Annotated in this window: 34 protein-coding genes (1 of these 34 running past the window's edge); 6 read left to right on the top strand and 28 right to left on the bottom strand. The window is 65.7% G+C overall.

The features are described 5' to 3' along the window. The 3 genes from HZB86_01185 to HZB86_01175 all read right to left on the bottom strand — a co-directional run. On the bottom strand, positions 1–940 hold the 5' portion of the coding sequence (locus tag HZB86_01185) for an NBPF family protein (GenBank protein ID MBI5904162.1). Its footprint begins 812 nt before the window's first position; the window shows 940 of its 1,752 coding nt (coding positions 1–940); it begins with the start codon at positions 938–940; the stop codon falls past the left edge of the window. 193 nt (positions 941–1,133) lie between these two features. Continuing rightward, entirely contained in the window at positions 1,134–4,682 is a 3,549-nt protein-coding gene (locus HZB86_01180; GenBank protein MBI5904161.1) for a M6 family metalloprotease domain-containing protein, read from the bottom strand. 123 nt (positions 4,683–4,805) lie between these two features. Then, positions 4,806–5,936 carry a hypothetical protein gene (locus HZB86_01175; GenBank protein ID MBI5904160.1) on the bottom strand — a complete coding sequence of 377 codons (1,131 nt, stop codon included), beginning with the start codon at positions 5,934–5,936 and terminating at the stop codon, positions 4,806–4,808. 77 nt (positions 5,937–6,013) lie between these two features. On the opposite strand from HZB86_01175, the gene HZB86_01170 reads away from it, so the two are divergent. Genes HZB86_01170 through HZB86_01160 form a run of 3 tightly spaced genes read left to right on the top strand, consistent with a single transcriptional unit; the run spans position 6,014 to position 8,964 of the window. Continuing rightward, positions 6,014–6,892, top strand: coding sequence for a glycosyltransferase family 2 protein (locus HZB86_01170; GenBank protein MBI5904159.1), 879 nt, complete (start codon positions 6,014–6,016; stop codon positions 6,890–6,892). A 1-nt stretch (position 6,893) separates the two neighbouring features. Beyond that, on the top strand, positions 6,894–7,622 hold the full coding sequence (locus HZB86_01165) for a methyltransferase domain-containing protein (GenBank protein ID MBI5904158.1): 729 nt from the start codon (positions 6,894–6,896) through the stop codon (positions 7,620–7,622). Beyond that, entirely contained in the window at positions 7,606–8,964 is a 1,359-nt protein-coding gene (locus HZB86_01160) for a nitroreductase family protein (GenBank protein MBI5904157.1), read from the top strand. The genes HZB86_01165 and HZB86_01160 overlap by 17 nt, the downstream gene beginning before the upstream one ends. A 15-nt stretch (positions 8,965–8,979) precedes the next feature. Here the strand turns inward: HZB86_01160 and HZB86_01155 are convergent, their stop codons facing one another. Together HZB86_01155 and HZB86_01150 are read right to left on the bottom strand one after the other, a co-directional pair. Beyond that, complete coding sequence (locus tag HZB86_01155) at positions 8,980–9,501, bottom strand: hypothetical protein (GenBank protein ID MBI5904156.1); 522 nt, start codon at positions 9,499–9,501, stop codon at positions 8,980–8,982. A gap of 122 nt (positions 9,502–9,623) precedes the next feature. Then, on the bottom strand, positions 9,624–9,947 hold the full coding sequence (locus tag HZB86_01150) for a hypothetical protein (GenBank protein MBI5904155.1): 324 nt from the start codon (positions 9,945–9,947) through the stop codon (positions 9,624–9,626). 36 nt (positions 9,948–9,983) lie between these two features. Here HZB86_01150 and HZB86_01145 point away from each other — a divergent pair, with 36 nt between their 5' ends. Genes HZB86_01145 through HZB86_01135 form a run of 3 tightly spaced genes read left to right on the top strand, consistent with a single transcriptional unit; the run spans position 9,984 to position 15,016 of the window. After that, positions 9,984–11,270, top strand: coding sequence for a hypothetical protein (locus HZB86_01145; GenBank protein MBI5904154.1), 1,287 nt, complete (start codon positions 9,984–9,986; stop codon positions 11,268–11,270). Further along, complete coding sequence (locus tag HZB86_01140) at positions 11,251–12,702, top strand: radical SAM protein (protein MBI5904153.1); 1,452 nt, start codon at positions 11,251–11,253, stop codon at positions 12,700–12,702. Before HZB86_01145 ends, HZB86_01140 begins: the two co-directional genes overlap by 20 nt. Next, positions 12,695–15,016 carry a DUF2723 domain-containing protein gene (locus tag HZB86_01135; GenBank protein ID MBI5904152.1) on the top strand — a complete coding sequence of 774 codons (2,322 nt, stop codon included), beginning with the start codon at positions 12,695–12,697 and terminating at the stop codon, positions 15,014–15,016. The genes HZB86_01140 and HZB86_01135 overlap by 8 nt, the downstream gene beginning before the upstream one ends. Positions 15,017–15,024: 8 nt before the next feature. On the opposite strand, the gene HZB86_01130 is transcribed toward HZB86_01135, so the two are convergent. The 23 genes from HZB86_01130 to HZB86_01020 all read right to left on the bottom strand — a co-directional run. Next, positions 15,025–16,395, bottom strand: coding sequence for a carboxypeptidase regulatory-like domain-containing protein (locus HZB86_01130; GenBank protein ID MBI5904151.1), 1,371 nt, complete (start codon positions 16,393–16,395; stop codon positions 15,025–15,027). Further along, entirely contained in the window at positions 16,392–18,899 is a 2,508-nt protein-coding gene (locus HZB86_01125) for a hypothetical protein (protein MBI5904150.1), read from the bottom strand. Before HZB86_01125 ends, HZB86_01130 begins: the two co-directional genes overlap by 4 nt. A gap of 90 nt (positions 18,900–18,989) precedes the next feature. Continuing rightward, positions 18,990–21,296 (bottom strand): Ig-like domain-containing protein, encoded by a 2,307-nt coding sequence (locus HZB86_01120; GenBank protein ID MBI5904149.1) that lies wholly within the window; start codon positions 21,294–21,296, stop codon positions 18,990–18,992. 69 nt (positions 21,297–21,365) lie between these two features. Beyond that, the gene (locus HZB86_01115) at positions 21,366–26,693 is read right to left on the bottom strand and encodes a CxxxxCH/CxxCH domain-containing protein (protein MBI5904148.1); all 5,328 of its coding nucleotides are present in this window, start codon (positions 26,691–26,693) and stop codon (positions 21,366–21,368) included. Continuing rightward, positions 26,690–30,886 carry a hypothetical protein gene (locus HZB86_01110; GenBank protein MBI5904147.1) on the bottom strand — a complete coding sequence of 1,399 codons (4,197 nt, stop codon included), beginning with the start codon at positions 30,884–30,886 and terminating at the stop codon, positions 26,690–26,692. Before HZB86_01110 ends, HZB86_01115 begins: the two co-directional genes overlap by 4 nt. A gap of 106 nt (positions 30,887–30,992) precedes the next feature. After that, positions 30,993–32,099 carry a hypothetical protein gene (locus tag HZB86_01105; protein MBI5904146.1) on the bottom strand — a complete coding sequence of 369 codons (1,107 nt, stop codon included), beginning with the start codon at positions 32,097–32,099 and terminating at the stop codon, positions 30,993–30,995. A gap of 152 nt (positions 32,100–32,251) precedes the next feature. Beyond that, on the bottom strand, positions 32,252–39,490 hold the full coding sequence (locus tag HZB86_01100) for a CxxxxCH/CxxCH domain-containing protein (protein MBI5904145.1): 7,239 nt from the start codon (positions 39,488–39,490) through the stop codon (positions 32,252–32,254). 190 nt (positions 39,491–39,680) lie between these two features. Then, entirely contained in the window at positions 39,681–40,292 is a 612-nt protein-coding gene (locus HZB86_01095) for a carboxypeptidase regulatory-like domain-containing protein (GenBank protein MBI5904144.1), read from the bottom strand. 13 nt (positions 40,293–40,305) lie between these two features. Beyond that, on the bottom strand, positions 40,306–43,608 hold the full coding sequence (locus HZB86_01090) for a CxxxxCH/CxxCH domain-containing protein (protein MBI5904143.1): 3,303 nt from the start codon (positions 43,606–43,608) through the stop codon (positions 40,306–40,308). 2 nt (positions 43,609–43,610) lie between these two features. Next, positions 43,611–44,213 carry a hypothetical protein gene (locus HZB86_01085; GenBank protein ID MBI5904142.1) on the bottom strand — a complete coding sequence of 201 codons (603 nt, stop codon included), beginning with the start codon at positions 44,211–44,213 and terminating at the stop codon, positions 43,611–43,613. Beyond that, positions 44,210–45,013, bottom strand: coding sequence for a zf-HC2 domain-containing protein (locus HZB86_01080; protein MBI5904141.1), 804 nt, complete (start codon positions 45,011–45,013; stop codon positions 44,210–44,212). The genes HZB86_01085 and HZB86_01080 overlap by 4 nt, the downstream gene beginning before the upstream one ends. Before the next feature lie 54 nt (positions 45,014–45,067). Beyond that, the gene (locus HZB86_01075) at positions 45,068–45,640 is read right to left on the bottom strand and encodes a sigma-70 family RNA polymerase sigma factor (GenBank protein ID MBI5904140.1); all 573 of its coding nucleotides are present in this window, start codon (positions 45,638–45,640) and stop codon (positions 45,068–45,070) included. A gap of 33 nt (positions 45,641–45,673) precedes the next feature. Beyond that, a complete protein-coding gene (locus HZB86_01070) occupies positions 45,674–46,579 on the bottom strand; it encodes an SPASM domain-containing protein (GenBank protein MBI5904139.1) in 906 nt (301 codons plus the stop codon). Between the two features lie 67 nt (positions 46,580–46,646). Continuing rightward, positions 46,647–47,651 carry a GeoRSP system radical SAM/SPASM protein gene (locus tag HZB86_01065; GenBank protein MBI5904138.1) on the bottom strand — a complete coding sequence of 335 codons (1,005 nt, stop codon included), beginning with the start codon at positions 47,649–47,651 and terminating at the stop codon, positions 46,647–46,649. A 3-nt stretch (positions 47,652–47,654) separates the two neighbouring features. Further along, positions 47,655–48,008 (bottom strand): PqqD family peptide modification chaperone, encoded by a 354-nt coding sequence (locus HZB86_01060; GenBank protein ID MBI5904137.1) that lies wholly within the window; start codon positions 48,006–48,008, stop codon positions 47,655–47,657. An 11-nt stretch (positions 48,009–48,019) separates the two neighbouring features. Then, entirely contained in the window at positions 48,020–49,015 is a 996-nt protein-coding gene (locus HZB86_01055) for a permease (GenBank protein MBI5904136.1), read from the bottom strand. A 3-nt stretch (positions 49,016–49,018) separates the two neighbouring features. Continuing rightward, positions 49,019–50,089 carry a YedE-related selenium metabolism membrane protein gene (locus tag HZB86_01050; GenBank protein ID MBI5904135.1) on the bottom strand — a complete coding sequence of 357 codons (1,071 nt, stop codon included), beginning with the start codon at positions 50,087–50,089 and terminating at the stop codon, positions 49,019–49,021. After that, the gene (locus HZB86_01045) at positions 50,086–50,490 is read right to left on the bottom strand and encodes a hypothetical protein (protein ID MBI5904134.1); all 405 of its coding nucleotides are present in this window, start codon (positions 50,488–50,490) and stop codon (positions 50,086–50,088) included. Before HZB86_01045 ends, HZB86_01050 begins: the two co-directional genes overlap by 4 nt. Before the next feature lie 15 nt (positions 50,491–50,505). Continuing rightward, complete coding sequence (locus tag HZB86_01040; protein MBI5904133.1) at positions 50,506–51,414, bottom strand: phosphate/phosphite/phosphonate ABC transporter substrate-binding protein; 909 nt, start codon at positions 51,412–51,414, stop codon at positions 50,506–50,508. Continuing rightward, positions 51,407–54,616: a right-handed parallel beta-helix repeat-containing protein gene (locus HZB86_01035; GenBank protein ID MBI5904132.1), complete on the bottom strand. Its 3,210-nt coding sequence runs from the start codon at positions 54,614–54,616 to the stop codon at positions 51,407–51,409. The genes HZB86_01040 and HZB86_01035 overlap by 8 nt, the downstream gene beginning before the upstream one ends. Next, positions 54,613–55,551, bottom strand: a complete 939-nt coding sequence (locus HZB86_01030; GenBank protein MBI5904131.1) for a DUF362 domain-containing protein — start codon at positions 55,549–55,551, stop codon at positions 54,613–54,615. Before HZB86_01030 ends, HZB86_01035 begins: the two co-directional genes overlap by 4 nt. Continuing rightward, entirely contained in the window at positions 55,548–57,305 is a 1,758-nt protein-coding gene (locus HZB86_01025) for a right-handed parallel beta-helix repeat-containing protein (GenBank protein ID MBI5904130.1), read from the bottom strand. Before HZB86_01025 ends, HZB86_01030 begins: the two co-directional genes overlap by 4 nt. 16 nt (positions 57,306–57,321) lie before the next feature. Beyond that, positions 57,322–57,671 (bottom strand): hypothetical protein (locus tag HZB86_01020; GenBank protein MBI5904129.1); only part of this gene is annotated, 350 nt, incomplete at its 5' end.

The following is a 57,671-nucleotide window of genomic DNA, read 5'->3' as shown; positions in this document are numbered from 1 at the left end:
TCTTCTCGTTGTCGTCCACCGTGTGCCGTGCTTCCGTGACGACGCGGAGGAACTCCCCGCGCAGATCGAACGGCGTGCCGATCTTCTGGGCCACGGTGGCCTTCGAGTTGGTCGTCTGGGTATGTTCGCCTTTCGCGATGTTCTGCTTCAGGTCGATATCGTACGATCCGTCGATGGACGTGTCCCGGAACGGGCGGAACGTGACGAGATTCTTCCAGGTGTGCACCTGGTCGTTCTTGTCGTTCGCGGCGACCGAACCCGTGCCGTCGCTCTTCAGCGTCGCGCCCCGTGTGACATCCACGGTGTAGGTGGTGTCCATCTTTATCTTGTCGTACAGGACATGGCGCAACCCGATCGAACCTCCCACCTTCTCGTCTTCCGTGTCGGAGTCGGCCTTGAGCTTGTCGTGGAGCCGGTTCCGGTTGTAGTCGCCCCGGACGTTCAGCCACCCGTTCGGGTTGTACACAGACGAGAGGGTCACGCCGTGCTTCTCCGTGTCGGTCGTCCCGGATTCCTTTTCGATGTCGAGCGTGTATTTCCCCTTCAGGTCCGGAACGCTCTTCGGCGGGAGGTAGAACCACTCGAAGAATATCGCATCGGTGGTTTTCGGGCTCTTCCCCGGCTCGTCGGAATTCTCGTCGGTCCGTTTCAGCCCCGCCTTGGCTTCCCAGTAACTCCCCTTGAAACCGAGGTCGATGGTCGGGAGCAGCCGGACGACGTCCGGCGAATCGGAGTTGACCTCCTGCTCGACCTTGAACGTGACCTCGTTCGTGATCACCGGGGACGTGGTGCCTTTCGACTTGATCTCGACCGCCTGCCTCAGTTTCCGGACATCCCGGGTTTCCTGATCGGTCTTGTCGACCGTCTGATCCCAGTTCAACTGGTAGTTCCCCGAAACGAGCCCGGCGGCCGACCCGGTCCCCCGGAGGCCCGGCGCCATCATCAAAAAGGAAACCGCCATCAGCAATCCCGGAGCAAGCCGGCCTCCCCTCCCCTTCAGCACCCGGATCGTTACCCGCCTGTAGGTAATTTCCCTCGTCCGCTGCGTCAAATCGCGCACCCCGGGGTGGGCGCATCCGTTCCGGGGTGAAACAGCAAGAAGCATTCCCTCATATTCCCTGTCGATCCCGCCATCACGCCGGGAAACGGCCGCGGAGCAGCCACCACGCCGATGGAATCCCGATTAGGATCAAGAGGATCACGACCGTTCCGGTGGTGTCGCCGACCGCGATCCCGGCGGCCATGGAAAGGGGAACCAGCACGAATCTCGCCGCGAATTTCAAGAAGGGGGATTCCGCGATGTATCCGGCCGCTGTCGGGCTTAGACGGTAATACCACCCCACCACGGCGTCGCCGAAGGGGAGGGAGAGGAGCACCCGGTCGCGGAATGCGCGGAACGTGGCGACCTCCTGTGCCATCGGGGACCCGAACGCCGCCGTGGCGATGAAGCAGCGGAAATCCTCGATGAACAGGCCGTCGCTGAACGGGAATACCCTCCTCCAGGTGGCCGCGGCGGTCCTCGCCCCCGGAGGGTCGAAATCGACGTATGTTACGGTCACGCCGTTGCCGCTCGCCACCTGGATGATCGGGGGGGACGCGGTCGCGTCGGTGGCGCCCTCGGTGAACCCGAACCGCCCCTGGAAGATCCCGGTATCCGCGCCCGTCTCCGTCAGGACCAGGAAGAACCCGGTTGCGTCCGAAGCGCTGGTGACCCGGACGATGGCGACGTCCACGACCCCCGGGTCCGTGTTCAGGCCGTCGTCCTGGAGCGTCGCCGTCGCGATGACGGAGATGTTGACGTAGTTGCTGCGGTCGAGCGACACGATCCCGGCGTTCCCGAACCGGGACGCGCCGGCGGCGCCGGGGGTCGTCGTCCCGAACCAGACGTTTCCGGCGCTGTCCGCGGCGGCGGCGACGACGGACGTCGACGCCGGGCCGGTCACCTGGTTCTCCGGCAGCGGAACCGCGGGGTCCGGACGGAACACCGTCACCCGCTCGTCCACGACGGTGGTGTTGTCGTTGGTCGCGTTCGCGTTGAACCGGCTTGCGCCCCCCTCGTTTCCCAACGAATCCCGAAGGTGTGCGACCCAGGCGACGGCATCCGTATCCGTTGTCGACTGGAACGCGATCGAACCCACGTTGTTGGAGGCCAGCCCCCTCCCGGCGTCCAGGAACGGCGGCCCGACCGTTTCCGTCGTGTCTCCGTCGTTGTCGAAATCGAAAGGATCGCCCAGGTTCGCCGCCGCGGGGGTGAGCGTTTCGCCGATGTCGAACACCCGGAGCCCGAGCGTGTCGGTCCCGATCCAAAGGCGCCCATTCTTGTCCACCGCGAGGGAGGTCACCTGGCTCCCGGTCAGCGTGAACATCCGCTTGAACTGGGCGTCGAACGTGGGATCCGCGCTCGCGGGGCCGCCGTCCGCCCCGGGCAACCGAGACCGGTACACGTTTCCGGACCGGTCTCCGACCCACAGCAGATCGTCCGCCGCGGTCGTGTTCCCGTTGTCGTCCAGCGCCACCGCCGACATGTCCCCGACGAGGATCACCGAGATCGGGTCGACCGGATCGGCGTCCGTGTCGAGGTCGTTCACCCGGATCACCCCCTGGGGGGTGGCCGCGTACTTGATGTCGATCGGCGTGGTGCCCGAAAGGAACCCGCCCCGAACCACGATCGAGCGGATCGTCCCCGTCCCCGCGGGGAGCTTCCGGTTCCCGGAGGACGACTCCGTCAGGGAGGAGAGGACCCGGAACCCGGAGCCGGAATCCCGCATCTTGAACATCCCCCGGTCGGTCCCGACCCACATGCTCCCGGACCGGGTCTCGGGCGCCATCGAGAGGATCGGCGCCGCCTCGGTCGACGTCCCCGCCGGGAGTCCGTCGAGGGTGTTCAGGATGTCGAAGTTGGTGCCGGTGAACCGGGCGATTCCGCGATCCTTGCTCCCCAGCCAGACGTTGTTGCCGGAATCGAACGCGATCGAGAGGATATCGTCGCTCCGCATCGGGTCCGCGTACCTGCCGGTGGTGCTCGCGATGTTGAACGTCTTCCACGACGGGACGCTCGTGCCGCCTCCGACGATGCTGACCGTGTAATCGATCGCGTTGGAAACGAGGCGGCTGAAGGATACCAAGGCCACCTGCTGTCCGAAATCGAACGGATGGTCCGTGAAGGTATTGTCCAGGATCGGCGTGGAGTTCACGGTAGTGGACGGTGTCGTTCGGTTGAACGTCTGGCCGGCGGTGAGAAAGAGGTCCGCCTGCTGCCCGAAGTACGGCGCCCGGTCGTTCGGGGTTCCCGTCAGCGGGATCGTCTGCCCCATGTGGGGGATCCCGTCCGCCTCCTTCACGTATACGCCTCGGAACGCGGGATTGGAGTTCACGTCGTTGGTGGCCAGGTGCGCGTTGATCACCTCTTCGTCGATCTGCCAGATCAGCGCGCCCGCCATCCCGGTCTGGTCGAACAGCCAGCTCCCCAGCGAGCTCGACTGTTCCCGGTTCTCCACCAGGAAATATTGCGTCGGGTCCGCCGGACTGTTCGACCAGACCTTGTCGACCTCGGGGAAGATCTCGACCGGGCGCAACGTCCGCGGGCTGCTGGAGGTGACCAGGGTCGGAACGAGCCAACCGAGGTGCGCCTTGGACCACGCGGAGAGGTGCGCTGGGTTCGACGGGTTCTGAAGAAGGTTATTCCCCCACATCCCGTACGCCATCAGGTCGAAGACGCCGGCTCCCGAAAACACGTTGTCCGTTGCGACCTGCCCCGCCGTGGAGGTCGGATACAGGTCGGGCAGGCCGAACAGATGGCCCATCTCGTGGACGATGACCCCCGCGCCGATCCTCGGGTCCACCGCGGGATTCGTCGCCCCCGTCGAGGGAGCCTGCAACCCCGGGACGATCGTGTAGTCCACGATGCTGTAGGTCGTTCCGGAAATCGACACGGGAATCGGGACGGAAAGACCGGCGGTGTGGGAGTACGGGTCGCCTGCCGCCCCGGCATCCTCCTGCCCGTACCCGGGGTGGACGATGATCACGGAGTGGAACGTAAGGTCCGAGGCGCGCACGTACGGCCGGAAGTCGAAACCCTGCCCTGCGAGGAACCCGACCGCGTCCGACAGGAGCTGCCGCACGTTCGCCACCTGGACACCGGCGATGTCCGCGGGCGTGATCGCGGAGAAAGCGTCCGCGCGCAACCATCCCGCGACGTCCGGGCGGGACGGATCGATCGGCGCCTTGTCCCGCGGACGCGCGAGGACGAACTTGCCGTACGACACCTCGCGCCAGTAGTTGGCGACGGAGAGATCGGTCGCGCCCGTCCCGAAGAAGAGGCTTGCGAACACCGCATTGTCCGATATCGAGGGGCTGGCCGAGGCCGGGCGCGTGGAAAAATCGATCAGCAGGACGAGCGGAGCGACCTGGTTATCGGTCGCGGAACTGATGGCACGGGGGAGCCCTGCCGCCTTGGAAGAGGTTGACTTCGTCGCCAGCGGCACTTTCCCGCCCAGCGGCGCCGCCCGGCGGTATGTCCGGACTTCTTTTGGAATGACGGGGGTTTTCGCTCCGGTGGTCCGGTATCGATGCGTCAGGGGATCGACGAGACCGGGTCGCGGGGGAGGCAACGCGATCGTCGGTGCCGCTCCGTAGCCGAAGTACACGGCCAATGCAACTAGTCCAATCGCCTTTCTCGTCATCGCGTCATCGAGCCCCTAAGCGCACCCGCCCTCCGGGAAACGTAAAAAAAACCGCTGGAATTATAGGTGATTTTACCGGTCAAAACAATCGATAATTCCTTCGGGATTGATTGGATCGAGTATTCACTCGGAATTCCCAGCCGCCCCCGAATCAATCGGCGGACCGCCGTAAGCATGCAGGATCTCTTTCCGTAACTCATCCGGGATGGGCAAACCGATGGCCTCTCGAATTCGCATCATCGACCGGTCAGGCGCCTCATCCCTCTCACCGATCGCCTGCTCCGCCAGCGACCTGGCCAAACCTACGGCCAAGGATGTCTCTCCGGGGAACATCGAAAATCCTTCGCGGAGAATGAATTCGGCGATCCCGACTTCTCCCTTGGCCCAAAAAGCGCCTGCCTGGAGGAGAAACCCCCTTCCGTAGTCGGAATCGATCGAAGACCCGGCTCGAAGATTCCGCACTCCTTCTTCGATCCGCGCCTCCCGGAACTGCAGTACCGCCGATTGGTAGTATGCGTACGACGCGGTTTCCGGGAAGAGAAGTTCCTTCAATGCTTCGAGCGCCTCATCGGTTTGACCGAAAAAAACAAGCTGCTGGGCGGATTGCACTCGCCTCCAGGTCTCCGGGAGCTCTTCCCGAAAGTTGCGCGGGGTGGAGAATATCTCCCGGACGAGGACCGGAAGGTACCCGAACTCCAGTGGGAAAGATACTTCTCGGTTCCTGCTGACGATCCAGACCGATATGGGAGCGATATCCGCTCTCCGGATCGTCGCGTACAATTTTACAACCAGAGGGACCATCGGCGTGCGGACTTCATCCTTGTACAGGGAGAGAAGGAAGGCGGTATCGATCACGAGGATCGGACGTCGAGGCCACTCCCCCGGCCGGTCCAGCGCTGTCACGGTGGCTTCCCCGAATCCCCCCTTGCCGCGGATGACGCCATTGTCGAGGGTGAACCGCCCTGCGTTGCGGACATCGACCGGAAGCGTGGCGAGCCACCGTTCGAAGTGGGATTGGTCGACTCCGGATTCCAGCGGAACCACTTGCGTGAGTCGAACCGGAGCGGAAGAAAATCTTCCGGGCAGGAGGGTGCGGACCTGGTCGTCCGCGGAGAAAAGCAGCATGGGAGCGCCCGGATCCGAAGCGAGGATTTCCGGCACACCACCCCGTTTAAACCAATCCGCATCGCGTATATGGACGGGATCGGCTTCCGCGGCGATCGACACGTTGACGACTGAAATGACCAGAACCATTGCCGCTACGCCAAGGTGGATGGCGCGAAAGGAGAATCCCGTGTAACATGAAGCAAAAAAAGTCACCCTGCGACCCCTTGGCATCCGATACTCCGGATAGGAACATATCCGCCATCCTCCCTGTTTACAACGAGGAGGGGGCCATCGAGGACACGCTCCGCCGGCTTCAGCGCATTCTCGAAAGCTGCACGGAATCGTACGAGATCCTGATCGTCGACGACGGTTCCACCGACGCCACCGGGGCCATCCTTGACGCCGTCTCCCTCCCCTGCTGCCGGGTGATCCACAACCCCGTCAACACGGGATACGGATACTCGATCAAGAAGGGGTTCCGGGCCGCCCGGCACCCGTGGATCCTGTTGATCGACGGCGACGGATCCTATCCGGCGGAGGCAATCCCCGGAATCATCGCGGAACTTCCTCACTCGGACATGGTCGTCGGTGCCCGGCCGGGCGGCGGGGCGGGTCCCTCCCTCGGACGGAGGGCAGGCAAATGGATGATCCGGGCCCTGGCGCATCGCCTGGTACGTCACCCGATTCCGGATCTGAACTCCGGCCTCCGGATCATCCGGAAGGAGCTGCTGGAGAAATTTTTCCGCATGCTCCCCGACGGATTTTCCTTGACCTCCACGATCACGCTGGCGCTCCTGATGAACGCCTACCGGGTCGCATATGTTCCCATCCCCTATCACCCGAGGGTAGGCGTCTCCAAGATCCGTCCCCTCCGCGACACGGTGCTTTTCCTCCACTTGATCGTCCGAACCGTGGTCCATTTCGACCCGCTGAAATTCTTCCTTCCCTTGTGCCTCGCCGCGGGCGCCTCCGCGGTGACCCTTACTCTTTACGACATCATCCATTTAAACGATATCACGGAAAAGACGGTCATCGTCTGGGTGGCCTTCCTTCTTACGGGAGCAATCGGAGTACTTGCCGATCTCATCGACCGGAGGGGGTGAGATGGCCGGATTCACCATCGAAGCGGTGCGGGCGCACTGGGACGCCGTCGGGGACGAATACGACAATTCGAACGACCGCGTTCGTCGGATCCACCACCAGAGATTCCGGAAGGCGATAGACCTTTGGAATATCCACGGGCGGCATCTGGACGGCATTCGTCCGCTCCGAATCCTCAATGTGTGGTCCCGCACCGGGGAAGCTCTCCCCTACCTGAGAAAACGGATGCCGGACGCGGAGATCGCGAACCTGGAGGCGTCGGAGGTGATGATCGGGATCAGCCGGAAGAAATTTCCCCTCGAATCGTTCGGAATGACGGATCTGACCCCCGAAACGATGCGGTTCCGCGAACCGTTCCATTTCCTCCTCAGCCTGGAAACGCTGGAACACTCCCCCGATCCGAAAGCGTTTCTCTCGGGTCTTTTCCGGGCGCTCCGTCCCGAGGGGATCCTCATCCTGAGCGCGCCGACAGCCGTCATGGAACTCCCCCAACGCCTATACGAACGGGCGACAGCGGACCACGGGGAGGGGCCCCACCGGTTCTATTTCTCCTGGGAGGTGAAGCGGATGCTGGCGGCGGCGGGATTCCGGCTGCGCGAGCATCAAGGGACCCTCTTTCTCCCCGTCGAGTGCGGGGCACTCCTTTCCCTCGCGGAGCGGATTGCACCTGCCATGAACGCCCTCGGTCTTTCCGATCTCGGGTTGCGCCAGTTTTATGTCGCCGGAAAATAGGATCCCGCCGATATCCGAACTCCTTCGGAACCGGAGGAGCGTACGCCGATTCCGGCATCGGCCCGTGGAACGGGGGAAAATCCTCGCGCTTCTCGAAGCCGCGCGGATCGCGCCTTCCGCATGCAACCGCCAGGATTGGCACTTCATCGTGATCGAAGATGCCGAAGCGAGAGCCGCGCTCGTACGGGATGCGGGAGCGTCCCGCCTGCTGAAGGAGGCGCCCGTCGCGATCGCATGCCTGTACAGGAACGAAAACATGGCGGAAGGATTCCAGTCCTCTTCCGCCGCAATCGAAAATATGCTCATCGAGGCGGGGAACCAGGGACTGGGTGCGCTCTGGCTCAACTCCTTCGGGAACGAGGCCCGCTGCCGGAAGATCCTCGGTTACCCGCCGGAATATTTCCTGACATCGATCGTTCTGACGGGATATCCGGACGAGGCCCCTCCCCCTCCCTCCAGGAAGCCGATCGAGGAGATAACCCATTGGGGACGCTTTTCCGAAGCGCCTGCCTATCCGCTGACCCACGACGCCGATCGCTGGAACCTGGAGCAGATCCGGACACACCAGCGGCTGGAGTGCGGGAAGACCATTCAAGGTACCCCCCAGGACATCTTCTCCCCCCTGGAGATCTCCGAGGCCCGATCCCTGTTCCCGCTGGAGGGCGGAACCTGCCTGGACCTGTTCTCCTACGACGGGCATTCTTCACTCGAGTTCTTTCGGCCCGTCAAGTGCCTGGCCACCTTCGCCGACCTCTCCGAGGAGACATCCGGGTACTCCCGCGAAACGCTGGCGCGGACCTTTCCCGAGGCATCATTCCTAACCTTCGAACGGCTCGATCCATTTCCGGACGGCGTTTTCGACAACGCCACGCTGATATTCCGGATCGAGCGGCTGCCGGAGCGGGAGTACCGGCGTCTCTTCGAGCGGATCTGGCGGTTGCTCCGGTCCGGAGGCCGCTTCCTGGTCGTATTCCGGATATCATCCTCCCTGTATGGGGCCCTCCACCGCCTCCTGCTCGCGTCCCGCGGCGACAACCTTCGGAAGACGGCTGTCCACTCCTTCTTCGGCCCGTACCGGCCGGTCCGCCCCGATACGGTCGCGCGCCACGCCCGGGATGCGGGATTCCGCGTGAAAATCCACCGAAGGTTCCCGGTTCCCCCGCTCCTCCCGGAATTCTTCCGACTTTATCAGCAGTACCGTCGATCGGGAGGACGGACCTACCTCCACCGTGAAGTGCCGGAGAACCGTTTCGCCGGCTGGATGGAGCGGCGACTCGGAAGAGACGCCGGGAAGGAGTCCCGTTTCGGCACGTTGGGAGTGGCGGTCCTTACGAAACCGTAACCGGATTCGAAGTCCTCAGGCGAGCAAGGCACCCGCGGCGAGCATCAGGAGTGAAATCGTACCGGGAAGCGCATAACGCGGCTGGAGCGGTCGGCCGAACTTCCCCCAGCCGTGCAGCATCCAGAAAAAGGATATCGGCCACGCGAGAAATCCGGCGCAAAGGAGTGCCGTACCCGCGAGGGCGGATCCTCCCGGCCGGAACCTTGAATCCTCCGTATCCCGCGACACGGAAGGCCGAAGAACGATGAGATGTTTTTCCGCGTCGAGAAGCAGGTCGGGCATCGGTTGCGCGATGTGCCGGATCCCGAGGAGACCGGATCTCAGGTACCCGAAGGCACGCGCTGCGGTTTCGACATCCCCCCTCTCCAGGGACGCCACCGCGGTGGCCCTTATCCGTTCGCCCGCCTGACGGGATGCGGGTGAGTACGGCACGTACATCAGCAGGGACATCTTCCAGTAGAAAAGTGCTTCCGCGGTCCGCCCGCTGCGGACCGACTGGTCGCCGAGCCGCAAATACCGGGAAGAGTCCCGCTCCAAACGTATTATGATGAAGATGAGAGCAATGAGAGTAACCGCCACGGCGGGTACGACGTACACCCGATAAGATGAGCCTTCCCGCAACACCATACTGGGATCATATCACCCCCGCCCTGCATCGCCTACTCGGGGATCTCGACCGTTCCCCGGGCTCCCTGCTGGAGGGGAGCTTCAATCGGGAGTCCTGGCTCTACCGTTTCGCCGGCGATTTCCACCCGGCGACCCTGCAGTGCGCCGTCTATCCCCTCGCCCGTCTTTGGTCGGAGGACGGACGGGGCAATCCGTATCATCGGAACGACGAACTCCTCCGGCTGCTTCGCGGGGCACTCGTCTTTACCGCATCGCGGCAGAACAAAAACGGTTCTTTCCCCGAATGGTATCCCGGCCAGCCGAGTTTCTGCGCTACGGCGTACCTTTCCGCGTATCTCTCGGAAGTACTTCTGCAACCGGGAGATCCCTCCGGTTCCGCCGGAAGGCGGAGCGTGCTTGCCGTTCTGGAGCGCGCCGCCGCCTGGATGGCTCGCGTAAAGGAATCCCATCCCGGGAACCAGTCCGCCGCCGCGCTTCTCGCCTTCCACAACTCTTGCTCCCTCCTCGGATCCCGGTGGGGCCGATCCAGGGACCGCTTCCTGGAAAGGATCCTGTCCGGGCGCACGCGGGAAGGATGGACTTCCGAGTACGGCGGGCCCGATCCGGGGTACGAATCCCTGACGCTGGATTCCCTCACGCGCTGCTTCGACCGCGGACTCCGGGGAGTCCGGGACGCGATCCGGTCCGGGCTGGAATTTCTCGACGCCTCCGTCCTGCCCGACGGCTCCAGCCCTTCCTCGCTTTCATGGCGCGGAACGAACTTCATCGTGCCCTACGCCATCGAACGCTGGGCGGAGGAGGAGCCGGCCGCCCGGCGTGTCGCGCGCCGGATCCGCCTCGCGGCTTTCGAGGGGAGGATCCCGACGCCGTCGACTGCCGATCGGCGGTATACCGCCCATTTTTTCCTCCCCTCTTACGTGGACGCCCATTTTCGCTGCTCCGATGCGGTCGTCGAACCCGGGGAGGATGTCCCAAAATCGTCCCACAGGGAACAGGGGGGGGTGCGGGTGTTCTCCGGTGATGCGTTCCGGGTTCACCTCCAGGAGAGGAGGGGAGGGATCGCGGTGTTTTCGAACACATTGCACCGGACGATATGGATCGGGCACACGTATTGTCTCCGCTCCCGGCGTGAAATCTTCATTCCGTACTGGGACGGGAGTTTCCTTCATGCGGCCGGAGATGCGGTGGAGGGGTCCGCCACCTTCCGATCCCTCCCCGGGGGAAGTCGGCACGCGCGGCTGGTTTCGTCCTGTCTCGCCGGTGGACGACTGTTCGGCGCGGGAGGATGGATCGAAACCCGGATCAAGTCGTACGCGTTTGGCCCCGGTGCGCCCGGACCGGCCCGCCTTCGCCGTCGGATCGATATTCTACCCGGAACCATCCGGATCCTTGACTCCCTCGACGCTTCACGGGCCGCGCGGGGAACGGAGCTGTACACCGTTCCGGGAGGCGGACCCTCGAACCATCCCTCGTCCCAGATGTTTTCCGAGCTCGAGCTCTCCCTTCCCCCGATCCTCTCCGGGGATACCGCGGCGGCCATCTCGGATGCGTGGCGCACCGGCGGCACGGTGAATGTGGACCTCGGATTCGAGACGAGCGGGCAGGAAATCTCCTACCGTTGCCTCGTGGGAAATCGGGAGACATCGAGGGGGAAAATCGTTGCGCGCACTGTTCGTTAATCCCCCGCTGCCGGGAAACCGGGGACTTGTCCGGGACCTGATGCACGGGTGCTGGTGCGGCGGCAGGAGGGTCGGCGGCATCGAATTCCCCCCCGTCCCCCTCGCCCAGATGGCGACGATGTTGCTCCGCGAAGGGATTCCCGCACGGATCGCCGACGCGCCGGCGGAAGGACTCTCCGAGTCGGAAGTCGCAGCGCGTCTTTCACCGGAGGACCTGTTGATCTGCGTTTCCTCGCCTCTCAGCGCGGAAATCGACGTCCCGTTTCTCCGGCGGATGCGGTCGAACACCGGCGCCCGTACCGTTCTTCTCGGTGCTTTTCCTACCTTCCAGCCGGCGGAGGCGCTGGCCCGGGACGGCATCGATTACATCGTATGCGGAGAGCCGGAGACGGCCCTCTCCGGCCTCTGCCGATCCCTCACCGACGGTGGATACCGGTTCGGAGAGATCCCCGGAGTCGGCCGGAGGAGGGGCGGGGTCGTCGAGCTCCCGGAAACCACCGGGCCATCTCCGGACCTGGACTCCCTCCCGGTTCCCGATCGAAAACTGCTGCCGGACAGCCGGAGGTACTTCAATCCGGTCGTGCGGCATCGGCGCTTCACCACGATGTTCACGTCCCGCGGCTGCTTCGGCCGGTGCACCTTCTGCTCCTCGCCCGGATTCTTCGGGGGGAGAGCCCGATATCGGTCCGCGGAGTCCGTCATATCCGAGCTGCGCGTCGTCCGCGACGAAGGGTATCGGGAGGTATTCTTCCGGGATGAACTGTTCACGGGGGATCGACGGCGGCTCTTCCGGATCTGTTCGGAAATATCCCGCCTGGGCATCCGGATCGAATGGATATGCAGCACCCGGGTGGATATGATCGATGAGGAGGCCGCAAGGGCGATGCGGTCCGCCGGATGCCACCTCGTGCGGATGGGGGTGGAGTCGGGAAGCCAGCCGGTCCTCGACCGGATCCGGAAAGGGATCTCCGTGGCCGATACCGTGGCCGCTTTCGAGGCTTGCCGGAAGTCGGGACTATCCACGCATTCCCATACCATGGTCGGGCTTCCCGGAGAATCGCCGGCGGACTTCCAGGAGACGATCCGCCTCATTCGGGAGATTCGCCCGACCTATTTCACCATGTCGATCTGCACCCCTTTCCCCGGCACCGAGCTGTACGGAGACCTCGAGCGCAACTGCGGAGTCCGCTCCTCCACCTACATCGGGAAGAATGCGCTTCACGGCCTCCACTCCGCTCCCGTACACAACCACCTGTTTTCCGGGATTCCTTCCGCGGAACTGGAACGGTGCCTGCGGAGCGCCTACCGGGAGTTCTATCTGAATTGGAAATACGTGGGTCGGCAGATGTTGTCCATCGGTTCACCGGGCGAACTAATCCGGAAGGCCCGGGTGGCGGCACGGATAATGGCGATGGTGTCCGACCGTGGATGAGCGAAGGCGCCTCCTCGCCGTTGTTCTGGTTCCTTTCGTCGCGGCGATGGGGGCGCTCTCCTTCACCGTTGCGCCATCGATCTATCCCGGAGACAGCCCGGAGTTCACCGCCGCCGCCCACGTCCTCGGGATCCCCCACCCTCCCGGGTACCCGCACTACGTCGTCCTCGGGAAGATCGCGGAACTCCTCCCGCTCGGAAACACCGCGTTCCGTCTGAACTTGCTGTCTGCCATCGGGACCGCCGCGGCGTCTTCCGTATTCGCCCTGTTTGCGCTCCGTGTCACCGGCCTCGCGGCCCCTTCGATTCTCGGAGCCATCCTGATGGTCCTCTCCGCGGATATCTGGGCGCAATCCGGATCCGCGGAAGTATATACGCTCCACTTATTCGGCCTCATGCTGCTCCTCTTGCTGGCCGCGCAGGCACCTCCCGTCCCTCCGGGTATCGGCGGTTCCGAAAGATCCCGTCGCGATCATCACCGCATTTGCTCCGCGGCGTTCCTTTTCGGATTCATGCTGGGGATCCACTATTTCATCCTGTTCGCGCTTCCGGGAATCGCGTTCCTCTTCGCAAGAAGAACGGGGTGGAGGGCCGCCGCGCGATCGATTCCCCATGCAATCCTCTGCGGAGCCGCCGGCTGGTCCCTGTTCCTTCTGCTTCCCCTGCGGGCTGCGACCGGACCGCCGCTGAACTGGGGGGAAGTATCAACCGCCGCCAATTTCATCGGTCATATCTTCTGGACCCAGTACTCCGAGAGGCCTTCCCTCGATTTTTCCTGGGGACGCCTTCTTCGAAGGACAGTGGACCTCGTTCGGCTCGTCGGCGGGCAATGGCCGTGGCCCTTCGCGTTCCTCCTTCCGCCGGGAGCATGGCTTCTCTGGCGGCGATTCCGACTCGATCTTCTTCCTGCGTTCCTCATGCTGCTTCTCCTCCCCGCCGCGGGTACGATATTCCTCCTGAACGATCCGAGTCCGGAGATTTTTCTCGGGATCAGCTCCAACAAGTTCCTTGGAACGTACGCGATGCTCGCGCTGGCATGCACGTTCGGCGCCGCGCAGATATGGGAATGGGTCGCCGCATTCGCCGCGAGACGACCCGGTGCGGCCTTCCGCCGCGTTTCCGGAGCCATCTGCCTCTCCGTCCTGGCTCTTCTGGTGGCGGCGACCATCCGCGCGAACCGGGATCGGGCCGACCGATCCGAAGCGCTGCAACTGCACGCATACACCCTCAATCTCCTGGATCCCCTTCCGCCGTCATCCGCCCTGGCGACGGAGTACGACGTTCCGACGTTCCCCCTCCTCTACTTCCGCCTGGTCGAAGGATACCGGGAGGACGTGGCCTTGTACGGCCGCAGCGGTCGCCTCTTCCGGACCGATTACAACGCCGCTTACGGCGAGGACCTTCCCGCCGAACAGGATCGGATACGAAAGGAGATCGATCGAACCCTATCGAGAAAACATGCCGGGCAGCTCTATTTCAGCAACCAGGTGGCTCCCTACGCCCCCGGCGGAGAGGAGGTCTCCATCCCGTTCGGACTCCTCCACGGCTTCTCCATGGCAAAGACGGGGAATCTCCCCGATCTCCGGAGCGATCGGTTCATCACGACACCCTTCTTTCGGACGTCCGGTCCCCGACCGGATCATCGGACCCGGGAACTGGTTTCCGACATGCACAGGATGTCATCGGAAAGATCGTTGTTTCTGGGTCGGCGGGACGAGGCGGCGGATACGCTCCGCAACTCCCTTGCCGCGGCGCCCGACCACTATTGGGCCCGGTACTTCGCAGGGATACTCCTTTACAAGGGATGGGGAGACGCCCCGGGAGCGGAGGAACAGCTCCGGGAGGCGATCCGGATCATCCCTTCCGAGGACGCCTACGCGAAGTTGGGTATCATCCGGTTTGAAACGGGAGACCTCGATGGAGCAATCCGTGCGTTCGAGCTTTCCCTCTCCGTCAACGGAAGTTACGCTCCCGCTCTTCACAATCTCGGGGAATGCCACATCGCCGCGGGAGATCCGGGAAAGGCCGAGGAGTACCTGGTGCGGGCGACAAGATACGCGCCGGGGAATCCCCAGTCCTGGCGGCGGCTGGGCGAGGTCCAGGGTGCGGAGGGAAAGTACGCGGAAGCCGTCAGATCCCTTTCCGCGGCAATCGCGCTTTCACCTGGAGACGCGGAATCGTATTTTCTGCGAGGAATCGCAAGAAACGGGGCCGGGGACACGGAGGGCGGAGCGGAGGATTTGCGCCGGGCGGCCAGACTCGGAACGGTCCGCGACCGGAACGTTTCCGCCCCGGGAGCAATGGGGCGGAAGTGAACGGGACGTCACTTGATCTTGACGATCTTCAACCCTTTCGTCTTGTCCGACACGTAGGCATAGTCGCCGGACACCGCCACGTTCATGGCGTAATCCTCCACCACCGGCACCGAGTACATCTCGCTGATGCTCATGGCCGCCTCGTCCGCCTTGTACACGGTCATCGAATTGTCGGTTCCCGCGTAGAAGTAGCCATCCCAGGAGGAGTCCATCCCTTGGGAAATGGCGGGGAACGAGGCAAGGGCCGACGGCGAAGCGGGATCGGTGACGTTAATGAATTGAATGCCGGGGATGCCCAGTCCCAAATGGCCGATCGTCGACATTCCGACGATCTTTCCGAATCCGGCCGCTCCCGTCGGAGACCATCCGCCCACGGGGGTGTACGAGCCGAGACGGGCAGGAGCCCGCGGATTCGTGATATCGAATACCACCAGGTCGGAGCCGGAATACAGCAGGGTGTTGTCGTGAATGTGGATATCGGCGCCGTCCCCGGCAATCCGCGTCCTGTCCACCGCTCCGGTCTGGACAGGGTTCGCGCGGTTCGAGATGTCGTAGATCAGGATCACGTCCATGCCGGCCACGTAGAGGGTGTCTCCCTTGCCCGTCACGGACTGCGGGTAGAGGACAAATTTCCCGGCCGGTACTGCATATGGATAGTCGGTCAGGCTGGCGGGATCGATCCCGCCGATCGCATTGTCGACCAGGTATACCTGCCGCAACAGGATCGGCGCTGCCTTGTCCGTGATGTCGTAATACAGGAACCCGTCGATATTGTTCACGATTGCGAGATGGTCCCCGTCCTCCGTGGGGTACGTCATGTACGTCGTTCCACGAGGCAGGATGGAGATCGGCCCGATGATCGATTGAACGACGGGATTCCGCGGGTCGGCGACATCGACGATCGGCGCCCCGCCGAAGTGATCTCCCAGGAAAAGGTAGTTGTCCCGCACCGAAGCGGTGATGGTCCTGCCCGACGGATCGAGCGCGGATCGTGGAACCGAGCCGACCACCGTACCGATCGTGTTATCCGGCACGAGCGTCAATACAACGCCTGAAGACCGCCCGGCGTTCACCGTCACGGTTTTCCGGTCCTGCAGCCGGTAGGCGTTGTCCTCCGCCTGGACCGTGTACGGACCCGCCGGCAGGTTCGCGAAGGTGAACGCCCCCGTGTTGTCCGTGACGGTCTTCAGGCGGAGGGCGGGCAACAGGACAGCGATGCCCGCCGTTTTCCCGGTGGAGGGAATCGAAACGGTGCCCGTAATCGTCCCGGGGGGATCCACCCCGGCGGAACCACCCCCCAGGCAACCGCAAAGGGAGAGGAGCAGAACCCCGGCGAGGATTCCGAGATGGAGCGGGAACGGCGCTCTCGTTCGAGTCACCTTCGCCTCATCCTTCCGATGGCATCCAGGTTCTCCCGGGCGACGGTGTTCCCGGGATCGAGGCGCAAAGCGGCCTCGAAAAAGTCGGATGATTCATTGTATTCCTTCCGTTCGAACCGGACAATGCCGAGGTCGTTCAACGATCGACTGTCCTCCCCGCGAAGGCGGACCGCCTCGCGGAACAGATCCTCCGCGAACCGGGCCAGGCCGAATGTCGATGCTGCCTCCCCCCACTCCAGGAAGAATTCCCCCCTGCTCCTTGTCCCTTCCGGCGGTAATCCGGCGATTCGCTCCACCCGCGCCTGGAGCGGCTCGATGATCTCCGCGTACGGAGGATACGGATCGCGAAACGGGAAGGACCGCGCCATGCGGTACTCCAGGACGGGAAGGTCGTCGGTGTTCCACTCCATGTTCCGCGTCCCTTCCCGCTTCGCGCCCCCCAGGAATCCCCCGAGGAGTTCCGAAGGAGTGGATATGCCGACCTCCCGTTGGAGGTATTTCCGGATTGCCGGATCGGAAAGACCGTCCCTGAGCGTTTGTACGTCGACGGCGAGCGGTTCCGCGGTGCAGACGAACAGGATGTCTCCCGGCGAATAGGAGAAGGCGAGCACGCCCCGGAATACGGACAGGACCGTGTCGCGTTCCACGCGCAAATCCTCCGCCGACACGCCGTATGTCTGGAACCATATTACCGCGACCCCGCCGGGCGCCAGTGCGCGCCTCATGGCAAGGAACGCCTCCCTGGAGAACAGGGAGGACGCGCCGATCACCCAGGGGTTGGATGGCTGGGACACGATGAGGTCGTACCGTTTCCCGGCATCCCGCAGGAACCTCCGCCCATCACCGACGACGATGCGAACCCCCGGGCGCGACAGGGCCGGGGCGTACCGGCGGCCGTATCCTTCGCGAACCGCGCGTACGACTTCGGGGGAGATCTCGACGCAGTCGACGGCGCGGGCGGAGTGCAGGAGAATCCCGTCCAAGGTGGCCCCGCTTCCGAGCCCGATCAGGAGCACATCCCGTAACGTTTCCCCCTTCAGGAGGTAGGGAAGCTGGGCAAGCATCGTCTGTGTCGGCCGGTCCCGGAGCGCGTGCGATTCGGGTTTTCCGTCCACTACAAGCACCTCGTGCCCCCGCTTCCCCCCGACGATCACCGTGGAGAACGGCCCCTCTTCGAGAAACTCGGGGGATGCGCCCCACGGCGCATCATTCCCGGCGAGTCCGACGCCCTCCCGGTGCAGGAGAAAGATCGCGGGACGACCCGCGAGCCAGAAGGCTGCCGCAGCAACGCAGGGAACGGAAGCGAGGACGGCCCACATGCAGCGACGACGATCTTTCATCTCGGCGCGGAGCGCCACGGCCGCCGCAGGGATGAGGTTCGCCGCGCACACCGCGGAAAGAGCCGGCCCGGTGCCGACGGCCGGAATGAGGGCAAACGGCACGACGAGGGCGCCTGCCGACGCACCCAGACAATTGAGCATGAACAGCGTCCGGTGCTGCGGCGGACGGTCCGACAGTCCGCCGCCGACCGCGAAGGAGAAGAAGAGCCCCGAACCGAAGAGAATCGGGGACATTACGACGATCGTGAACGACAGGACGGCCGGCCCGGGACTTCCACCCGTCAAGGCGGCGACGTACCGATATGGAGACACCCCGAATTCGCCGAATGAGAGCAAGGCGACGAGCAGCGACAGAGGATAAACCACCGCAAGCGAAAGATAGGCGTAAAGACATCGCCTCCCTCCCCCGATGACGCGTGGAGAGAGGCATCCTGCCCCGAACGCGACGATTGCGACCGCGAGGACCGAATAGTAGGTGTAGACCGAGGAGCCCGCCATTTGCGAGATCCAGCGGCCCCACAGGATCTCCATTCCCATCCCCGTCGCACCGGTGACCGCCACCATCGCGGATGGAACGGGATCGAATTTTCCTGCGGGTCGTGCATCGGTTTCCAATTCGAGCCGTTTCGACGATCCCCCCGGGAATGCGGCAAGGTAAAGCGGCAGGGACAGGAGGCTGAACGCCAATGCCGCCCACCGGGTCGAGGAGACCCCTGTCGCAGGCACGAGGAGAAATCCCCCGAGCGCGACGCCGAATCCACTTCCGAGGAAGTTCGACGCGTACAAAGAGCCGACAGCTCCCTGATCCGCGGCCGGGGACCGCCTCCGCTCTTCCATGACGGCGGCGATGACGAAACCTGAGATCAGGGAACAGAGGAGGAGGGACGGAATCGGAGGAAACGGAAGCCCGGAGAGAAGGGCGTTCGAAACGCCGAATCCCGACTGGAAGGCCACCGGCGCCACCCAGGCGCGCCGCTTCCCCCCGGGATTCCCCCGGGGGAACATCCTGGCTCCGACGCCGAGACCGAGGATCGAAAGCGATGACACGACGGCGAAGGCGACGGGAGAGGACCCGATGGACAGGGTGACCTGCCGGATCCAGTACACTTCGAACAGGAGCGCCGACGCCCCGGAAAGGAAAAACGCGGCCGAAAGGAACGTCATGGGAACCCGACCGCCGCCCCTGCCCTTTCACTTCTCGTGTCTTACCGTCGCCTGCGGCGGACCGGTGCCGCCGGCACGAACTCCGTTGCTCTATTTTACGACAGGAGTGACCGTTGCCACCGTCTGCCCGATTTCCCCCCGGTCCCAGTATTCGACGAGGATTTCATCGATCCGCAGGTCGAACGGGGCGGTAATAGACTGCACATCGCGGCTTCGCCCCACAGTGTACTGCATTACAGGCTCGCCCTTGACCGCCGTATCGCCCTTTTTCTTCAGCCACTTCTCCACCCGGATCTCGTCGCCGTCCGCCGAATAGCGGGCGAAGAGCACGTTTCTGGCGCGCGCGAGTTCCGATTCCGTCGGCGTCTTCGACCGGACCGTGGCGGTGATCGTCGCGACTCCCGCGGTCGTACCCGCCGTGTACCGGTTCGCGGCATCTCCGAAGCGATCGGTCAGACGGTCCGGCGAATCGAGCCTCCCGCCTCCCCTGGCGATCCGAAACTCGATCCTCGTGTTCGCGTTCGGGTTGTCATTGATGTCGGTCACCGTGACGCCGATGTCGGCGCGGCTGGTCCCGTCCGCCGGCAGAGTGGAGGGGCGCGCTTTCAGGATCACCTTCGCCGGAGCGTCCGAGAGGAGCGTGATGCTCACGTTCCCGGTGACGTTTCGCAAAGTCGCGGTCGCTGAAACCACCACGATTCCGATCTTCTTGCCCGCTATATACTCCGCCGTGGCCGTCCCGGAGGAATCGCTCGTCCCGGTGACCGCCCGCAACGTCCCGTTGGCGCTCGAAAGGGTAAACTGCACGGGATCTCCCGTCACCGGAGTCCCGTTCGGGTCCAGAAGGGTCGCGCGGATCACCGACCGGCTTCGACCGTCGGCGGTCAGTTCCGTCCGCGATGCCGCCACCTTGAGGATGTACTGTACGCTTCGCCGGGCCGCGGCCCGACTGGCAGGAGGCATCAACGCGATGTCGATCGACGCTTCCTTGAAGGCCGTTATGTAGTCGACGGAGACTCCGCCGGAATCGAGATCCTTCGCGGTGAGGACGACCGTCTTGGCGGCAAACCCGGCCTTGTAGTCGAACTCCACCTCGCCCCAGGAATCGGTCTCCCCCCGCCACCGCGTTTCCACGGTGGCGCCCACCTCCTTGCCGAAATCGCCTGCGCCCACGGTACCCGTATACTCATCGGTGGTCGCCAGCGTCAGCTTCAGGTGACGCCCCTTCACCGGGCTCCCGTTTGCGTCTTTCGCGACGAGCTTGATCCGCGCCTTGCTCGTGGAATCCGCCGACAGGTCCTTCCTGTCGATCACGAAGGTGACGCGCGGTTTTGTGTCGATCGTCCACGTCGACGCGCTCGTGACCGGGTCCGACGCCACGTTGTCCCCGGATACGTACCGTCCGATGATCCTCCCGTTTTCGAAGTCGTCCCCGGGACGGATTACGTAGCTCCCCGTGTACGCGGAAAGGAGGGGGATGGAACCGCCCCCGGATCCGGACGCCGTAGGCGCCTCCGCAAGGGGGATTCCAAGGGCGACTCCCATGTCGAACGATGCCTTTCCGCCCGGGGGGGCGGTGAGTTCGACGGTCACCGTGTCTCCCGCCACGAGTTTCCCGGAGATTCCGGCGATCTTGAATGAGTCGTCGCGGACCGAGTCGATTCCCCCCTTTCCCGACCCGGAGGCCATGAGGTTCCGGTCATGGACCGCCAGCCGCCGGACCGCGTTGGACACGAGGGGATGTTTCCCCCGTCCATCAGTTCCCAGGCGGACCGACTCCACGCCCGAGATCAACCGGGCAAGGGAAGAGGCCGACCCGGTGCGAAGCAAAGTTCCGGAAGACATGGAGTAGAAATTTCGCAGCGGCTTGCCGTCCAGGAAGAATCCGCCGGAGGACGGATCGCCCGCGCTCCACGCCAGCGAAAGAACTACCGATTCCCCCGAAGCCACCATCCGGTCCAGGGAAACCAGGTCCCCGAAGGGGCTGGTGCGGCCGGCCTCGGCGTCGAGCCAAAGGACGGACACGTCTTTACCTTCCAAACGCCGCGCCCGCGAGAAATAGAGGGTCAGGATCGCGTTGCCTCCAGGTCCCTCGAACGTGCATAGTGCTTCCGACCCCCGGCCGACGAGCGACCCAGGTTGGAACACCAATTCCACCGTTCCCTCCCGCGCGGGCAACGTCCCCTCGGGAGCAAGGTAGCGGAGGTGGTCCCCCTCCGCCCTGGCTTTCCACCCCCTGCCCGTGTTGTCGGCGGTGATTTCTCCCCCGACGGCCTCCCGCCCGGGATGCGCAACGCTGGTGTAGTCGTCCTCGACCAGCGTCTTACCTTGAACAAGGAGCGCGGGCAGGGCCAGGAAGGCAACCCATGCGATCCCGATTACCGCGATCTTCTTCATTTGTCCGCCCCGTTCCGCAATATCTTGCCCTTATTCATACGTTACGAATCTCCCTTTGTTACCGTGAGGTTACGGCCACCCCGTGACCGTGTTCCACCCTCCGGCGCCCGTCTTGTTCGACTTTTTCTGGTTGTGGCAGTGCATCGGGCGCTCGTTCGGCATGTAGCTGAATCCGGCCGAGTCCGTATCGGCGATCTGCGCCCCGAAAGTGTACCCCGTGCCGGTGTACGCCGTGGAAGTGCTTCCGTGCTTGTTGATCGAGGTTGCCTGCGTCGCGCTGGGCCCCACATCGAGACAGTTCGTCTTCATCAACCGCGGAAGCCGCGCCACATGTGGCGTGTGGCATTTCGAGCAGACGAACCGGTGGTACGTGTTGTCGGTGTAATTGGCCGACTGCTGGCCTCCCGCCGCCAGGGTGTAGTTCCCGGTGTCGTAGGCGGTATCGGTGTACGGGTTCCAATTGGCAGCGTGCGTCGTGGTCCCGGGATTCACCGACCAGCGGTACGCTCCCGGAGCGGTCGTATAGCTGCTGATCGACCGGACGGCCTGCCCGCCGCCCCCGTTCCAGACCATCGCGTGCTGGCGGGTCATGTAGTATTTGAACAGGTTCGCCGCGGTGGCGATCGTGTCCCACCCGAGAACCGTGCGGTGGACCGTGATCGTGTCGTTGATGCCGGTCACCGTTTTAGTATAGGCAGTATTGTTACCGCGGCCCGAGTAGTCGTACGTGTATGGGCCGTTCGTCGAGGTCAGTACGCTCCCGATGCTCCCTGCGGCGAGCGTTCCCGTCTTCGGGTGGCAGCTCAGGCACAGCCCCGCGAACTGGGTGTCGTTCAGCCCGGGAACCGCGGCGGTCACGTACGTCCCGGTGATCGCCGTCGACCACGGGCGGTACGTCGTGTCGTTGATCTTGCTGTTCCCGAAGGAGTTGTCGTCGATGAAGTATCCGTTGTACCCCGTTCCTCCCTTCCCCCACGTGGAAGCACTGATCCCTGTTCCGAATCCGCCGCCCACGATGGCGGGCTGATTGTAGGCGAAGCTCGGATTCTGCCGCGGCGCGCTGTACGGCTTGGGCGTGCCCGTAAACCGCGACGAGTTCGAGGGGGACCATGTGTTCGCGTCGTTAATGGTCGCACCGACCAGATCCCCCGCCCGATCCTCCTTGTACGGGGAGGTCATCCACGTCCCTTTCAGCGCCGGGACCCGGTACGCCGCGTTCGCCGCGGCAGGGTCCACCCCGTGCGGATCGTGGCACTTCGTGCAAAGGCCAAGGATCGTCCCCGCGGGAGTGGATTTCATGAGCGCGGAAGTGCCGCTCGCCGTGGTCGTGCTCGCCCCGAAGTGGCCTCCCTTGAACACCGCGGATTTGTAGGCGAAGCTGCCGGTCCAAATCTGCGAGGTTCCCCAGCGCGTCGCCCCGGTGAGACCGTTGGCGTCGTAGTACCCTTGCACAGGCTGTGTCGGCGCGGGCGAGCGGTAGCTCGTGAATTTCCTCGGGGCGGTGGCGTCATCCCCCAGGTGACAGTCGAAGCAGAGATCCGCCTGCGCGCTGTACAGGTTTCCCGCGGTCGTGCTCGCGGCGGGGGTGTACGCCGCGGTGTCCTTGAGTATCCCGCCGTTTCCGGGGGCGGAAGTCGCCGCGGTGTAGCTCGACGCCGGGCTGACGTACGAGGTACCCCCGGTCACTCCCGACCCGTGCGAATTGTGGCAGTCCAGGCACGCCACGTTCGTAACCGCGGTTCGCGCCGCCGTCCCGCTGGTCGCCGCGTAACGGTCCGTCCATGCCCCGCTGGTGGCGTACCCTCCGTGGTTGTTCGCGAGATTGCCGTGTGGAGAGTACGCCTTGTTGATCAGGTCAGCCGGAACCACATTGTATGTCGTGGAAGACACCTTCCCGAACGGAGCGGTAGTCGTCGCCCCGTACTTCGTACCCACCGGCGTGGCGTCCCATGCATACACCCTCGGTGTGCGTGTGTCGCCCTCCCCGCTGAACGGCGCGGCGGCCTGGTTCGTCGCGTTGTGGCACGACTGGCAATGCGCGCTGGCGGGCGCAAGGTCCGCCTGCGCAAGATTCGTGATCGACACCGGCGTTCCGCGCGTAGGGTATGTCGTGTACACGACCAGGTCGATCGGGTACGGCGAAGAGGCGCCGTTGTTGTGGTACGTCGTGCTCATCGAGCCGTCCGCGTTCGCTTCCATGTGACACTGGGAGCAGGTGACCTTGGTCACCGTGGCCGCCGTGACGCCCTGGCTGTGGTGCGACGCGTATCCGAATTCCGCCGTGATCGCGCGCCTCGGCCCCTGGGCGTTGTTGTGGCACGCCTCGCAATCTCCCGATCCCTTGAAGCCGGTATCGTGCTTGTGGCAGGAGGTGCAGCGGCCGGTGCGGGACGCGTGGGTGCCGGTGTTGTCGGAGCCGCTGGCGTTGAAAAGGGTGGTCTGGTTGTGGCACACCTCGCAGATACCGTCCGCCGTCCCTGAAACGGCGTAGCTGTTCGCCGCGAAGCCGGCGAGGCTCGTGAACGTGACGTTCGAGAGAGCGTTGTCTTTCGGCGTGCCGAAGGAATTGCTCCCCGCGTTCGTGTCGGTGGAGTTTACCGGGTTGTTCACGGCGGATCGAACCATGAAGTAGTTGCCGTCGCCGTGAGGATCGTGGCAATCGACGCACTTGTAGTCATACGATCCCGGCCACGTCCTGGCCGACCCCGTGTTCACCTTGTTGTGACCGAGGATTCCGAGGTTCGGCGCGCTCAACGCCTTGTTCGGATTCGTCGCCGACGGACCGTGGCAGTCGTTGCAGAGGCCGTCGACGTTCGAAGCCCACGCGCCCAGCCGGTACGGGTCCGCCGCGCTCTTCGGAACATGGCTCGCCGCGCTGCTGTGGCACTCGTAGCAGCCGCTGTTCGGGGTACCGGTATAGCTGTAGAGGAACGCCGGGCCGGCGATGCTGTCCCAGGTGAAGGCGGTCGAGTTCCCGTGGCCGTTGCCGTTGTACTGTGTGTTGTCCACGGGGTTCGGCACGCCGTCCACGGCCTCCAGCGGCTTGTTCGCGACTTCCGCGCCGGTGTGGCAGGCGAAGCATCCGCCGGTCAGCGGCGTCCCCCACGTCACCGTGCCGCTGTGGCAGCCCGACGTGAAGGCGCACGTGGATCCGGTCGTGGCGTTGAAGGCGTACGTGAATCCCGTTCCGTTCACCTGGTACGTACCGTTCACGTGGTTGGCCGCGGTCGTGATCGTGTTTCCGGTCGTCGTCGTCTGGCTGTGGCACGTCTGGCACGTCACCGACGCGTGCGCCGCATGGCTGTTCCTGCGGCTGCCGGACGTCGTGTAGTTCGGGGCTCCGGAGACCGGACCGCCGGCGCCGTGGCACGAGTTGCACGGAAGCGGGGTCGTGGTGTTGTCCCACCGGATCGAGTTCGCCTGGATCGTTCCGCCGTTCTTGATGCTCGACCCGTCGCTGTGGCAGTACGTGTTCGCGCAGCTGTCGACTCCCTGTGTAAACGTCCCGGAAATGGCGAGCGTTGTCGCCCGAAGCGTCGTGCTGAACTGCACCGTCGGGTTGCCGTCCACGTGGTTGGGGCGGCCCGTCGTCGCGTGTAACGTCGTCCACGAATCGTTTGCCACCGTCGTCGCGTGGCATTCGTCGCAGGAGAAGTTGTACCCCGTGGTCGCGGTGTCGTCTGTGTGCTTCCGGTGGCGGGTCGACAGCGACGTCGCAGCGCCTCTCGTGTCGTGGCACCCGACGCACGTCGCGGTCGGGAACCCCGAATGGTTCCATGTCGGAGTGACCAGGGCGGCCCCGCCCTGGCCGTTCGTGTGGCAGTAAACGGCGCAGGAACCGTTCGTCCAGGAGAGCCCCTGGCTCGCCACGTTGTCCCAGCCGGCCGTCGTGCCGCCGGCGGTATAGGTGCCGCTCAGGGTCTGCGCTCCGAGCGTCCCGGAGAAGGAGACCTGCGCCGCCTGTACCGCGGATACCGGGTAATTCACATGCTCCGCGCCGGAGGGGTGGCAGTAGTAGCACGAGAAGTTGTAATTCCCCGCCGTGGAGGTGTCCGACGGCGTAGTGTTCACGTTCCCGTTGTTGTGGAGCGCGTGCTTTCCGAAGGGGGGCGTCACCGCGTGGCAGACCCCGCACGTGGACGTTCCGTATCCCCACGATTGGCCGGTGGCCTGCGGAGTCGAACGTCCCGCGTGGCAATACACATTCGAGCAGGTCCGGGAGGCGCCGGCGTACGTCCCGTCGTCGGCGTACGCCGGACCGGCGGTCCGTGTGCCGATCGACCCGGAACGCAGATCGACGGTTCCGTCCATGTGGTCCGAGCCGAACGCGCCGGTCCCGGCCAGGTGGCAGATCGTGCAGGTGTCGATCGCGTTGTCCGCCACAGGATCGGTCCCCGCGGTCAGGGAAACGCCGTGCTTGGCGTGCGAACCGGGGAGGGCGTAGTAGTACTGGCTGCTGTCCTTGTATCCCGCCGTCGCGTCATCCGGCCCGAACTGGTGGCAGGTGTTGCAGGCGATGGCGGTGCCGCCGCCGGTGGTGCGGGGCGGAGCGAGGTTTTCGGTGGAGGTCTCCGTGATCGTGAACGAACCGCTGTTCGTTCCGACCGTGGTGGACCCTATGTATGCGCGGTTGCTCTGCGCGGAGACGGACGCGGTGTAATAGAGCCGGAGCTGGAGCCGATGGCCGACCGGAATCACGTAGGAGGACGGGATCGTGATCGACCAAGTGAAGTTGGTTTGGGTTGCCGTGACGCTCAACGTTCCGGAATTGCCTCCGATCTGCGTTCCGTTCCCGGCGGCGCCGGCGGGATTGTAATCGTAGAGGGCCAGGTACGCGGTCGCGTTTCCGGTCCCGTTCCGAAGGCCGATCTGCCCGCTCACGGTCTGCGCCGGAATCGTGTTGGCGGATGCGTAGTTCGCCATCGTATACGCACGCATCAGAAGGTACGTCGTGGTTCCCGTCGAATTGATCCTCAGGTTGACGGCCGTGTTCCACCCGTTTGGCGTCGGCGAATAGGCCGAGGTCGCCATTCCCGTATTCCCGGGCGCCGGGGAAAACGTGGTCGCGCTCGTCCAACCGTTGTGCATCTGGCCGTCCGCGCCTACGCTCGTCTGGACACCCGGCCTGAACAGGAAATACGTGCGCGCGGCGGCGGTGGTCACGTCCACCGTGGTGTTATCGGTTTGCCCCCGGTAGGTGGCCGTCACGTTGTCGGTCCCCGCCGTCGATCCCGCGGTGTAGAAGCCGGTCGCGGCGCCGACGGTGCTCCCCGTCGCGGTGCCGGCGCGCGACCAGGCGGAACCGGTGGTCACGTTCTGGTTCAACGCGGCGCTCGAATACGTCGCGGTGGAGTAGAACTGGTGCGTACCGCTCGCGCTCAGGCTCGTCGTCGTCACCGGCGTCGTCGAACCCGCGGTGTCCGTGATAACCAGACCGGTGAGCGCCCGGATCGTCTGCCGGTGAGCGCCCGGATCGTCTGGATCGTCGAGCTGAACGAGGTGATGGCGTTTACCGTTCCCGTCGAAACCTGGACGTACCCGTCGTTCACCTGGGTCTGCACGGTCCTCGCCGCGGTTGCTCCGTTCGCGATGTTCGCCATCACGACGATCGTCCGGGGCGTCCCGACCACCACGGTGAGACCCAGCCCCGTCAGGCGGTAGGTGTTGTCGGCGGCGTTGAACGTCGCCGTGCCCAGCAGGGTGCCCGCTCCGGCGGTGTTGTCCACGAAGGACACGGCGGAGATGTCGGATCCGTCCGCCGAGGTACCCAGCTCCTTCACCCAGAGTCCGCTCACCGTCACGTTCGCCGTAGCCGCGGTGAGGGTGATCCTGTCCACCACGTTGTTGTCCGAGGCGCCGCGGATGTCCCCGGCCGCGGGAAGCGCGTCGGGCGTGGTCACCGTGAGCTGCCCTCCGCTGCTGATCGTCTGTACCGTGGACGCCGTAATCGGGAAGGTCCCCGCCACCGTCCCCGCGGACAGGGTCACGTAGGAGGCGTCGACCACCTGGGTCTGGATCGTCCGCGTGGTGGTGGCTCCCGCCGCCACGTTGTCGACCACGAGAATCCGCTCCGTCGCCCCGGAAGAAACCGTCAGCGACAACCCAGACACCGAGTAAGTATTATCCGCCCCGCTGAAGGTGGCCGCGCCTCCGAGAAGCGTATCGGTGCCGGTTTCCAGCGTCCCGTTCGAGTTCACGTCCCGCCAGAAGGTGACGGCCGAGATGTCGGTCGAGTTCACCGCAGTGCCCAGCTGCTTCACCTTGAGGCCCGTGACGGTCGAGAACCCGCCGCTCGCAACGAGGTTGATCTTGTCCACCACGTTGTTCCCAGAACCCACCATCACGGGGCCGGCCGCCGGTAAGGCGTCGGGCGTGGATACGGTGAGGGTGCCCGGCGCGGCGACGGTGAAAGTGTTCGAGGTGAACGTCGTCCACGCGTTGATCGTGCCGTACGACGCCTTGAGCTCGCCGTTTACCGTGGAGAACGCCATGGTGCGTCCGTTGACCGCGGCCGCGCCGATGTCGACCACGACCAGCACCTGTTTCGTGGTGCTCGCGGGTACGGAGTAGGAGACCGGCGCAACCGTGTAGCCGTTGTCGGTCCCCGAGAAAACCGCGTCTCCGCCGATCTGGATGTCACCCCCGTTCACGGTTCCGCTCAGGTCCGCGTCTTCCCAGAAGGTGATCCGGGCGATGTCGGTCCCGTACACCGCCGTCGCCCCGACGCCCATGCGCACCTTGAACTGGTTGTCGATGACCGTACCCGAGGCATCGGTCTGGAGGCGGATCTTGTCGATCACGTTGTTGGTAGAACCCTGGAGGACGTTTCCAGCGGCGGGGAGCGCGTCGGGAGTCGACACGGTCATCACGCCCGGCAGGGCCGTGATCTGCTGTTTTCCGGACCAGGACGGCGACAGGGCGTAATGGCACTTCGTGTTGGAGCACGTCTTCCAGCCGTTCGTATTGTCCGCCGCCTGGCCGGGGGTGCCGCTGTACGTCGGGCCCGACCCGGCGCCGTTCCATGTGTTCCAGACCGCGCCCGTGTTGTCGAGCGCGACCTGGAGGTACGGAACCGCGGAAGGTTGCGTGCCGCTCTTGAAATTCTTGTTCGTGGGGTTCCCCGGGTGTCCGCCCGACTCGCCGGAACCGCCCCCGGCGTGGCAGACGTAGCAGGAGGAGCTCCGCGCCACGCCGCGCTTGTTCACCAGGTAGTTCACGTGGATCTTGTGGGCCGTGTTGTCCCCGGCCCGGGTGCCGATCACGTTGTTGGCGTCGGTGTGGTACGTCCCGGTGTCCCCGGATGCGGGCATCCCCGCGGTGTCGGAAACCGTCCCGTGGCACGAGTTGCACGCCGCCTGCGGGAAGCCGAACTTCTTCGCGTCGGCGGCGGTCCCGTGGGGGTGGCACGCCGTGCAGTTCGTGTCCTCGTTGTGGTCCGGGTTCACGGTGGAGCTGCGGAAGTTGTGGTCCACGTTGAGGGCGGGGTTCTCGGTCGGATTCTGGTGGCACGCGGTGCACACCGAGTTCGCGTTCGCCGTGCTGCCGCCCTCGACCGGGTCGAAGGAGTTCGCCCCCGTGCGCGAGGTGAACGTCACCGGCGTGACCCCGTTGATCGTCGTGCGGACCATTTCGAGGTTCGTCGTGCCGTGCGTGTCGTGACACTCGAGGCAATCCTTCGTGAACGTCATCTGGGACGGCGACGACTGGTTGAGATCACCGACGATCCCCTCGTGGGTGTGCGTCTTGCCCGTCACGTTGTCGGTGCCGCGGTTGGCGCGGCCGGCGAACCGGTGGCATGCGTCGCAGAAGCCGGTGGTCGCCCCGGCGGGAGCGCGCTGGTCTCCCGGATCCCCGGTCGTGCCGAAACCGTTCCCGGAAGCGGGGCTGGAGTAGTCGGTGAAGTCGACGTCGCGGGCGAGCAATGTGCTCCCGCCGCTGCGGAACGTCTTCTCGGGGAAGTTAGAGGGGATCGTGAAGTTCGCCGTGACCTCGTTTTTCTTCGCCGGCAGCAGTTTCGCGTGGTTGGAGCCGTGCACCTCGTGGCAGTCGGTGCACTTCAGGTTCGCCGGGTTGTTCTGGGAAACGGTGTAGGCGCCCGACGCCTGGGGACGGCCGTGGCCTCCGCCGGCATAGTTCGCCGCGACGTTCGGAGGGGCCACGTTCCCGATCTGGACGTCCGCGGATGCGCCGTTCCCGTCGTGGCACGTGAGGCAGAAGGCGTTCGCGTTGGCGATTCCGGAGGCCGTGTTGTCCCGCATCCCCAGCGAGGCGCTGTACGCGTAGGAATCGGCGCCGTCCGCGTCGATCAGGGAATACGTGTTGTTGTGGCGGTCGCCGTGGCACTTGAAGCAGTCGTTTACCGCTTTCGTGTTGTAGGGCGACGTGTATATGAACCGCGCGGCGCCGCCCGCGGACACGAATCCGCCGTGCTGGCTCCAGGTGAGCGAACCGACGGATGCCGGTTGGGTCGCGGTGTTGTCGGAACCGACCCCCTTGAACAGTGCGTCGATGTAATCGTAGACGGCCCCCGCCGCGCCGCCGGCGGTGTGGCAGGTGAGGCAGTCCGGACCGCCGCCCGGGGTCTTGTGCGGATTGTGGCACTGCTTGCACGACTGCGTATCGGACGCCGCGTGTCCTGTGACCCCCCACTTCCGCGGGGCGGGAGCGACGTTTCTGACCCGCTTGGTCGTGGTCACCGAATCCGTGGAATTGTAATCCTCGTGGCAGAAGATGCAGACCGCCCGGTACTCCGCGTTGGTGGGCGCGTACGGAGAGGCGAACGTCAAGCCGGAAGGTCGGGCACCCGTCCAGGTGGTGTTGTCGGGCTCGAAGAGGCGGGCGTTGGTCGCGCTGTTGTGGCTCGCGTGGCAGTCCGAGCACGGGATCCGGTCCCCCGCGGTGATCCCCCCGCCGGTCGACTTGAAGTAGTGCCCCTTGTCGATGTAGTCCTGGCGGACGTTGACCGCGCGGGCGGTGTTCGCGCTGCCGTCGTGGCATGCGAAGCAGAAAGCGTAGTCGGTCGCGGGGTTCGCGGAGGGGACCTTGTTGTAGACGGAAGAGCCGGAAACGGTGCGCTGCCCGGCGGAGAGGAGCATCGACAGCAGGTGCGCGTTGTCCCCCGGGACGACCTGGTTGTTCGGAAAGAGGACGTCGTGGTTGGGATACCCGTCCGTCGCGGTGTTCCCCGCCGTGCTCAGGTAGTCGGTCGGGGCGAGATCGGGGATGAGGTTGGGCGTCAGGGTGGTTACGGAATTCCCGTTGTGGCAGTCCCGGCAATCGATCCGGACGCCGTTGTCGTAATCGTTCACCATCGCGCCGACTCCGATGGTCGGAACCGGGTGGTGCGATTCGCTGGTCGACTTGAACCGGTTGCCGTAGTCGGAGTGGCAGATGTCGCAGGTGACGGGTCGCGAATACGGCGACATGCCGATCGCCTTGCCGGACCAGATCGAGTACGATCCGGCCCAGACCTGGCCGGTCTGGATGTTGTGGCAGTTATAGCAATCCTGGGAAAGATCGTGGGCAGCGTCCGCTCCCGGCGGCCAGCCAAGGAAAACCAGGAACAGAAGCAGGAGCAGGATGAAATGCACCGGTCGGAATCTGGCCCGATCGCCCATCAGCAATGTCCTCCCCCGAAGACGCATCTTCCCGTTTCTATTGATATTACGCATAACCGGACCCTTTGTTTCTTCCCGCTCACCAGTTCGAGATCAACGCAAGTCCCCGGGCGGTTCCCGCCGCGACCCTGCCGTCCAGGATTGCGACCGCGGTGACCCGGTCGGCCGGCAGGCCCTCGTTCCGGCTTAAAAAACGCGCTGATCCATCCACAACGAGGACGATTCCCCTGTCGGAGCCGGCAATCACCCTTCCACCCTGCACCGCGATCGAAAAAACCGACGATCCGGCGAGCGCGGGCGGCAGCGGCATCTCTTTCCACTTATTCCCGTCGAATCGGTACATCCCCCGGCTCGAGCCGAGCAGAAGCGCCTCTTCCTTCTCCGCGACGGCGAACAGGCTCATCGGAGGCAGGCCCTCGCCGATGACCTTCACTTCGTCCCCCGCGTACAGGTAAGGGATTCCCGATCCGCCCGCCATCACCACGCCCGTCGGCGGAAACGCGAAGGATTCGATATCGTTGAACAGGCCGCGCCCCTTCCCCCCCATGAATTTCCAGTTCGTACCATCGAAACGGACCGTCCCCCCGGCGAGGTAGACGGAGCAGGCCCACAACTCCTTCCCGCCGGGCGAGGCGGCGAGCCGGACATTCCGCAAGGTCACGTTTTCGATCCTGGTGATGGACTCCCATTTGGAGCCGTCGAACACGGAGAGTCCGGCGGCGGTACCGACGTACACTTTCCCCCGGAAGAGGGCGATGGATGTGGTCTCGTCGGAAGAAAGCCCGTCGGCGACACGGTACCCTTTCCCTTTCCCCGTGGCCGGCTCGAACAGGTATACCCCGGCGTTTCCGGTCCCCACCCACAGTTTCCCCCCCGGCTCCGGCGCAAGCGCCGTCACCCAGTTCGACGGAAGTCCGTCCGCGGTGGTTACGACCCGCACGTCCGCGGCTCCCGCGGTGAACGGCAGCAGCAGGATCCGGAGGGAGATGGCCGCCGCCATCCCTCGTGCCCAGGCCGCTCCCCTGGCGGCAACGCTGTGGCAACCGCCCATCATCGAGGTTGGGGGGCTCCCTTCGCAGGAGTAGCGCCGGATGGAGTCGCCGCCGGCGCAGTCCCCTTGGCAGGCGTCGCGGGAGAGGATTTCGCGGGCGTCCCCCCCGTCGACTTTCCACGGATCTTGTGGCACCCGGAGCAGTCCTGCCCTGGATGGTGGCTTGCCTTGGCCCCGGGCGTCGCCGCCCACGCCGGTCCGGCAAGTGCCGCCAGGAGAACCGGGACGAGAAGTGCCGCCCGGTAACGATCACGCTTGTCCATCTTCGAACCTCCCTGGGTCCCGTCCTACTTGTGGCACTGCGAGCAGAGCGCGGTGGGCGCACCGACCGAATAGTTGAACCGGAGCGCCTTGGTCCCCTTCGGATCGGTGTTCTGGCCGGAGAACCTGCGAACCGACGAGGGAACCGCGGATGCGCCGACGCCGTGCGGATCGTGGCACGAGACGCACAGCACATAGTTGTTCGTCCCGCCCGACCGGTTGTAGTTGTTGTCCATCAGGTCCCCGTACAGCGGTATGTGCGGGCTGGAGGGCAACTGGTACCACCGGTCCTTGTCCGTTCCGACTCCGAGGACGGTGGTCGGGTGCGTATCCGCCGCCCCCTTGGCTTCCGGACCGTACGCCCCGCTCCCCGAAACGCGCCAGGTGTGGTCCGGCGGCCCGAACATCGCGTGGCAGTAGTTGCAGATGTAGTCGATCCCCCCCAGCGTTGTGATCGGAGGGTATGTCCCGGTGAAGAAGTACCCGGTCAGCCGGTACGGGTTCGAGTTCACCGGACGGTTGGCGCCCAGATGCCCGATGTCGCCGTGGCACCAGCCGCACCCGATCCCGGCGGTTCCGTGCCCCATGGTGGAAATCGTTCCCTCGATGGCCGCCGCCACGCCGCCGCTCCCGTCGATGCGCGCGGTGGCCTGGGTCCCGGCGGCCGTCCCGTTGTGGCAGGTGAGGCAATCCACGAAATACCCCGGATTGTCCCAGTTCGCCTGCGTCCGCACCTGCGCATCGCCGGAAACCGGGATGCTCACCGACGTGTACGTGCTGTGGCAGTTCCGGCACACCTGCGTCGTGGCGAGCGTCGCCGCGACGTACCCGTTGTCCGAAGGCGTCGAACGAAGATCCTTCGCGTTGTTCACGTGCAGGCCGCCCGGAGTCAGGTCGTACCGCGTGTGGCAGCCGGTACCCTCCGAGCAGTTCGTCCCGACGCTGAACCGCCACGTCTCCGGGCCATACGGCTTGCCCACGTTGTCGATGTGCACCGGGTGGTTCTTCGTCGAGAAGAGCGTCCCCGGGGTGGTGTCCGCGATCCCCGTGTCGTGGCACGTACCGCACGCCAGCGTCCCGTTCCACGCCGGCGAGGTCGACGAACCGGCCCAGCCCGGGTTCAGGGTCGCGTTTCCGCCGTGACAGTACAGCCCCGCGCAGGCTCCCGTCCCGCCGTTCCCGGTGGTCGGCACCGCGAGGCCGCGATACGTCGTGCTCCCCGGGTTCCACGACGGGTCGAAGTTCACGTTCACGTTGTCGAAATACGCGGCCGGCCACGCCTGCCCCTTCGCGAGGCCCGACTCGTTGTGCGTGTAGTTGTAGTGGCACAGCGTGCAGTCGAACCCCTTGTTGTTCGCGGCATCGCCCACCGGGAGCGGCTGACCGACGTGTTTCCAGTGCCCGACGCTCATCTGCTTCAGGTTGGCGCCCGTGTTGTCCAGCCCCGGATAGCTGTGGCATCCGTTGCACTCCAGCGGCATCAACCCGTCCACCGTACCGATCGCGCCGTCCTGGTTATGCGAGTGGCAACTGGAGCAGTCCTTCCCCGTCTCGTTCCCCGCATACCCCGGCGCCGCGTGCTGCCCGCCGACGTTGTACGCCATCGGATATCCGGGATTCGACGTGTTGGCGTGGCACACCCGGCAGATGTCGGAAGCGGTCCCGGTGCTGTCGAAGGAATTCGCCCCCGACTTCGCGAACAGGCGCACCGGCGACGATGTGACGCCCGTCGCCACCGTGATCGTCGGGTTGATCATCCACAGGTTCAAACCCGCCGGAGCGGCCGAAACGTTCACCATCCCGTGCGGCTCGTGGCACTGGTTGCACGAAAGGGCCGTGAACACCGCCTCGAGACGCCCGGGGTACCCCGCGTTCCCGTGCGTGTTGATCCCCTTCTTCGTCGCCGGGCTGCTCCCGGACGTCGTGTGGCACGCCGCGCACATCCCCGACACCGTCGATATGCCGCTGACCCCGTTCACGTTGTCCCACAACCGGTTCCCCGCGTACGTCGTGTTGTCCGTCCCGTCGATGTGCGCGATCGACAGATTGTGGCAGTGCTCGCACGTCCGGTTCGCCGCCGGGTTGGACGTCACCGGGTACACGCCGCTCGCCGTCGGGCGGTTGTGCCCCCGCACGTTCGCTCCGTAGGTCGAATTGTCTCCCCCCACGTTCGGCGCAACGCGTCCGGTGGCGTTGGCATTCGTGTACGCCGCCGTCGATCCGTGGCACGTCAGGCAGTCCACCAAGCCCACCGTGTTCCAGTTCGCCTTTGCCGTCGCAACGCCGGTCCCGTGGCACGGGTCGCACGTCTGGGTCAGCGCGAAGGTCGTCGCCGTCGTGTTGTCGTACCGCGTCCGGAAATCCACCTTCCCGTCGGCGTGGGTCGAGGCGTGGCAGTCGTAGCATGCCGATATCATCGGACCGGACAGGTCGTTCATGTGCCGCGCGTGCGCGCCGCTGGTCGGGTAATTCGATGCCTTCCCGGGATAGTTGACCGCTCCTCCGTACCCGCCGTGGCACGACCCGCAGAGCGCGGTGGATGCGGTTCCCCAGGCGGGGACGTTCGGAACGCCCGCCTGGTTCGCGCCACCGGTGAGCGCCGGGGTCCCGGTACCATGACAGTAGGTCGCCGTGCAGGTCCCGAGGCCGTTCCCCACGGGATGCGTGTTCCCCTGGTTGTACGTCGCGCCGATCGTCGTTCCGTTCAAGGTCGTTCCGAAGGCGAGATTCACCTGGTTGTCCACATGGGACGATGCGCCGGATCCCAGACCGTTGTGGCAGGTGGAGCAGGTGTAGTAGTTCCTGTAGGGGAGCGAAAGGTGCTTGTTGTGCCCCGCGCTGTCCATCCAGGTGGCGGTGCCCTGGACCCCGTCGGACCTGTGGCACGATCCGCACTGCCCGCTCAGGACGTTGTCCCATGCAGGGACGAGATACTCCCCCGCCGCCCCGGTCAACACCGCACCGGTCGCCTTCTGGCCGATGCTGTGGCAGTACAGGTTGGAGCAGCTGCCCCAGGAACGGTGGCCGGCGGCCGCGTTGTCGTCGGTCGGCGCGGCGGACCCGGTGGCGACGCTGTAGGAAGGAGTCGACCCATACGGGTTGAGGGAACCGGCGAAACTCCAGTTCACAAAACCGTTCTTGTGGTTCCCCGTCAGCGACGCCGCCGAATACCCCGTCACGTCGTGGCACCGCGAGCAGGCGTACTGCAAGGTTCCGACGTGCCGGGAATGCATTCCGGTAGATATCGTGTTGTCGGCCCCCGCCGGACGCGAGGTCGCCGTGCGACCGTCGTAGGCGTGGCACGTGTAGCAGTCCCACAGCGTCATGTTCAGCCAATACCGCGTGTACGGAGCCGGGGTGCCCGACTTGTACTGGTTCGCGGGAGTGCCGTAATACGGGCTGTGGCAGTTGATGTTCGAGCAGGAGTCGTCCACGACGCTCCCCCCCGCCACCCCGCCGTCGAGGGTCCCCCGGGACCAGGACGCCGCGGCCCCCGCGTACCAGTTGTGATTGGAGATGTTCGTCATCGGGGCGTTCACGTTCGTCGCCTGGTTGTGCGTCGCACCGCCGCCGGGAGTGTTCGTGTGGCACTCGACACAGCCGGAGGTGGCTCCGGTGAACGGGTCGTGTCCCGAATTGTCGACTCCGCTGGCCGGCCGCGAACGATGGTTCCCCAATCCCGCGAGGACGGCGTAGTTGTCCACCGTGGACGGCCAGATCCGGTTGCCGCCGAAGGGAGCGAACGGCGGCGCGCCGCTCAAAGCGGACGCTTCGCCGTGGCACCCGTTGCACGACGGGGAGAAGCCGGCGTTGTGGGAGTGACAGGACGTGCAGAGCTGCGTGTCCGCCCCGTTGTGGCCGGTAAGCGCCGTGTACAGGTTCCGCCTGTAGTAGTTTGCACCACCGCTCGCCGCGTGGCACGTCTGGCACAGCCCCTGGTACGTCCCGTCCGCAACGACGCTGTTCGTCGTCGACGCCACCAGGTCGGCCGAGGTGTACCCCCCGCCCGTGGCCGCCGACACGTCCCCTACCCACACCGGGCGCGACGTCGTCGGGATCCCGAACACACCGTCCGACACCGACGTCACTCCCTTCCCGGGAGCCGTCCCGTCGCCCGAGTGCGTCATGTACGCGTTCGTGTCCCCGTGGGGATCGTGGCAGTCCCAGCAGAACGTCCCTCCCATCGTGCCTGCCGTGTGCTTGTACCCGTAATGGTTGTCGTCCACGAAGGTGGACGTGGCGTCCTTCGACCCGTATCCCGTGCCTGGATTGAATCCCGCGCCGCCCGTGGCGTGGCACTGCAGGCACACGTTGTTCCACCCGTTGTCCTGGACGCCGCTCGCCGGCCCTTTGTTCGCCAGGCGGAAGCGGTTCGTCGAATCCCCATGACCCACGCCCGTCGTGTGGCAGTACAGGCAGCCGGTCGCGTCCGGAGCCGGCCCGGCAAAACCCGCCGCAGCGCGCCCCGACGCGTAAGCGCTGCCGCTGCGGCCGTGCCCGGCGCCGCTGCTCAAACCGCCGTACTCCCCGGGGTGGACCTTCGACATCACCCCGTTGTCCCAGACGAACTCGTCCGTATCCGCGGAAACCGCCACGCCCGCGCTGTTCGAATGGCAGGTCTGGCAGCCGATCGTGCCGCCGCCCCAGGCGGGGACGTTCGGGTTCCCCACCAGCCATCCGCCGTGGCACGCCGCGGAGTTGCACGTTTTCAGGGAGTTGTCGTAGGCGAAGTTGTGGGAAAGCTGCTTCGCGGTCGCGCCGGGGTTCGCGGCGACATCCCCTTCGGAGACGGCATCCCACTCGCCGTTCACATGGCTTGCCTTCCCGGACTGCGGCACCGACGTCCCGTCCTGGGTCGTCCTCCAATGGCACACCTGACATCCGAATGCCGCAGGCGCGGTGGAATGCTTCGCGTGGGTGTTCGCCTTCGGGGTCCCGCTCGTGTACGCCGGGGGGGCGTCGTGGCAGGCGGAGCATGCCAGTGCCGTGGTGTTGTCCCAGCCCGGGGTCACCACGAGGCCGCCGTACGGATTCGTTTTCGCTGAGGCCTTGCTGTGGCAGTAGACGTTCGTGCACGTGCCGCCGGCGTCCCCGATCGTCGTCGTGCCCGTGTACGATCCGGCGCCGGCCCCGGTAAACCGCCAATCCGACGTGTTGAACGTCACCCGGGAACTGTTGTCGATGTGAAAGGAGCGAGCGGAGGTAAGGGGGATCGTCAGGCCGTCGGGAGTGGTCTCGTAATGGCACGTGTTGCAGCCGAAACCGTAGCCCGCGGCGGAGTCGGCATGATCCCGATGGGCGCCGGTGGCCATCTTCAGAGCGGAGGCGTAGACCCGGTGGCACGTACCGCACGCGCCGGTCGACCGCTGGTTCCAGTCCCAGGAAGGGGTCTGGTTCGTTCCCTTCGCGTTCGCCGGAAGGGTAGCCCCGTGGCACCGGAGGTTCGAGCACGTTCCCGCGGCGGGGGCCGTGCGGCTCCCGGCGGCCGGGGAGTACGTTCCGGCGGGGTTCAGGCCGTCGAATTTCACCTGCACGTTGTTGCTGATCATGAGATCCGTGTGGCTCGGGTCTCCCCATTGGGTCGGCACCGATACAATCGATTCGTTGTGGATATTGTCCATGTGGCACGAGGAGCAGGAAAACTCGTACCCGTTGTCCGCGAATGTCTTGTAGTGCTTGTCGTGCACCGGGCTCAGCACGTGCGCGCCGGCCTTGTGCGGCTGCCCCGCGTAGTCGTGGCAGCCGTTGCAGTTGGGGGCGAAGCTCGTCTGCGGCCCCGGACCGGAGTGGGAATGGCAGATCGTGCAGTCGGAGTTGAAGGTTACGGTGACGTTGGTCCGGTGCTCGGCGACATCCTCCATGATCGTGCCGGCGGTCCCCTTCGGACCGAGAGGCTTCCCGTGGCAGTTCGGGTTGTCGCAGACCCCGGTCCCGGCGACGGTGTAGAAGTCGGTCTTCCCGCGATAGACCGTGTTTTTCCCGATCACGGTCGCCCGGATCATGTACGCGTTGTTGTCGGTCCCGTTGAAAACGCCCTTCCCATGGGGATCGTGGCAATCCGTGCACGCCGCGGATTTGTCGGTGGCGCTTACGATCTTCCCCTTGTGGTACCCGTGCTCCTGGTGGCAGTTGTTGCAGTTCGAGGACCTGCTCCTCCGGAACGCGGACTCGCCCGCGTCGTCGGCCAGGCCGTTGTAGTCGTTGTCGGCGTTGTCGCTCGCCACGTTGGTGGAGAGGTCGGATTTGATCGCGTCCTCGCCGCCGGACAGGCGGAGCGGGTTCGCTGCTTCACGGTGCGACACCGCCGTGGTGTGGCAGTTCGAGGAACATGTGTAGTTCGCTGCAAGCCCTTTCTTGTGCCCGCTGGCGATCCAGTTCGTATCGTCGTGGCAAATCGAGGTGCAGTTCTGATCGTCGATCGTATTGTTGGAGGATCTTCCCTCCCCCATCAGGCCGGGAGTCGTGTTGCCGGAGAAGTGGACCTCGTGGCAATCGACGCAAGACGATTTCTTCAGCGGGGTGCCGCCCGGTTCCCGGAGGACGTTTCCGTTCAACCCGTACGCACCCCAGCCGTAATGGCCCATTTTCGTGGCGGGCCCGAAAGTGCTGTTGTGGCAGGTCTGGAGGCAGAAGGAATCCGGAGCGTTCCCCGTCGGCTGCGAGGGGGCGCCGGACCAGGTCCAGGAGGTCACGTTCCGGAGCATGAACGGATTGTTGTAACGGGATGAGGAGGTGATCGGCGTGTTGTCCGCGTTCCACAACGCCGGGTGGTCCGGATAGGCCGCCGTGTAGAGGGACACGTCGTGGCAATCGGTGCACGCCATCTGGCTGGCCGGCTTGGTCCAGCTTCTGTACGGATCGCTCCCGAGCCATGGCGACATCGTGATGTTGTTCACTTCGTACGGATACAGGTTCACGTTCCGGCGGACCGGATCGTCGAGGTCGTAGGACCGGTCCACGGGGTGATGGCGTTTCGGATCGTTGTATCCCTCCGTCCCCGTGAACTGGCTCCGCTCCTCCTTCATCACGTTCCAGTTCGTCATGAACTGCCGGCGGGCCGCGGTGGTGTAGCTGTGACAGAACGTGCACGGCATCAGGTCCGGGGTGGTACCGGCGTTCAGCCCTTTGATCTCCATCAGCTTGCTGTTCAGGATGTAGCTCGTGTACGGCGTGGGATCGACCGCCGTGTAGGCCAGGTTGTGGCAGGCGTCGCACCCCTGTGCTCCTCCCATGTAGTCCGAGTGCGCGGCCCGCGCTTCGTTCATACCCATACCGCCCGGGAAGGCCGTGATCAAAACGGCAAACATGAGAAATCCCCCGATCAGGGCGACCGTTTGCCTTTTTCCCGTCTCCATCGATCCCTCCCGTGTACGTTGGGCAGTCCACCGCTCGCGAACCGACCGCCAATGAATACGAATACGGAAAAACGAAAAATTCGTTACTTTCCGAGCATCCTCAGTGGCATTTCTTGCACAGCGGACCCGATTTCAGGTCGACCAGGAATTTCCCGAACTTGGTGGTCTCGTGGAGCGTATGGCAACTTTCACAGGTGACCCGCCCCTTCGAATCGAGGCTTTCCGGCCATTTCGTCGCCTTATTCGGTACGATCCCCGAAACATGCACATCCCGTATGACCTGCCCCTGCCGGATGGGTTGTTTCGGCCGGTAAGGGTGGCAATCCTCGCAGAACCGGTCCAAGAACGCCGCGTCCCTGAACGGCACCTTGAACTGGACGGGATTTTCCCCGATATAAACAACAGTGATTCCCATCATTCTGCCGGCATCTTCCCGGCCGGCTCTTTTTTCGGCGACGATCGAGATCTTCCCCTGGGGCAGCGTGTCGAAGGCGAACCGCCCTTCCTCATCGGTAGCCGTGGTTTTCCCAGCGGCCCGGATTTCCACGCCGCCGAGCCGGATCGAATTATCCTGCGGTATCAGCTGTCCCTGGATCCTTCCTTCCAGGGAGGGAGCGGGCTTGCGAGGCTCCACGGACGCGCAAGCGGCAACGATCACGAGCAGGAGCACCGCGACCGGCGTGCCGGCCGTCCGAGGCGTATTTCGGATCATTCCCATGGAATCTTTACGGTTTCCTGTGGCAGGCGCCGTTGCAGAAGGCCGCCGTGTCCGTTTTCCATTTCCCCCGGACCATGTGGTTCGTCCACGTCCCCGAGCTCGGTCCGCTGTTGGTGACGGTGTTGTCCGTGATCCCCGTTCCATGGGGGTCGTGGCAGGAGACGCAGGTTCCATAGTGCGTGGAAGGCATCGATCCGGGGTAGGTCGCATCCGTCGTCAGGTCGCGGATGGTCCAGGGGCTCCACGATTTGTAGAATTCGTTCTTGTAGTCCCAGGAACCGTTGTTGTTCCAGACGTACTGCTTCGGGTTCGAGGTCGTCCCCTTCCTTCCGAACTCCATGTAAAGCGGGGACTGTTTCGTATGCCGGTGATTCGAAATGCCCTTCCCCTGGTGGCAGCGACTGTAACATGCGTCGTCGAACGCGATCTGCTTCTGCGCGTCGGTGCCGGTACCGATATAGGCCGCTATCAGGTGGGACGTGTTCGTGTTGGGATCCGTATCGGCCGTGCGGGTCTTGCCCTGCCAATGTTCGGTGTTGATGTTGAAAGGCGCCGTCCCCGATGTGTTGTTCGTCTTGTGAGTGCTCCCTCCCGGAAGAGTCGCGTCGTGGCAATCCCCGCACCCGATCGCGGGGCTGGTCGCCCTTCCGTGCCCGCTCTTGATCCCCGTCGTCCCGGAATCCCCCCAGTACCTCGTGACGAATGGCGCTCCCGCCGCCCCCGTCAAACCGTCGTTCCCCCCGTGGCACCCCCTGCAGTCGGACGGGGCGAATCCCGAATCGTGCGTGTGGCACTGGGTGCAACGGGCTCCGGCGTTGTGCCCGTCGCCGCTCGTCGCGGTCCAGTGGGAGGCGGTCGTGTGACAGACCTGGCAGATCCCGTTCCTGTTGACGCCGGTATTGTCCACGTAGTCGGTCCCCGTGGCGGCCGCGATGAACGCTGGAGCGTTGGTCGTCAATGTCCCCGCTGTGCCGCGGAACCCGTAGGTGCCGTCGCTCTGCCTGAGCAGTTGTCCGACGGCAGGAGCGGTGCGGCTGCCACCCCCCTGGATCATGTAGATGTTGTTCACGCCGGACGACGGCCGGTCGCCGTGCGGATCGTGGCAGTCCCAGCAGAGCTTTCCGCCGTTCGTCCCCGCGGCGACATGATCCGCGCCGTAATGGTTGTTGTCGGTGAACGCCGCCGTCGCCTTCACGGCGGCCCCGCCGAACGGGTTGTAGCCGACCGGTGCCGTGGCATGGTAGTGGCACACCAGGCACGTCGCGTTCCACCCCTTGTCGGAAAGGTACGCGGCCGCCCCGGTCTGGTCCTTCAACCGGAACGGGTTGGAGGTGTTGTCGTGCAGCGCGTACGGGTTGTGGCAGAAGTAGCAGGGGTCTCCCCCCGAGAAGTTGGCGGCGGGGCGGCCTGATACGTCGTACGTGCCCGTCGTCTTCCCGTGTCCGGAATATTGCCATTCGGTGATGTTGATGTTCCCCGCCTGGTTTGCGTCGTACAGGTTGTTGCTCGCCGAGTGGTTCAGGTACACGTCGGAGTCCGGGCTCGACGACAGGTGGCAGTCGGAGCAGCCCGTGAGGCTTCCTCCCCACTGCGGCGCGCCTCCGCCGTGGCAGGAGGGAACGGTGCACGTCTTCGTGGCGGAATCGTAGTTTACCGATCCTCCCAACGCCGGCCCGGTGAACGATATGTTGCGGGTGCCGTTCACGTGGTTGGCGACGCTCGAGATCGTCCGTGTCCTGGATACCGGGTTGTAATCGCCGAAAGCGCTCCCGTGACAGACGGAACATTCGTACGTCCCTACGTGGGCCCTGTGGGAGTTCGAGGTCGCGGAGCCCGGCGCTCCCGAATTGACGTAGTTCGGCGCTCCGTACCGCATGCTCGTGTTGTCCGCGAGAAAATCACCGCCGGAGCCGACCGTGAATTTTCCGTGGCAACCGTCGCACATCACCTGCCCGGACTGCACGCCCCACTGGACCGTGGAGTAATGGGTCGGATTCGACGACGGGGTGATCCCGTCGCGGCCGGAGCTGTGGCAGTAGATGTTCGAGCATTGGGTCCCGCCCGCCGGCACCCGTTTCGGGGGGGACGGATTCGTCGAAGACCCCAGGGCGAGCCGCCCTCCGAGGATGGTCGTATCGAACGACACCTGCACGTTGTTGTCCTGGTGGGCGTTTCCGGTGTGGCAGACGCCGCAGGCGTACGCGTAGCCGTTTCTGTGCCGGGCGTGGCTGTCCGCCCCGGAAGAGTACGCCGTAGGGGTGTTCCCGGCGGGATACCCGGGCGGGGGGTATCCGTGGCACGTCGAGCAGGAGGCGCCGACCGTGTTGTGGTCGTGACACGATACGCATGCGACGGAGGTCGCCGAGCTGTCGTGGTCCGAAACCGACGGGGGCGGCCTCGGAACGTTGTCGGTGTTGTTGGCGTACGCGGCTGGATTGATCGCGTAATATTTGACCGGGGTGCCGTTGTTCGAGTAGCCGTGGCACGCAACGCAGATCTTCCGGCTCTCGGAGTTGCTGCGGGTGATCCCGCTGTTGTTCGACATGAAGCTGCTCGCCGTCACCGAGGAGTAGGAAGATCCGAGTCCGGGGTTCGCGCCGCTGTTTGGGAGGTTCGAGCGGATGAACGCCTGGAAGCCCGAGCCCGAGTGCGGGTCGTGGCAATCGCTGCACGGAAGCTTGTCGCCGATGTCGAACGTGTCGTTGGTGCTCCCCGTCGGATCGCCCCATTTGAAGTAGTGGCCGCCGGTCTTGTTCAAAGCCGTGTTGTCGGTCGGCCATGTGGCAAGCGGCCTCAGCGACGGATCCGCACCGTAGGTGTCGGAGCTCGGCGGGTTGTTCTCGTAATACCCGGTTTTTCCCGCCCTCGGTCCCTGGGTCCCGAAGGCGATGTCGGGCGGGGTGTGGGATGCCGAAAATCCCCAGCCCGTCGGCTTGTTGTTCTGGAAGGAGCTCTGGTCGTCGTGGCAGTCGTAGCAGGCGCGGGTGGGAGGGAGAACGTAGTTCGGCTTGCCCGCCGTGTCTCCGTTCACCGTAAGCCCCGATATGTAATCCGCCAGGCTTCGCGCCCAGATGGGAGCGTTCGGATCGGCGCCGTGCGGGATGTGGCACCCGGAACAGGCCCCCGACGCGGCGATCGGGGTGGAAAGCCCGTAGGGGCCGTCCTTCGAGAAGTCGTGCAGCGTGCCGGACACTCCGGCGCTCGCCGGGGACCAGGAGACGGCGACGAGGATTCCGGCGGCGAAAAGGACCGCCGCGAGCGGCAGCCGCGACGCCGCGCCGAGGGCGGGCCTCTTTTTGCGCGCCGGCAAGGTCAGTGCGCTTTCCGTTTCACCGGTTTCTCCAGCACGCCGGACAACGCGGCAAATCCCCCCCCCTGGATCCCCTTGTTCCTGATCTGCGTCACGATTTCCGCGGGGGCGTATCCCCTTTCGATGTAGGAGGAAACCACCACCGCGGCGTTCTGCGGGTCGCGGATGCCGTATCCCATCGACCCGAGAGATTTTAAAACATCGCGGGATTCCGATAAAGTCTTAAATTTCGCCTCGGCGGCCTCCACCACCCGGGCCGGAGGCGCCTCCTTGGCGACTCCCTCCCTCACCTTGCTGAATACGACGAAGTACGGCAGGTCCGCCTTTCTCAACCGCGCCGTGACGTCGAGCACCCGCACCATCTGACCGCAGTTGAGCTTGTGCCGAAGGACATCCTCGACAAACGGGAAGAGGATCTCTTCCGAGATACCCGTCTCCATCGCCTGCAGATAGGCGGTGCGGATCCTGACGATGCTTTCGTCGTCCCCGATCCCGTGGAGCCGGCACAGGTCGTCGATCCCGGTGAGCTGTGCGCCGGCCGGGGGAACGGCGACCAGCCAGATAACGGCCAGGGCCGCGAAGAAACCCGACAGCGGATACCTCATATCGCCGTCTCCCCCTGCACCAGCAGGATCGAGTTCGTCCCGCCGTACCCGTCCGGCATCTGGTTCGGCGAGTTCGGGTCGGGGACGAGAAGCTCCCCGTCAACGATGAAGTTGTACGAGTAGGCGCCGGGGGGGAGCCGCAGCTCGGTTTCCCACAGGCCGGGCTTTCCGGCGACCGCAAGCGGCACGCCGTTCGCGTCCCAATTGTTGAAGTCGCCCGTCACGGCGACGGTCCGCGCCGGCGGGTAGTAGAAGAAGATCTTCACTTCCTTGATCACCTGCACTTTCGGGGCGGAGGCCACCTCGGTTCCCCGCTTGCCGCCGCCATCCGGTTCCGGCTTCCGGGCGGGAAGTTCCCGAGGCTCACCGGGGGAAGAAAGGACGGGGATCTCCCGCGGACCGGACGGTGCGGAGGGTTGAACCACGGGCGCGGGGGAAGGGGCGGAGGCGACACGGTCGACCCGCGTGCCATCCCCCTGCCGGAGAACGATCGCCAGGGCGATGACCCCGGCGACGGCCACGCCGAATGCCGCGGCCCGGCGGCCCCAGGATGCCCAAAGGGGAAATTCCTGCTTCTCCGGAAGGTTCGCCACGATCCGTGCGTGAAGGTACGGCGGGAGATCGACCTGCTTCCCGGGATGCTCCCGCAATGCCCGGTCCACGTCGGACAGCTCAAGGTACAGCCGCTCGCAGTCGGGGCAGACGGAAAGATGCTGTTCGAGCTCCTCCCGGTCCTGGAGCAGCGCGTCCCCGTCCAGGTATTTCGCGAGAATCCCTTCGTATTTCCGGCAACCGGTCAAAACACCCTCCCCCTTGTACCGTGCATCCCTTACTACATCCACCGGGCCGGATTGTTACACTTTTCCGCCCCGGTCCTCCCTGTACAGGCCGGCGAGCATCTTTTTCCCCCGGAACAGGAGAATCTTCGTGTTGCTGAGGGAAATATCCATGACTTGCGCGATTTCCTCGTAGCTGAGCTCGTTGAAATAGAACAGGATGATGCACGCCCGGTATTTATCCGGCATCCGTGCGATCGCTTTCCGAAGCATCTCCCCCTCCTGCAGCCGGATCGACGCGTCCAGGGGGTCTCCCGCACGGTCGCCCTCCGAGACGAGCGCTTCGGGATCCACGGCGTCGATGTCGACGGTGGTCCCCTTCTGCATCCGCCGCAGCTCGTCGATGCAGAGGTTCTTCGCGATGGAGAAGAGCCAGGTCGAAAGTTTTTCCTTCGGCCGGAACGATTTGATGAACCTCCACGCGCGAAGGAACGTCTCCTGGGTCAGGTCTTCGCAGAGGGAAGGGTTGTGGAAGAAGTGGTAGATGAAGGAGAAGATCGGTCGTTCGTATCGCGTCAGGATGACCTCGAACGCCTCGCGGTCCCCCCGCTGGGCCTTCCGCGCAAGCCTCGAGTCGTCTTCGTAGGCCATCCGGTGGATTACATCATATTACCCGAGGCGTATTCAACGATCGGTGCGGGGGACCGAAGGACACGCCGGGTCCGGCGCATCGAGGGAACCCGCCGCCAGGTACCCCATGCCGCGGCAACCGCCGAAGCACCCGCGGTATTCGCCGCACCCGTCGCACGCCCACGGCGTTCCCCGGATGGAATCGACCACCCGCGACCGCACCGGAGAATCCCACACGTCGATGAAGGCGGACTCCTCGATGTTGCCGAGCCGGATCGGGAGGGAGTCGCACGGGTACACGTTCCCTTCCCAGTCCACGAAGGCCAGCGCGGTGCCGGCCTGGCACCCGGTGAACTCGACGCGCTCTCCCGTCGTCCCCGGGTACATGTCCGAGAGCGCCTTCCAGAGAAAGTAGTCGTGCACCACCAGCCGTTTTCCTTCGAGCGCCGTCCCCCTGGAGGCGGTCTCCGCCACGGCCTCCCGGAGCTTGCCGATCGCCGGAACCGGCACGTGCCCGCGTTCCGCGATCGAACGGACCGCGTTCACGTTCACCAGGTGCAGGTCGGAGATCCCGCACTCCGCGAACTCCGTGAGCACTTCCGGCAGCTCTTCCGCCGATTCGTCGTCGGGAACGAAGGAGACCGCGGTGGCCCCGTCCGGAAGTCGCGGGACGAATCCCGCGGTTCGTCCGATGTCCCAGACGAAATCCACCGGGTACCCCCTGCGGGGAGCGGCCCCGGCTTCCGGAAAAAGGGCGATGTGCGCGGAAACCCGGCACCCCGCCTTCTGGAGTTCCGCGACGATCGCGGGAAACTCCTTCCATCCGCGATTGCCGGAAATGTGAAGCTCCACGAAGAGCGGGGACGCTTCCGCGACGCGGCGTGCGATCCGCTTCACCCGGCCGGACCGCCCCCGGAAATCGACGTCCCACCGGATGCGTATGGGCAGCGAAAACTCCATGTTCCTCTCCCGAATGCGACGAGTCCGGACATTTTACCGCGGGAGGCGTGCGGCGGAGCGTCTTGCGTCAGGATTTCCCGTCGGACCAGCAATGGGGATCGGGAGCGTCCCAGGCGCCGTACACGGCGAACGCGCGGGCGGTGCAGCCGCCGAGGCACGAGGAGAATTTCGCGCATCCCGAGCATTTCCCGGCCGCCGCCTTGGTTCGCAGCCGGGCGAGCAGCTCCGACCCGTGCCACACCTCGCCGAAATCGTCCCGCAGGATATGGCCGATCGTCACCGGGATGAAACCGCACGGGGTGATCTCCCCGTTCGGCTTGATGTAGAGGGACAACTTTCCGCACACCGATCCGGCGACGAGCCGGCCCCTGTCTTCCCCGCCCAGCAACGAGAGGATCGGGTCGTCGAAGGCGATGGCGATGCCGTGTTCCGCGTCGCGGAGGGGCACCGCGCGTTGGTAGAACGCCTTCCACTCCGCGGGCGACAGGTCCAACGCCTCCTTGTTCAGCCCCCCCATGCCGGAGCATTTGAAGTTGTGCAGGTCGATGGTCCCCGCCCCGAGCTCCTTCGCCAGCGCGACCAGCGCCGGAAAATCGTCGTGGTTCACCTTGCAGACGACCGACGAGATCGTGAGGGCGATCCCCTCTTCCCGCAGCAGGCGCGCCGCCTTCACGGCCTTGCCGAAGCTGCCGGGCATCCTCCGGAAGGAGTCGTGGACGGACGCCGACGCCGAATCGATGCTGATCCCCACGGAGTGGAACCCCGCCTCGCGGATCCTCCGGGCCGCGGCCGCGTCGATCAGCGATCCGTTGCTGTTCATCGTGACCTTCAAGCCCCTCCCCACCGCGTGCTCCGTAAGCGTGAACAGGTCCGGGCGGAGCAGCGGCTCGCCGGTCCCGTAGTTGAGGAACATCACCGACCGCTCCGCGAGGATGTCCACCACGCGCCTCGCCTCCGGGGGCGACAGCTCCGGGGACGGGTCGAGGCGGGAGAAGCAGTGGCTGCAGACGAAGTTGCAGCGCGCCGTGATCCCCCAGTTGACGGTGACGGGCGAGGGGAGGTACGGAAGCATCGGCTACGCCCTTCCCCCCGGGGCGGGCGCGCGGCCGGGAGCGGGCGCAAGCGTGACCCACCCCTTCTCCTCGATCCCTTTCAGGAACTCGAGCACCGCCTCTTCCGTCTCCCCCGGTTCCCATCCGAACAGCGCCGACACTTCCGCGGAGATCTTCGAGACGGTGTTGATCCCGTTGATCCGGGTCCAGATCTCGGCCCCCACCAGGTTCAGCTGGTGGATCCCGCCCTGGACCATCAGCGTCAACACCCCGACGTCCTCGAAATCCTCCTCCTTGCGCGCCTTGTCCCACGCCATGGCGTGGATCCCCTTCTCCAGACGCCAGACGACCTCGGGGTTGCGCTTGGGCAGGATCATCGGAAACCTCCCTACTTCACGTAGTCGAAGAGCGTGGAAAACGCGGGGAACCGGTCGATCGCCGCCTGGAACGACAGCGACAGGATCAGCGTGCCCGCGAGGCACAGCCCGAGGAACACCCCCACCACCCGGCGGCGGCACATGGTCAAAAGCACCGACATCGCCGGGATCGACGTCGCCGGGCCTCCGATCAGGAAGGCGAGCGCCGGCCCCTTCGCCAGCCCCAGCCCCAGGAGGCTGTAGAGGATGGCGGCGGCGGTGATCTCGTTCACGTGCAGCGGAACGGCGAGGAGCGTGACCGTCACCACGTTGGCCGGCGACCCGGTCCCGAGGTGCCCGGCGATCCACTCCCGCGGTATGAACCGCTCCGCCAGGACCGCGGCGGCCACCCCGATCAGCGTGAACTTCCCGGTCGTCACGGTGAGCTCCCACGCCTTGGCGAGGAAGACGACCGCCGTGCCGTGTCCTTTCCGGGCCAGCCGGTTGCTCCACTGGTCGCCGCAGCGGCACGACAGCTCCCCCGGGCAATCGGGCGCGTGGATGTCGACCTTCCCGTACTCCGTCCGCAGCACCCCGGGGTTCCCGAAGAAGCCGCGCCGCTCGAGCAGGAGCGTGATGCCGCCCGCGAAGCATCCCATGAAGAGCGCCGAGAACAGCTTCAGGTTCGCCCACGCGGGGCCGAGCTCCCACGCGGTGATCGCGTACCCGCTCGGGCTCATCAGCGGCGACACCAGCAGGAGCGTCAGCGCCGGCGCCAGCGGGACTCCCGAGGAGAGCAGCGAGACGAACAGGGGGATCGACCCGCAGGAGCACAACGGGCTGATCGTGCCGATCAGGATGGCGGCCGGGACCGCGAGCCCACCGAATCGGCCCAGCTTGTCCCGCATGCGGACGTGGAGGCGGAAGGTACGGATGACCGCTCCCAGGAACACCCCGATCAAGAAGTACGGCAGCACGTGCCACACCTCTTCCAGGAACATCCTCGCGAGAACGACCGCCGTGGCCATCCCTTACTCCCTCCTCCGCTTCCATGCGGCGAGGAGGAGGAAGAAGGCGAAACCGAGGAGGACCGCCGCCTTCCCCGCGCCGGTCACGCCCGCCGGAGAGGAGCCGATCCCGAGGCGGACGGAGAGCCCGGCGGCCAGGAGCATGCCGACGACCGCCGCCGCGGCGTCCATCTCCCCAGAGGATGCCAGCACGATCTGCCGGAACGGGCACCCGCCGATCAGGATCGCGCCGAATCCCACCATCGCAAGGGACAGGAACGCCCAGACCAGGTCGGTGTGCGCACCCGGCTCCAGCGAAAGCGTCGGGGTGAAGGAGCCGGACAACGCGGCGAGGAGCAGGGCGGCCAGGAGAAACGACAGCGTCCCGGCGGCTTCGCGGAAGTCGCGGGCGAGGAACGCCGTGCGGACGCTTCCCGTCACGCAGAACCGGGACCGTTGCCCCGCCGCGCCGAAAAACAGGCCTGCCGCCGCGGAAACCGCGAACGGAGCGTGGCGCGCCCCCCCGGGGAATCCCGGGGCGGCGAGCGCTTCCGCGCCCGTCGCTCCCGCCAGCAGCAGGAGGAACGCCGCCGTCGGCAGCGCGAGCCCCGCGCCTTCCGGCAATTGCCGCGCTTCCGGGAGAGCGAATCCGTCGCGCACGTAGAGCGCGGCGAAAAGCACCCCCGCCACGAGTCCGGCAAGACCGACGGCGCCCGTCGCGCCGCCCCCGGCGGTCCGGAGCAGCGCCTTGATCGGGCAACCGAGGAACACTTCGCACCCGAAGATGAGGAACGCCCCCCCGAGGAACCGGGGGATCGCCGATCCGCCGCCCCTCGCGCGGAACTCCCCGCCGGCGAACGCCGCGAAGAATGCGCCGAGGACGATCCCGAGGATCTCGGGGCGCAGGTAACTCTGGGACTCCTTCGCGTGGAGGTGGAGCGCGCCGGCGACGTTCACGAGGAAACAGGAGGCGCAAAGGCCCGTTCCCGCCGGGTTTCCCAGCCTGACGAGCAGGACGGCGACCGCCCCGAACACCCCTCCGTACAGGGCGAGCGCCCCGGCAGACTCCGGGTAGAGGATCCGCCGAAGGTTCACCCGCACCCCCCGTACATCCGGCGGAAAAGGTACGCCGCGTCGGAGCGGGCCTGGGCGCCGCCCGTTTTCTGCCCCCCGACCCACTTTTTCAGGCGCGCCTCGAATCCGGGGCCGAGGAAGAGCGGCGACCGCGGATCCACGACGCGGGGATCGAGGAGCGCCGCCGCCCGGTAGTGCGCCAGCGCGTCCGCCACGTTCCCGGACTGTTCCGCCGAGCGGGCGAGCGCCACTTCGGCCGCCGCCCTCTCCGGGCCGTTCCCTTCCGCGGCGACGTCCCCGCGGGGCGTCCGCCCCGGAACCTCGATCCCTCCGGAAATCGCCACCCCGAAGACGCCGGCGATCGACACCCCGGCGAGGAGTACGGCCAGCACGGTCAGCGGCTTGCCCGAGATCGTCTCCATCCGGCTCCGTTCCCTCTAATATTTTTCGTATGGCGGGAGGTTCGCGGCCCGCGCCATCTTCCGCAACACGTCGAACTCCCCGTCGGCCGCCGGAACGTACCCTCTCGTCCCGTCCCTCTTCAATACGTTGAGACGCTCCCCGTTTACTGCAGCGAAATCGTTTTCGGACAGCCGAAGGAGCGCCTCCCGAACCCGCGTTCCCGTCTCCGCGTCCACATGGGGTAGTGCGAAGAAGGTGCAGTTTGGAACCGGTTCCGACGCCGCGATCACCCGGAAGTCCGCCTTCCGCACTTTCCCTTCCGCCTCCATCCGTTCGATGTCGCCCACCTTGACGGCCCCCGCGTCCACCGCCCCGTACAGGATCGAGTACACCACCTTCTCGTGCTGCCACGCCCCGGGCAGGAACGTGTAGCTCCCGAGGACCTTCTCCGGGTCCAGCGCCGCCGACAGCATCGCGTGGTACTGGGCCAGGTACCCGCCGGGCGACAGCACGGGGCCGAACGCCATCTTCCTCCCCTTCAGATCCGCAAGCGCCCGGACCGGCGAATCGGCGCGGACCACGATCAGCCCCCCGGTGTCCTTCCCCGTGTCCCGCTTGACCTCCCGGGCCAGGAGCGTCGCGCCGCCCTTCTCCTTTACGGTGACGTAGATGTATCCGTTCGCCTGGAGAACATCGAACTCCTTGCGTTGCGCGCGCTCCACGAAGTCGAACGTGTTGACGTGGCTCGCGATCACCTTCCGTCCCAGCGTCGTCTCGAGGTACGCGACCAGCGGTTCGAACCGCTCCCGGTTCTCCTCGATCGAGTTGCACACCTGGAACGCGACGCGCAGCGGCGCCTTCGGCGGGCGGAAAACGGCATTGAGGATCACCGCGGCGGTACCCGCCAGGAGCAGGAGGAAGACGACCCGGGTCGTTCTACTCAACGCGAACCGTCCCGAGCCCCGCGGACGCGCGCCCGTCGTAATACATCACGGGGGATGCGCCCGCTCCCCCCGACACCTTCGTTCCCCGCAACGCCACCTCCGCCGGACCGCCCAGCTTGACGGCGTGCCGGCCGTACCGCGCGATCTCCCCGCCCCGGACCGATATCTTCCCCCGCGTCGCCCCGATCCCGTCGACGCGGCTGTCGTTCAGGGCGCATCCCTCCAGTTTAACATCCCCATCCAGCACACCCACGGCGGCCAGCCCGTTTCCGACGAACTCCATCCCTTCCGCGGAAATCTCCCCTTCCTGGATCGACACGCCGACCAGGGATCCGGCCACACCGCCGTCCCGGAGATCCACCCGGCTCTCGCGGAACCGGAAACCGTACCACCCGGAGCGATCGGTCCGGACCCCGGAGAGGGAAACCCGGCTGCGGAAGAAGTTCCCCCCCGAGACGGTGTCGCTCGCCTCGAACCCGTCGATCCGGACTTCGGAGTCGCGGCACCGGACGGCGCTCGAAGAGGAGGCGATGCGAAGGTGCATGAAGGACACTTCCGACTCCTGGAACTGCACGCCCCGGTTGCACTCCGCGATCCGGACGAACCTCCCCTCGAGCCGGCTGAAGTGGGCGTGGAGCCCTCGGTACGCCCCGACGATCTCGACGTGCTCGAGGACGTTCTCCCCGCGGTCGCTCGCCATGAAATTGATGGAGTCCCAGCGTCCCGGGCCGCGCCCCGCCTCCGGGTGGAACCCGATCGGCCGATCGGCCGTCCCCCGGGCGCGGAGGTTCCCCTGCAGGAAGATCCCGTTCTCCCCGATCCCGTCGCCGTCGGTGTCCCGGAATGTGAAGAAGAGGCGGGTCCCCGGGAGAAGCGTCAGGGTGGCGCCGGGCGCGACCCGGACGATCCCGTCGATCACGACGTCGCCTTCCAGGGTGCGATCCGTTTCAAGGAAGGTGTCGACGATCCTGCGGGCGCCCCGCGACGGCGCGGGAGGCGCGGATCCTGTTTCACGCCGGTCCCCGGGTGGCGTCGCCCACGCGATCACGTCGGCCTCCTCGCTCTCCTCCGCCCGAAAACCCGCCGGCAGCGCGGGGGCTCCGGGAAACCGTACCGCCCCGACCGCGTTTCCCCTGGCCGTGACGGTGCCGTTCCCCTCCCACCCGACGCCCTGTGCCGGAAAGAGCGCAACGCCGGTTCGGCAATTTTCGACCGCGACGGTTCCGTGGAAGGCCGCGGACCCGCCCCCCAGGATCGTGAGCCCCGCCTCGGCGCCGGAGATCGCGACATCCGCAAGTTCGGCCCTCCCGCCGTCGACCACCACCCCGCCGGTCCGGTCGGGGAAGACGAACCGGGCTCCTTCCGCGCGCAGCGTGCCGCGGACCACCAGTTCCGTCCCCCCGAGGTAGAACTCCGGGTCCACCTTGGTCGATTCGCTCTTCGAGAACCGCAGCTCGGCCCCGGGGGAAAGCGACAGCTCCGCGCCCGGGAGGAGGAGGAGATCCTCCGTCACTTCGACGCGTCCCGACAAGGTGATCTTCCCCGAGAGAAAACCGCCGATCGTCCCCGGCGGAAATTCCGCCGCCGGCCTCCTTGCGCGGGTTGCGCCCTCCGCCACCGCCTTCGACACGTCCCGACCGGGATCACGGAGACCGCCCTCTTCACGGTCGGAGGACGCGCCGAGCAGGCCGACCTTCTCGAACAGCGGGATCTCCACCGCGACCGCGCGGCCCGCGGACAGATCGACCGGGGAGTCCGGGTACACGCCGAAGAGCCCCCCTTCGTCCACCATCCCGAACGCCGCCCCGGTCGTCCGTTTCTTCGCGGAGAGGAGATATTTCCCCGGAGGAAGGTAAAGGATCGCCACCCCTTCCGCGTTCGTCACGGCCGACGCCTCCCCGGGCCCCCGGAAATCCGGGCGGTCGGGGCGGGTGGCGTGGACCGAGACGCCGGCGGCCGGTCTCCCATCGATGGTCGCCCTGGCCGCGATCGAGGAGCGGGGCGCCTCCTTCACCGAAGGGGCGCTCGACGGCGGCTGCAGGACGGCCGGCAACCCGACCTCCGCCGTTTCATCGAGGGCGACTGCGATCGGGTTCCGGCCCGGGAAAGCGAACAGGCGCCCTCCCGGGGAGACCGCCTTCCCGACGACGAAGTACCGCCCGGGCGGCACCGGCAGCCGGAAGTACCCCGATTCGTCGGTACGGGAGGAGGCGATCGGGAGCTCCCCCCAGAACCCCCGTGCGACCGAACCGTATGCGCGGACCTCCGCGCCCGCCACCGGAACCAGGTTTCTCGTGAACACCCCCCGGATCGCTCCACGGGTCGCGGGAGGGAGAAGGAGGATCGGCGCGAGCCGGACGGTCCCCGTGCCGGGGGTCGCGGCGCCGTCGTGGATCGTGCTCCGGATGTCCGCCTCGAAGGCTGTCCCCCACCAGTTCCCGGAAACGTCGGCGTCGTCGGCGTGCAGGTCGCCGAGGCGCAGGTTGAATCCGCGGTTCGAGTAGATCGCGTTTCCGCGGATCGTCGAACCGGAGCTCTTCGAGTGGAGGAAGATCCCGTCGCCGTTTTCGTACACCAGGTTCCCGACGATCTCGTTCCGGGACTCCCGGAAGTTGATCCCGCGGACCCGGTTCCGCGTGAAGACCGAATCCTCGATTCGCACCCGCGACAACCCGAGACGCACTCCCTCCTCGTTGTCCCGGAAAACGCACCGGCGCGCGGTTATCCCGGAGAAGTGGGAATGGAAGGCGTACCGCGCCCCCTCGAGGACGCAATGCTCGAACCGGTTCCCCTCGCTGAACGTGAAGAGGATCTTGTCCCAGGAACCGGGGACGGCCGGCCTTCCCTCGGTGGTGAAGACGATCGGGGACTCTTCGGTTCCGACGGCGACGATCCGCCCGTCCACCCGGATGCCTGCGCCCGCGAACCCTTCGTGCTCTTCCGAAGAGGACCCCTTCGCGGCGGAGAAGTGTATGCGCGTCCCGGGAGCGACGGTGAGCGTCGCCCCCTTGCGCACGTGCACGACGCCTTCGATGTGGACGTCGCCGCTCCAGACCGTATCGGCTGCGATGTACGCGACCGGAAGGACGGCGGCGCCCGGCATCGGTGGGGCCGGCCCCGCCGGCGCGTGCGCGCACGCCGAAACCGCCAGCCAGAGAAGGACCGGCGCGGAGAAGACGGCGCGTCGGATCCGCGGGGTCAACCCTCGATCCGGCGGATCTGCGCGATGGAAGAGATCCCGATCCCCGCCTCCAGCGCCTTCCGGACGTGCGGAACATCCTGCACTTCGACGCCGAAGATCCTCTCCGCGGCGACCACGTCGGCCGCGACCACGTCCCGGGAGGCGATCGCCTTGCCGAACGCCTTCACGTCCGCGAGGTTCCCCCCGGAAGGGCCGTTCCGCATCAGCACGCGCCACGCGTCGATCACGGTCAGGTGGACGGGGACCCTCCGATGGATGTCCGCGAGGCACTCCGACAGCCGGTTGTGGATCTGTCCCCGGTTCCCGCCCATGATCCCCATCATGTTCTTGATCCCCAGGGTGGCGGAAGCCAGCGTGTGGTGCTTTGCGATCGGGAGGTTCACGATCCGGTCCGCCTCGAGCGCGTCCCGGTGCAGATCCCATTCCTTGAGGACCAGCGCTCCCGGGATGGCGGTCCGGACGAATTTCCGGTCTTCCGCGTGGTACACGCGCAGCGCGTCCTCCGCGCGCGCCTTCTTCGCGAACCGCTCCACGGCGGCCTGGATGCCGCTGCTCGCGTAGCAGCGCCTGGGTTCGTTGCACGTGCGGTCGAAGACGCGGACCGACTTCGCCCCGGCCGCCAGGCACATCTCCGCGACCGCCACGACGAACTCCGGGTGCGTGTTGGCCGCCTGCTCGGGCGTGCGGTCCCACCCGATGTTGGGCTTCAGGACGACGATATCCCCCCGGGAGACGAACGACTTCATCCCGCCCAGCGACGCGACGGCCCTTCGCGCGCATTCGGCGGGATCTCCGGCCGACGCGACCGAGACGTCGACGCTTTTTCCGGACGCCGCGAACCCCGGAATCGGAATCCCGGCGCCCAGAACCGCCGCCCCGACCGCGCACCCCGCTTCTCTCAGGAACTCCCTGCGGCTCCGGCACCGCCCGCTCATCGCATCCCCTCCGGCGCATCCGCCCCGGCATCCCGGGGCGATGCCGCGAGCTCCGCGTCGAGCGCGACCTTTCCCGGTCCCTTCCGCTCGCGGTAATCCCGCACCCGGGGGGAACCCCGCGAGCCGGCCCCGCCCCAGAAGTTCCCCGACAGGTCGAGGTCGCCGGCTGCCCAATCCCCGACCTTCACGTCCCACTCCCGGTTCGATATCCGGCTTCCGGTGATTTTACCACCCCCCGCGCCGTCCCTATAGAAGATGCCGGTTCCGTTCCCTTCGATGACGGAACCGGACACGCGGGGTCCGCCTTCCCAGAAGCGGAGCCCGACCCCGTTCCCGGAGACGGTGCACCGGAGGAACGTGACCCCCGTCCCCCGCATCCGCGCCCCCCCGCCGTTCCCCCGGAGGACCGTCCTCTCCACGCGAACGTCCCCGTCGTGGATATGGAGCCCCCACCCCGCCCCTTCGACCACGGCGTGCGCGATCGTCGCGTTCGCGTCCTTCAGGAAGATCTCGTCCCACGGCTTCGCCGGGTCGATCCGGGAGAAGCGGACCGGCCTGCCGCGCTCCCCTTCGACCCGCAACGTTCCGTACACGAGGATCCCGCCGTCGGGGCAGCCGTCCCGATTCCGGTCGTCGCCGGAGAGGAGCACCACGGTCCCGGGGAGAATGCGCAGCGTCGCCCCTTTTTCCACGGAAACCGGCTCGGTCACACGGACCTCGCCGCTCCACGTCGTGTCGCGGTCGACCACGACGCCGAAAGCGTGGGACACCGCGGGAAGGAGCGCCGCGAGCAGGAGCGGGGAGAGCGCGGCGACCCGTCTCATCTTCAGCGACATCTGGCCGGCCAGCGCCGCTCCGAACAGCAGCGCCCCTGCCCAGAACAGCGGCGCGCCCGGTTCCCGCGTCATCTGGAGGCCGACGATCGTGTTCCCGTACCGGTCGCGGTCCATCGACACGATGCAGAAGGAGATCCCCTCGAAGGTCGCGGGGGTGTTGATCCGGAGGGTCCGCTCCTCCGGAGGACGACCCGGGCGCCGGAATCGCACCGCGGCGATGTATTCGGACGGCTCAGGGTCGCGGAACGCCACCGGGACGATCGAGTACCCGGAAACGGTCGCAGGCGCACCTTCCGTGGCAACGAGGCTCCGAACCGGTTCCCCGCCGACGCTCGCCTCCAGCAGAAGCCGCTTCCCGTCGACATGGAACTTCCGCGGGGTGACGACCATCGCATCCTTCCCCACGGCGAACGGGACGCCTTCCCGCGCGACGAACAGTCCCACTTTCCGCCCCGCGGAGTCCTTCACGCCGATCTGCAGGTTGATCGGGTGATACCGCACGTCGGCGCTCACCACCTCGACGGTGAACGGGAACGTCCCGTCCGATCCCGCGCGCCAGTCGCGGTGGCCGGCGTACGGCTGTCCCAGCGGATAGTATTGCGTCCCGACGAATCCGGACAAGCCGTCCCACGCGAGCCCCGCCGAAACCAGCACGATTCCCAGGTGCAGGGAGGCGAAGATCCATGTCCGCGGCTTCCCCGCCGGCATCTCCCGGACCTTCGGGACGACGCAGAACAGCATGTTGAGAAGCAGAAGCGCTCCGGGGACCAGGAACAGGGGGGAGCGGAAGACGTTGAACGAGGAAACCTTGCCGAAAGCGGTGTTCCCCTGGTACAGGAGGGAGCCGGCCACGCCGCCCGCCGCCAGCAACAGGCAGAGGGCGATGGTCAGCTTCGTGGACCCGAGGAACCGGATCACGGGGAGGGTCGTCTCTTCAAATCAGCTTGCGGGATTTGAGGAACCGCCGGGCGACCGTTTTCGGGTCGGACTTCTCCGATTCCGAAATCAGCGACGCCATCGTCTCGTTGTCCATGACCCCCCGCAATTTGCCGAGGAGCTTCGGCAGGGCCGGGAACTTGGCGAGGGCGTCCTTGCACAGCATCACTCCCGCCTGTCCGGGCCTATCCCCCGCCTTCGCTTTCCCGGAAAAGTACCGGTCGTAGCCGAACGGCTCCAGCCAGACCACGTTGTATTTCCGGTTCAGCACTTCCTTCAGGCGGGCGATGTTCTTCCCGTCCTCCGGTCCGGGTTTCTCCCCGGCGAACTTCGAGAGGAGCACGGAAG

The sequence above is a fragment of the Deltaproteobacteria bacterium genome, from assembly GCA_016234845.1.
GTDB lineage: Bacteria > Desulfobacterota > Deferrimicrobia > Deferrimicrobiales > Deferrimicrobiaceae > JACRNP01.
Note: the sequence above shows the minus strand (reverse complement) of the source record. Positions and strands in the feature narration are given on the sequence as shown.

Coding starts and splice junctions, on each gene's coding strand:
- HZB86_01180 (MBI5904161.1), bottom strand. CDS start 4,682: ATGACGAGAAAGGCGATTGGACTAGTTGCATTGGCCGTGTACTTCGGC.
- HZB86_01175 (MBI5904160.1), bottom strand. CDS start 5,936: ATGGTTCTGGTCATTTCAGTCGTCAACGTGTCGATCGCCGCGGAAGCC.
- HZB86_01165 (MBI5904158.1), top strand. CDS start 6,894: ATGGCCGGATTCACCATCGAAGCGGTGCGGGCGCACTGGGACGCCGTC.
- HZB86_01160 (MBI5904157.1), top strand. CDS start 7,606: ATGTCGCCGGAAAATAGGATCCCGCCGATATCCGAACTCCTTCGGAAC.
- HZB86_01125 (MBI5904150.1), bottom strand. CDS start 18,899: ATGACGTTCCTTTCGGCCGCGTTTTTCCTTTCCGGGGCGTCGGCGCTC.
- HZB86_01120 (MBI5904149.1), bottom strand. CDS start 21,296: ATGAAGAAGATCGCGGTAATCGGGATCGCATGGGTTGCCTTCCTGGCC.
- HZB86_01100 (MBI5904145.1), bottom strand. CDS start 39,490: ATGAACGAAGCGCGGGCCGCGCACTCGGACTACATGGGAGGAGCACAG.
- HZB86_01095 (MBI5904144.1), bottom strand. CDS start 40,292: ATGATCCGAAATACGCCTCGGACGGCCGGCACGCCGGTCGCGGTGCTC.
- HZB86_01085 (MBI5904142.1), bottom strand. CDS start 44,213: ATGAGGTATCCGCTGTCGGGTTTCTTCGCGGCCCTGGCCGTTATCTGG.
- HZB86_01075 (MBI5904140.1), bottom strand. CDS start 45,640: ATGGCCTACGAAGACGACTCGAGGCTTGCGCGGAAGGCCCAGCGGGGG.
- HZB86_01070 (MBI5904139.1), bottom strand. CDS start 46,579: ATGGAGTTTTCGCTGCCCATACGCATCCGGTGGGACGTCGATTTCCGG.
- HZB86_01065 (MBI5904138.1), bottom strand. CDS start 47,651: ATGCTTCCGTACCTCCCCTCGCCCGTCACCGTCAACTGGGGGATCACG.
- HZB86_01060 (MBI5904137.1), bottom strand. CDS start 48,008: ATGATCCTGCCCAAGCGCAACCCCGAGGTCGTCTGGCGTCTGGAGAAG.
- HZB86_01055 (MBI5904136.1), bottom strand. CDS start 49,015: ATGGCCACGGCGGTCGTTCTCGCGAGGATGTTCCTGGAAGAGGTGTGG.
- HZB86_01045 (MBI5904134.1), bottom strand. CDS start 50,490: ATGGAGACGATCTCGGGCAAGCCGCTGACCGTGCTGGCCGTACTCCTC.
- HZB86_01030 (MBI5904131.1), bottom strand. CDS start 55,551: ATGAGCGGGCGGTGCCGGAGCCGCAGGGAGTTCCTGAGAGAAGCGGGG.